Below are 47,925 nucleotides of genomic sequence, written 5' to 3'. Positions count from 1 at the left end.
ACGGTGTGCGCGCAGGCCTCGTGGGAGTCCTCGAAGAACGCGAGGTCGACGAGGCCGGTGCCGTCCTCCAGGGTCACGAAGATGACCCTCTTGCCGGAGGGGATCGGCGGTGTCTGGGTGGAGGCGCGTACCCCGGCGACCAGGACCGTCTGTCCGGGGGTCATGCCGCGCAGGTGCGCGGCGGTGGTGGCGCCGAGCTCGTTGAGAAGCCGGTGGTGGTGCTCCATCAGGTGGTGGGTGACGTCGATCTGGAGGGTGTCCAGTTCCGCGCCGAGCTTGTCCCGGCCGGTCATCTCGGGCAGGCCGCTCGGGGTGGCGGTCACCAGCTCGCCACCGAGCGGCAGTTGGCCGTCGGTGGCGGCGCGGGAACGGGACTGCCGGTGGAGCTCGGTCGCCTGGAGCAGGAGATCGCGTCGGGTGAGGTCGCCCGGGAGCGGGCCGAGCGCGCCGATCCGGATCAGCCGCTGCGCGATCGGCAGGGAGGGACGGGCGCGCTGCCACAGGTCCTGCAGGCCGGTGTAGGGCTGTCCGTCCACCAGGCGCGCGACCTCGCCTTCGCTGATCCCTTTGACGGTGGAGAAGGCGAGGCGCACGCCCCAGCCCTGCCCGGTCTGTTCGACCAGGTGCGCCGCGCGGGAGTGGTTGACGTCGACGGGCAGGACCGGCACGCCGTGGCGGCGGGCATCGGCGACGAGGACGCGGCGCGGCCACATGCCCGGGTCGAATTCCAGGAGCCCGGCGTAGAGGAATGCCGGGAACCTCGCTTTCAAGAAGGCGCTCTGGAGTGCAGGAACAGCGAAAGCGACAGCGTGGGCCCGGCAGAAGCCGTATGCGCCATGGCTGGAGATGGTCTCCCAGACCTCGTCCAGCACGGCGCTGTTGTAGCCGCGCTCGCCAGCCGTACGACGGAACCACTCCTCGATCCGGGGGAGCCGGTCGGGGTCGGCGAGCGCGCGGCGGGCGTACTCGCCGGCAGCGCGATCGCAGCCGGTCAGCCGGGCGAACGTCGCGATGATCTGCTCGTGCCAGATGGTCACCCCGTAGGTGTCCGACAAGATCGGTTCAAGGTCCGGGTGCGCGTACCGCGGTGTCGTGCCATGACGAGCCGCAATGAACAAAGCGGGCATATCGCCCGATACTGGACCCGGCCTGAACAGGCTGATGTCGGCGATCGCATCTTGTATGTGCCGGGGTTGCAGCCTGGACAAAAGATCTTGCTGGCCGGGCGACTCCAATTGGTATAGACCAATTGAATCCGCTGACTGGATCAGCTCGAAGGCGAGGCGGTCGTTGAGGTCGACGTGATCGGGATTGTCGAGATCGAGGACCCGCCCGGTGGCGCGGCGGATCTCCGTGACCGCGTGCGCCATGGCGCTCTGCATCCTGATTCCGAGGACGTCCAGTTTCAGGAGGCCGTAGCCGCCGAGCTCGATGTCTTCCTTGTCGGCCTGCACCATGGGGTAGCCGGCCGGGGTCGGCTGCACCGGCAGCCGGTCCAGCAGTGAGGCGTCGGAGAGGATCACCCCGCAGGGGTGCATGGCGTAGCCGCGTATCAGTGCGTCCAGGCCCTCGGCGAGCTCCCACAGCGGCCCGAACTTCTCTGCTTGCGCGGCGAGTTGCCGCAGCTCCGGCAGTTCGGCCAGGGCGGAGCGGATGTCCCGGGCCCGGATGTGCGGGAAGGACTTGGCGATCTCGCCCACGACCTGGGGCGGAATCCCAAGGGCACTTCCAGCGTCGCGAAGGGCGTGCCTGGCCCTGTAGGTCTCGGGCATGCCGGTGACCGCGGTCCGCTCCGTGCCGAACCGCTTGATGATCGCGTCGTACACCTCCAGGCGCCGCTCGGACTCCACATCGAGGTCGATGTCGGGCAACGTCGTACGGCGCTCGTTGACGAAGCGTTCGAACAAGAGGTGGTGATCGAGAGGGTTGGCCGTGGCTATGGAAAGCGCATGGTTGACCATGCTCCCGGCGCCGGAGCCGCGCGCGGCTACCCGGATCCCCAGCGCACGGGTATCGGCGACCACCTGGGCCACGGCGAGGAAGTACGCCTCGAACCCGGCGAGCCGGCCGATGATGTCCAGCTCGTAGTCGAGCTGCCGTACGGCACGCTCATCCCGGTCCAGGCCGCGGGCGGCCATCCCGGCCTCGCACCGCTGACGCAACAGCCGCATGGCCGCACCCCGCTCGCCGGTGGCGCCCACCACGGAGGGCTCGGGGAAGTGCGGCCTGCCCAGCCCGAGATCGGCCGGGGTGAGGGTGCAGGACTGGCCGATAGCCTCCGTCTCGGCCAACAGGCGTACGGCGCGGGCGGGATCGTCGCCGACAGCCTGGGCGATCCGCTCGGCGGCCGCCGCCATGGCGGCCGGACCCTTCAGCCACCGCTCGCCGCCGTCCAGATGCCGGCGGTCGATCGGCCGCAGCAGCCGGGCCGCATCGAGCACGTCCGCCAGCCGGCGCTGGTCGGCGTCGGCGTAGCGGACCGCGTTCGAGAGGATCGTACGGACGCCGAGCTGGTCGGCCAGGCCCACGGTGCGCGCGGCCAGCCGCAGCGAGCCCGCGCCGGTGCCCTGCCGCCCCAGATACACGGTCTCCAGCCGCAGCCGGTCGCCGGCCATCTCCCGCCACGGCGCGAGCAGCTGCTCGGCGAGATCGGGACGGCCGGCGGACAGAGCACGCACCGGCTCGGAGGACGGACCGAGCAGCACCACCAGGTCCCGGTCGGCGTACGCGCGCAAGGTGGGCCAGGACACGACCGGTGCCGCGCCGCCGGCCTCGGCGTGCGCGGCGGACACCAGACGGCACAACCGCGCCCACCCGGCCGCGTTCTGCGCGAGCAGCGTGACACGCAGCGCCGGTTCCACCACGTGGGCGCCGCCGCGAACCGGCGTGCGTGGCCGGTGGGCGGCCGGATCCGGCTGGGCGAGCGGGGCCACGGCGATGTCGACCCCGAGGACGGGGCGGATACCAGCCGCCGCGGCGGCCCGGACGAAGCGGACCGTGCCCGCGACGGTGTCCCGGTCGGTCAGCGCCAGCGATGTCATCCCGCGCTCGGCCGCGCGCTGCACGAGAGCGGTAGGGAGAGAAGCGCCGTAACGGGCGGAGTAGCCGGAAGCGACGCGCAGATGAGTAAATCCACCGCTCCGCACCTCCCGATCGTCGTGTGCCCCTCCCTGACCTGTGACCTCTCCAGGTATCCCTCATAACTCGGAATCGCACAAGTGTACGAAGAGGGGAGTCCGCACTGTCCCACCTCCCCGCAGCGACCTCAGGGGGCAGGAAGGCCTCTAGTTCAGCCTTCAGCCCGCAGCCATGTGATGTGTGCCACATATCGGGTTTCGATCATGCGAGAAGGCCTGCTTCCGGCGGAAGGGGTGGAGGCCGGGCGAACGTCCGGCCGGAAAGGGCTCCATGGCCCACCTGTTCCTCCTCGTCCTCGCGGCGCTCGTCGCCGCGGCGACGAGCGCCGTCACCCTGTTCGTCATCGAGGAGGGCGACGAGCTCACCCAGGCCCAGGCCCGCGTCCTGACCTCCGCACTGACGGCCATGTCGCACGTCACGGTCGGCGTCAGCTCCGCCCTCCTGGACCAGGACACGCCGTTCACGCTGATCGTGAAGGCGGTGATCCCGCTCCTCCGATAGCGCCCGTCCACATGCGCAGGCCCTGAGGCGGCCGGAGCCTGATGCCGTGGACTTCCCCGTGGCCGTCGCCCTCGCCGAGTTCGTCCCGACCCTTCCGGTTGGGACGAACTGGCGATACGAACCTAAGTTCGACGGACATCGAACGGTCATGTGGCGAGAGGCGAGCACCGTCCGCCTTCAGGCCCGGTCCGGCAGGAACGTCACGCCCGTGTGGATGGATCTCGCGCTCGCGGGACTCAACATGCTCCCGCCGGACACCGTCCTGGACGGCGAAGCCGTGATCTACGCGGACGGAAAGATCGACTTCGCGGCCGCGCAGTCGAGAGCCGCCTCCACTCCCGCACGGGCCCGCCGCCTCGCCGAAGATCTTCCCGCCCATTTCGCGGCGTGGGACATCCTTGTCCACCCCGATCACGGCGACGTCCGCGCCCGTCCGTACGACGCACGCCGCGCCCTGCTCCTGGACCTGTTCCAGGAGTACGACGTCCAGCCGCCGATCCAGGCCGTTCCGATGACGGACGACCCCGATGTGGCGATGACCTGGTACCAACAACTCCGGGAGCACGGCGTCGAGGGCATCGTCTGCAAGCCGGCCACCTCGGTATACAGAGCGGGGCGGATCTGGAAAAAGGTCAGGCACGCGGACACGGTGGACGCCGAGATCGTCGGCTACACCGGACCTGCCGCGCGCCCGCGTGCTCTTGTCGTCCGGCTTCCCGGCGGCCGCATCGCGCTCACGCAGGCACTCAAGGCGTCGCTCGCGGCGCAGGTTTCCGCGTATCTCGTCGCGAGCGGACCGTCCCGCAGCGCCCGCACCCGCGCGGGGGAGACCTACCGCACTACGGGGCCGGGCCCGGTGGTCGAAGTCCTCGCAGGGACGACCCGGCACGCCGTAGTGACGCCGACCCGGCTGCGCAACTCGTAGGGCTCATGAACCCGTTGCTGCTCATGACCATGACGCGGCTGGCCAGTTGCACGTCAGCAGGCAGAAGAGGAACCCTGGCGGGGATACCGATGCTGAGCCATCGGATGAGGGGACGAGGAATTGAACGCCGACAAGCAACGCATCGGTTGGTCCGGCAAGGTATGGCGAGCCTGGGAATCCGTGCGCGGCAAGGGCTGCTGGTACGTCGTCTTCTGGCCGGGTGGCGAACCGTACAGCGACGAACGGGCCGTGCTCCTGCGACGCACGCGATACCGGAGGCAGGCATCCCGGTGGGTTCGGGACTTTGACAGGGGCCTCCGCACGCCGGTCTTGGTCACACCTCACGACCTGACCCCGCAGTACGCGTCCGAACGACCTCTTTATCCGTACCCTGACCGACCTCTTGGAATGGACGACCAGGTCGTCGGCCGCGAGCCTGGGAAGCCCGACGCTTGAGGAAGGTGGCGGTGACCCCGGCTGTGCAGTTCGTGAACCGAGCCGAGCGACGCCCACACGAGGGATCGAGCGCGAATATCTCCTTCTGCGTCGACCTCGTGTCCTTCGGCGTAGCCGATGTGCCGGTGCCGGCGGTCATACGACCGCCGGCACCGGCACAGAGAGATCTACGGGACACCGTTCAACACCCGCGGCGCGACGGCACAGCGCGAGGCGGGCAACCGGCACCCGGACGGCCGCCGATGCGGGGCCGGGAACCGGGCGGGCCGTACGGAGGACGAGGGCTGTGAGTAGCTGACCACCGGGCCGCCAGGGCCGCGTGGGCCCTCCCGGATACGGATATTGACGTTTTTCAGCCGCACTCTGGTGTGGTGGCTGGTTTGGGTGCATGGTGTGGGTGCGGGTACCGAGCCACCCCCGGGTGAGGTTTCCCCACTTGGCCGGGTCCTGCCGTCGCTGACGGCGGGACCCGCCGCGCCTCCCGGCTCTCCACGGGAGGCATGCGGCTGCCCGCACCCCGCCCGGCCCCACCCCGCACACGGTTGCTCGTACGGAAGTAGCACCGCCGGCGCGGCGAGCCCGGCGAAGCCACGACAAGATCGTCTAACGTGCGGAGGTGCCGAGATGACCGACGCTCCTACCGTCGACGTCGACGGGGATCTTCATGCGCTGGGCACATGGCTTGAGCAGCACGGCTGGGGCGTTGCCGGCGAAGTCCGAACCGGCTGGGCGATGTAGTTGCTCTCGGCTGTCGGTGGCCGCTGACAGACTCACTGCGATCGACCAAGAGGAGGTACGCAGCATGGCGACGTGGACTCTGCTCGGTCCGGCCCATCCCGCACTGATCGGTTTCGTGATGGTGGCCGGGCTGATCTACATGCTCCGCATGCGCAAGGAGATCAGGCTGCCCAACCACTCGGCCGTCACCGTGGGCTGGCTGCTGGGCTTCCTCGGGCTGTCCCTGGCCCCGTGGGCGCTTGCGCCCTCGTTCACCGACGACCCCAGCCGCGGCGGCCTCTTCGTGACATGGTGCATGGGCTTCTCGGCGGGTCTCGCTCTCGGGGCTGTCGGTGGCGTCCTGTGGACCCGGGCAGCGCTCCGGTCACGACTCCCCGGACGCGGGCAGCGGTAGCAGCGCTGGACATGGCGAAACACGGGACAGTACACCGCCACTCCTGGGATGTCGGACACTGCCGCTCTACCCCGTGACTCGGTGGTAGTCGACAGCGCTGATCCGCAGGCCGGGGACCGGAGTGAGTCCCGGCGGTGAAGGGTGAGCGTGGACGAATGCCCGGCGCGGGGCGGTCTCCGGTGGCTACGGTGGAGCGGTGACCACCGTGGCTCCCAGGATTGCCCAGCTGCCCGTTGATCCCTCGCTGATCAGCCTTGCCTACCATCATGAACATCCCGTCCAGGCGTACGAGTTCGAGGACACGCTGGAAGTGTGGTCGGTGACCGCGCGGATCGATGCGGAGGTCCTGGCCGAAGACCTGGCGGCCTCCAGCGATAGGGACGACGAGTCGTTGGACGCGGTCCAGGACGTTGTCGTGGGCCGGATGTCGTTCGTGCGGGTTCGGATGTTCGGGCCCGATCGCCCCTTCGAAGCGATGGACGCCCACACCGGGGACGTCGCCGGCATCGGCGAGGTGGTCCTCGATGTTGCTGCCGGTGAGTGGGATCCGGCACTGGAGGCCGCGCTCGCACACCCGGTGGGTGATCTGCTGGTCATGGACCGGGTCGTCCTGGAGTCCGCGTGGCGTGGCTTCGGGCTGGGACCCGTCCTTGCGGGAGCGGCGATCCGCCGTCTGTCGCAGGGGTGCGCGGCCGTCGCGTGTGAGCCCGGATCCGCCGACGGCCGGGAGCTGACGGAGGATCAGCACCGCGAGGCCGCGGCGAAGCTGGGCCGGGTGTGGGCGCGGGTCGGCTTCGAACCCTTCCAGGACGGCGTGCACGTCCTGGACTGCCATCTGCAGCGGACCGAGGACCTTCTCGCCGAGCGCCGGGCGGAGTTCAGCGCTCTGTGCCGGACCTGGCAGACCCATCACCGACAGTAAGCGTACGGATCAGGAGACGTTGAGTCGTGCGGATCCTACGCCCGTTCCCGCTCACCGAAGGGAAGCTCCAGGCCGCACTCGTCCTGCTGGGCGCTGTCCACGATCGGCCGAGCGCCGAGCGCACCGCTCCGCCCCCACACACCGGCCGGTGCTGATCTCGGACGGGAAGGTGACACCTTGGCGTGGAGCCGTCAAGTGCGCTTTCACCCGTACGGATTGCCGCACCCTGGCGGCGTCCCGGACCTGGTGTGTTTGTCGTACGGTCTCCCAGCCGTCGCATTCTCAGATGGGACTGTGGCGGTCCGGATCGGGGAGAGGACGGCATCGGGTGATCGCGGGTGATGGGGAGTCGTGGGTGGCGCGGGCGATATGCCGTACCGCCGACCCCGAGGAACTGTTTGTCGAAGGCGCCGCACAGCACCGGGCGAAGGCCGTGTGTACCGGTTGTCCGGTGCGCACGGAGTGCCTTGCCTATGCACTCGACCGCCGCATCGAGCACGGCATCTGGGGCGGCATGACGGACCGGGAAAGGCGAGGGCTGCTGAGGCGGCGCCCCACCGTGACGTCATGGCGGCAACTGCTTGAGGCCGCGCGCACAGACCATGTCCAGCGGGCACGTCCCCGTGGAGACGAGGGAGCGGCCGCGGCCGGCTGAATCCGCCACCAACCCTTCGTCAGCGCCGTGTGTGCGAGTGGTGCCGACGCCAGGTGGAGCGTGTTTGGTGCTGCGTCAGGCTCTTTTAGCGGGCGGTTTCGGTCGTGCTGGGGACGATGGCCCGGTGTGTGAGGTGGGAGAGGTCGATGACGCGGGGGTCGCGGCGCCAGGGCGCCATGGCGCGTACGACGCCGACGAGGTAGTCGGTGGCGCGGGTGGAGCGTACGTGGCTGAGGATGGTGACGGCGAGCTGGCCGTGGGCGAGGGCCTGGTCGAGGTCGCGGTTTTGGAGGTGCGCGGTGGCCAGTACGGTCATGCGCAGGCCGACGGAGCGGGTGTAGGCGCTTTGGGCCATGGGTGCGGCCCTGTTGTTCCAGCGCAGGGCGGCGGCGGGCAGGCCCAGGTCCCGGTGGATCTCCACGGCGTCGGCTGCCATCCGTGCGGGCGTGTAGTAGCTGATCCATGCGGGTTCGTCGCCGGGTTCGGCGTCGGCCTGTTCCAGGAGCCGCTCGGAGGAGAGGAGCGCGGCGGCGGCGCGTCGGGCGTCGCCGAGACGGGCGTGGGCGCGGGCCTCGACGAGCTTGGCGAAGGCCAGGACGCGGGGGGCTGCCCGGCGGTGGGTGCGGTCGTAGGCACCCTGCGCCATGTCCACCGCCTCGTCGGGATAGCCGCGCAAGGTGGCTTGGAGGGCCATGTTGGTGAGGACGTGACAGCCCACGGTGAGGCTGCCGCCGGCGCGGGCCATCCGCAGGGCCTGGATGAAATGCCGCTGTGCGAGCGCGTGATGGCCCATGTCCAGGGCGCTCCAGCCTGCGACGCGCGCCAGTTCGGCGGTGCCTGCGTACAGTTCCTTGCCCACCGTATCGGTGTAGTCGCCGCGCAGGAGCGGGATGGCGCGCTCGTTGAGGAACGTGGTCACCGTCGAGGCTTTGCCCGTGCCGCCGCCGTACTTGGAGTCCGAGCGCTGCGCGTCGGCGGCGGCCGCCCACAGCGTATCCAGGTCCTGGCGGCCGACGCGGCGGCGCCCGGGATGGGCGGCGTCGGGGTCGGCGGGCACGGCGAGCCACCGGGTGACCGGTGTGCTGTAGGCGCCGACGGCGAACGGGGCGGTCACGAAGGTACGGCGGCGCACGGTGCTCCAGAATCGTGTGGCGGTACGGATGGCCTCGTGAGCGTCCCGGTGGAAATCCAGGCCGACGGCCTCCGGGTTCTCGTGTATCTCCGGCATGCCGATCTCGGCCGGGTCGAGGGGCCGTCCTAAGCGTTCTGACAGCGCCTGGGCGATGAGCGCGGGCATGGGCGGGCGGGGAGCCATGCCGCGCCGGGTCCAGTTCGCGACACTCGTATGGGTGTAGGAGACGGCGATTCCCCTCCGCTCGGCCAGCAGGTTGACGCGCCGCGCCAGCGCGTGATGGCTCATCCCGGACGCCTCGATCAACTGGGCCAGCTCCTCGTTCGCAGTCCTGGCCGGCTGCTCGCTGCGCTGCATGGAAGACGCCTCCTGAAGGCCGGGCCCCGCCGGATGGATAGGTCACCCGGGCACGGCCAGTTGGGCATTTCGAGCGTAGGGGCCGCTGACCTGCGGCCGGGTGTGTTTCCCCGTTGTGTGCCCCCTTCGTGAGCCTGTGCGGGGCGCAGGAGACGGCGTTTCATTCCGTCATCGCACTCCCGTTCGGAGCGGTAGTCCGGACAGCCGCGAGGAATCGGACCTGATCGGTCCTCCTCTTCGCACTCAGGTCATCCGGGCAACGATCCGCCCCGTCCTGCAACCCCCGCGGAAGGGAACATGCTCATGAACGCTGTGCTCGTGACCGGCGGTGCCGGATTCATCGGCTCTCACTACGTCAAGGCGCTGCTGCGGGCCGACGAAACCGCCCGCGTCACCGTGCTGGACGCCCTCACCTACGCGGGCCACGTCGAAAACCTCGGCGAGGCCTTCCTGGATCCCCGGCTGACGTTCGTCCACGGCAGCATCCTCGATGCCCCGCTCGTCGACCAGGTCATGGCCTCACACACCCATGTCGTGCACTTCGCGGCCGAATCCCACGTCGACCGCTCCCTTCTCGGCGAAGCGCTGTTCGCCGAGACCAACGTGCTGGGCACCCAGATCCTGGTGAACGCCGCAACCCGGCACCACATCGAGCGGTTCGTGCACGTCTCCACCGACGAGGTGTACGGGCCGCTGATCGAAGGGACGGCCACCGAGGACGACCCGCTGCTGCCCACCGTGCCCTATGCGGCCTCCAAGGCCGCCAGCGACCTGATCGCGCTGAGCGCCCACCGCACCTACGGGCTGCCGGTGTGTGTGACCCGCTCGTCCAACAATTTCGGGTCCGCCCAGTACCCGGAGAAGATCATCCCGCTGTTCGTCACCCGCCTGCTGCGCGGCGAGCCGGTCACCCTGCACGGCCGCGGCGAGCACGTGCGCAACTGGCTCCACGTCAGCGACCACTGCGCCGGTATCGATCTCGTGCGTCGCGGAGGTACGCCCGGTGAGGTCTACAACATCGGCGGCGGAACGGACCTGACGAGCAGCGAACTGACCGGGGAGCTGCTGCGCCTGTGCGGCGCCGACTGGAACTCGGTCCGGTACATCCCCGACCGTCGGGCCAACGACATCCGGTACTCAATGGCCTGGGACAAGATCGCCAACCAGCTCGGCTACGAGCCCCAGCGCGATTTCCTCGAGGCCCTGTCCGACACCGTCGAGTGGTACCGCCACCACCACGGGCGGTGGACACCGCTCCCGCACACCTGCGCCGTCACCAGTCCGCAGGTCCTCCCCGATGCGGCCCGGGAGCCTCAGCATGCCTGAGAACTGGCCGCAGGGAGCACTGATCGTCCTCGGTGCATCGGAGGAACAGATCCCACTCTGCCGGGAGGCGCGACGTCGTGAAATCCCCACCATCGCGGTGGACATGCGGCCGGACGCTCCCGCGTTCCAGTTCGCCGACGCAACCCTGACGATCTCCACCCGGGACACCGACGCCATCACCGACGCGCTGGGAGACGTACGTCCCGCCGGAATCGTGTGCGGTGCAAGCGACGCCGCCCTCGCCACTTGGCACGCCTTGACGCTGCGGTACGGCACCGCCTACGTGTATCCCGAGAGCGCACTCGCGGCCGGCGACAAGGCCGCCTTCCACGAGATCACCGCGTCCTGCGGCATCAGCGGATACGGGTGGACCGTCTCCGACAACTCGGACGAGGTCGTCACGAAGGCGGCGCAGCTGTGCTTTCCCCTCATGGTCAAGCCCGTGGACGGTTCGGGCAGCAAGGGCGTCACCCACGTCACTCATCCTGACGGACTGCCCGCCGCTGTCGCCCGCGCCCGCTCCTACTCCGCCTCTCAGACCGTGATCGCCGAGGAGTTCGTTCCGGGCCGCCCTCTGGCCATCGAGGTCTTCATGCAGAACGGCAGGGCAGTGCTGGCCTGCATCAAGGACAAGGAGTTCGTCGGCGTCAGCGGGGGCTTCGTCGTCAAGCGGCTGCGCACCGCCCAGTTGCCTACGGCGACACGCGACCGGATTGAGGCCACCGTCGAACACTTGTGCCGTGCACTCGGCATCACAGACGGACCGGCAAACTTCGACGCCGTCCTCGGCACAGACGGACACGAACGCATCATCGAGGCCAACGCGCGCCTCGGCGGCGACGGCGTTCCTCGACTGCTCACCGCCGCCTACGGCGTGAACGTCGTGCGTGCACTCATTGCGCTCGCCCTGGGCGAACCGTTCGGCGAGCACCTGGCGCCGACGCGCGCCGCGCATGCGGCGCTGGAACTGATCGGCTCGCCGCTCAGCGTGGAGGGCGAGCTGATCGTCTGGGAAGGCGTCGCCGAAGCCCGCACCCTCCCCGGGATCACCGACGTCGAGCTGTACGCCGGGCCGGGAGATCTCGTACGACCGCATGACCAGTCCGGCCACAAGATCGGCCTGGTCGTTGCCGCCGGAGCTTCGGCTGCGGACGCCTCTTCAGCCCTGGATGCGGCCTGTGCGCTGATCCGGCCCGTGATCCGGCCGGCCGAGGAGACAAAGTGATCATGCGCACCAGCCGGAGCGCGGGGCCCTGCATGTCGAAAACGCAGACCGAGGAGGGTTCAGTGAAGAGTCCATCGAGGCCGGCCGTCCAGCGCAACGCCAGCCCGTACCTGCACGGAGGGGAAGCTGCGGCCGTGGCCCAGGTGCTGGAGTCCGGGCAGTACGGCCACAGCGACGTCACCGAGGCGTTCGAGCGGGAGGTCGCCGCCTACCTCGACGTGCCCGAGGTCGTGGCCGTCGAGTCGGGCACCGCCGCGCTGCACCTGGCGCTGCTGGCCGCTGGAATCGGCAACGGCGACGAGGTCGTGGTGCCGTCGCTGACGTTCGCCGCAAGCGTCCAGGCGATCGTGGCCGCCGGCGCCCGCCCCCGGTTCGCCGAGATCGACCCGGACACGCTGTGCGTGACCGGCAGCAGCGTCCTGGACGCCCTCACCCCGGACACCCGCGCGGTGATGCCCGTGCTGTACGGCGGCCGGGCCGTCGACCTGACGGACGTAGCACCGCTGCTCGCCGGGCGCGGCATCACGGTCGTCGAGGATGCGGCGCAGGCCTTCGGCTCCTGGCACGGCGACCGCAAAGTCGGCGCGTTCGGCGCGTCGGGCACGCTGACGTGCTTCTCGTTCGGCCCGATCAAGAACCTCACCTGCGGGCAGGGCGGCGGGATCGTCCCCCGAACCCCCGAGGAGGCGGACAAAGCGCGGGGGCTGCGGATGCTGGGCATCCGCCAGTCGCAGGCCGACCGGATCCGCTCGACGACCTACAGCGTGGACGCCTTCGGCCTGCGCTACCCCATGTCGGCGCTGAACGCGGCCATCGGCCGGACCCAGCTCGCCCACTTCGATCAGATCGAGGCCAAGCGGCCGCATCTGTGGCGCACCTACCGCGACGCTCTCGCCGGGATCGACGGCGTGGCCCTGGTCGACGTCGACGTCGAGCGCAGCGTGCCGTTCAACTGCGTCGTGCGCGTACGGGGCCGGGATGCGGTCTTCGCGGACCTGCAGTCCCGGGGCATCGGGGTCGGCGTGCACTACCCGCCCAACCACCTGCAAGCCGCGTTCGCGCCGTGGCACCGGCCGCTGCCGGTGACCGAGCAGACGGCAGCGCAGATCATGAGCCTGCCGTTCCATCCGGAGATGACCGAGCAGGACGTGACCTTCGTCGTTCACGCGTTGCGTCAGGCGGTCGCCCGGTGACCGGCCCGCAACACACCACCAGGCCCGCACAGCGCCACCCCCGGAGGAGCCGGGCCGCCCCCCGCGCCGCCGGCGCATCCCACGGGTCTGCGTCGTCACCCACCTCCGCTCGCCCATCGCGGCAGCCGCCCTGGCCACGCACAGCGGCGACGCCGTGCCAGGTCCGCTCCGCCAAGGTCAACTTCCGCCTGCTGGAGTGGGCCGACACGGTTCTGGCCATGAATGACGCCGTCCTCGATGAACTAGGCACCTCGGCCGGCGAGCACACCACGCCGAAGCTGCGCCTCTACCTCGACGGCGAGGACGTCCACGACCCCTGCCAGGACGCCTACCACGGCGTTCAAGACCTGCTCGGAGGTCATCGAGCACGGTGCTGCCGGGCACCTTCCGTAGCTCCCGAAGCAGCCGACAGGATCACGTCCACGAGCCGGTCGGCCGCATCCGGACGGCCCTGCACCCGGGCCCGCTCCGCCATCGCCTGCCGTAGGTGGGCATCGGCAAGGAGCGGGCCCAACGCGTCCCGCATCCGCTGCGCGGTCACCTCGCCCTCCAGCGCGACCGCAGCCCCGCAGTCCTGCAAATGGCGCGCGTTGTGCACCTGCTCGTTGCCCGCCGAGGTGGCCAGTGGGATGAACACGGCCGCCTTGCCCAGCGCGGTCAGCTCGGCGAGCGTGCCCGCTCCGCTGCGCGAGACCACCACGTCCGCGAGCGCCAGGACGTCAGGCAGCTCTGCGCCGACGAACCCGCTCACGTAGTAGCGGCCGGCACTCTCCGCCGGCAGCGATGCCGCCCGCTGACGCAACGCCTCGACGTGGTCGGGCCCGCACTGGTGGACGACGTTCGCGTGCTCCAGCAGCCACGGCAGCACCTCGGCCACGACCTCGTTGATCTGCTGGGAGCCCTGGGCGCCACCAGTGACGTACACCGTGGGCCGACGGCCATCGAACCCCCGCAGCCCCAGCGCCTCGATCGCCTTCTTCCCTTGCCCCGACAGCACCTGCGGCCGTACCGGATTCCCGGTCACCACGGCGATGGAGCGCGCCTCCGCGGACAGCAGCGGCAGCGTCGACTCCGACGAGACCGCAATCCTCGTCGCCGACCCTGCCAGCTGACGGTTGGCCAGACCCAGCCGCACCGTCTGCTCATGCAACACCAGCGGCCGCCGACACAAGCGTGCCGCCAGCCCCGCCGGAACGGCCACATAGCCGCCGGTCGCCAGGACCACGTCCGGCCGGAAGTCCGAGATCGCCTTGCGGGCCTGCGCCACCCCCAGCGGCACCCGCGCCATATCCCGCACGTTGGCCGCCGACAACATCTTCAGCGGATTCGACGACCGGCGGATCTTGCCCGTAGCGACCGTCGTGAACGCGATCCCCTCGGCCGGCGCGACCCTGGCCTCCAGCCCGTCCTCCGTACCGATCCACAAAGTCTCCAGCCTCCGGCCGGACACCGCCAGCCGCTCCTGGAGCGCCCGAACGGCGGTCAGAGCGGGGTAGGTGTGCCCCCCGGTCCCGCCGCCCGTCACTACCAACCGGAAACCATCATCCGCGGCGTCGTAAGCACTGTTCACCAAGAAGATCCCATCTGGCCGTACGGCGGAGACTGGCTCGTACCGTAGCGGACCCGAGAGGGAGGACCCGAACCCGCGCCACGGCTGCGGGAGTTGACCGCGTACCCATCACCAGCACGGAGGTGCGCTGCTCAGCCGCGAGTCAGTGGAACCAGACGACGAGGCGTACGTTCTCGACTCCGTGGATTTCGCTGAGGATGCGCATGACGCTCCAGACCCGGCCCCAGTCGGTATCGGTCCCTGCGGCTGAGGCGCGGGTTCGTGTGCCTGAGGCGTTGGTTTCCTGCCAGTCCGTGGCGTCTAACTCGGCCCAGGTCAGCCAGGTGGTCCCGTGTACATCGTGAGGGCCGCCGTAGCCGGCGAACTCAGCTCGCAGCCCAACCGAGGCGTCGTCGGGGAAGCCACGATCTTCTGCCAGGGGCCGGAAGCCGTAGGAGTTGCGGATTCCGAAGAGGCAGGCCAGGCCCTCGTAGGCGTTGCCCCTGTTGAGGAGGAAGAGATCGATGCCGACCTCCCATACGGAGTCCTCGTCGTCGGGGCCCCACAGGCGGGCCCCTGGCCGGCATTCGATCATTCCGCTCACGTCGGTCGACATGGAGAGATCCTGCCTGCGCAGGTCAGGAGCAGGCACCTCCATTTCCCGGACTCGCGCGATACCGGTCTGTCCTGTCGCAGATTGGGTGGCAGGTGATGCGGCGCTGACCTGCGTAGCTGCCAAGTAGTCGGCGGCCAGGTGTTGGCGGCATTCTCAAACGATCTGGCCTTCGCGGGTCCGTCACTCCCCCGTGGTGGCGGACCACGCTCACTCCGTATCCGAAGCCCGCACCTGCATCTGTTCGCGCTCGGGTGGGCAGGCCTCGTCGAGGGCCTGCCGCAGGTCGACTACATCCGCAGCCGCACGCCGGGCTGGCCGACATCCCTGGTGGTGCGGACGGCGACCGAGGTGCCCCACGTTTCCGCGACTGCGGCCTGGAAGGCGAAGACGCTCTCGTCGTCCATCCCCGCCACGTCGACGACGAGAAGGCCCGGTTCGGACAGGTGCGCTTCTTGGATCGGATCCACGTCTGTCACCACGTGCTCGTGCACGACGGAGTTCCTCACCTTCGACCGGTTCACCCGACCGGAGTAACTGTCAGAGGCGACGGCTACCGCCCTGACCTGATCAGATCGCCGAACTCCTCGGAACGCACATGGGTGTCGGAGTCCGTGCCTGGAATCCGAGCCCTTAGATTCCAGGCACGTTCAGGCGTTTCGGCTCGGGAGCACCGGAGGCGGGAGCACCGGAGGCGGGAGCCGGGCACGCCGAGTTCGTCGGCCAGGCCCACGGTCCGCGCGGCCAGCCGCAGTGATCCCGCCCCCGTGCCCTGCCGGCCCAGGTAGACGGCTTCCAGCCGCAGACGTTCCCCGGCCAGCTCCCGCCATGGCGCGAGCAGTTGCCCGGCCAGGTCGGGGCGGCCGGCGGACAGGGCGCGCACCGGCTCAGTGGCCGGCCCCAGCAGCACCATCAGGTCCTCGTCCGCATACGCGCGCAGGACCGGCCAGGACACCACCGGCCCGGCGCCTTCGGCCCCGGCGTGCGCGGCGGAGACCAGAGCGCACAGTCGCGCCCACCCGCTCGCGTTCTGCGCGAGCAGGGTGATCCTCAGCGGCGGTTCCACCACGTGCGCGCCGCCGCGCACGGGCGTACGCGGCCGCGCCGAGGCCGGGTCCGGGGAGTGCAGCGGGGCGACAGCCACGTCGACACCGAAGAGCGGCCGGATACCGGCGGCCGCGGCAGTCTTGGCGAAGCGCACCGTGCCCGCGACGGTGTCCCGGTCGGTCAGCGCCAGCGAGGTCATCCCGCGCTCGACGGCGCGCTGCACGAGAGCGCCGGGGAGGGATGCGCCGTAGCGGGCGGAGTAGCCGGAAGCGACGCGCAGATGAGTAAATCCACCGCTTCGCACCTCCTGACTGTCGTGTGCCCCTCTCTGACCTGTGGCCTCTCCAGGTATCCACCATAACTCGTAATCGCACAAGTGTACGAACGGGTGAATCGGCGCTACCCTGCTTCCCCGGCGGGGCTCCGGGGGCCGGAACGCCTCTGTTTCCCCACCCGGCGCGCCAGTGTGACGTGCGCCACATTAGCTCTGCGGGGCGGTTTTCTCCCCACCCAGAAGGACCGTGCCGCGGCACTCACTCCGTCAGGCGCTGCGCGGCTTTCGTGCCGCCGCCTTCTTGGCCGGCTTCCTCGCGGCCGTCTTCTTCGCCTTCGTCGACTTGGCCGCGGCCTTCTTCTTCGGCATGTCGTGGACGGTCGCGTCCTCGCCGCGCAAGGCTTGCGCCGACGCCACCGACTCTCTGAGCGCCGCCATCAGATCGACGACCTTCCCCGGCTCCTTCGGCTCCGGCGCCGTGGGCGGCTCCTGGCCCTCACGCTTCGCCTTGATCATCTCGGCGACGGCGTCCGTGTAGCGGTCGGTGAACTCCTCGCCTTCGAGGTCATCGCGGGACAGGCGGTCGATGAGGTGCTCCGCCTCGGCGATCTCGTCGGCTGTGAGCTCAACAGCTTTCGGGGTTAGTTCGGCGGGGTCACGGATTTCGTCGTCCCACTTCATCGCGTGCAAAACGATGACCCCCTCGCGCACCCGGAGCAGGCCCAGCCGCTCCCGCCCGCTCCAGGCGAACTTCGCCACGGCCACCTTGCGGCTCCGGTCCAAGGCCTGGACCAGCAGCTTGTAGGGCTTCGCCGCCACCTGCCCGTCCGGCTGCAGGTAGTAGCCCTCGCCGATCCGGATCGGGTCGATGCTGTCCGCCGGCACGAACGCCTCGATCTCGATCGCCTTGGCCGTCGGCAGCGGCATCTCCCGCAATTCCTCGTCGAGGACCGGAATGATCGTGTCCTTGCTGAGCTCGTAGCCTTTGCCGATCTCTCCCTGGGTAACCTCACGGTCCTCTACCGAGCAGAACTTCCGGACACGGACGCGGGACATGTCGGCAAGGTGAACCTGATGGAAGTGGATCGAGTGGTCCTCCGTGGCGCTCACCACGTGAATCGGTACGTTGACCAGGCCAAACGAAATCGCGCCTGTCCAAATGGTTCGGGGCATGGCTGACCTCCGCGACGTGCCCCGAGAAAACCAGCCTATGAGTGAGTAGCGGGTGCGGCACGTGGAGAACGCCTCGTATCCAGCTCTGGCTCGGGGCGCGGGCGAGTCGAGCCTGGGCGGGGGCGAAGCAGCGCCGACCTGCACGCCTATCTCCCCACACCGCGTCCGGCGATCCGGGAAGAACCTCGCGGGGCACGAGCCGGCGCCGCAACCTCTGTCCGGCACGTCCCTACGCACCTCCACACCTCCACACCTCCACACCGTCACAGCAGCCACGGTTTCGCCGTTCTTCGCGCTTTCACGCCGCCTTCCACCAGTTGCTGTACCCAAGCGATTCAGGGGACCAAGCCCAGCAACGCAGCCTGAGGCGATCGACCGGTGGATCTGGCTGGCGGTCGCTGGCTACGCCCAACTGCGGCCCGCACGACCACTGGCCGACAACCTCCGGCGCCCGTGGGAGCTAGCCCAGCAGAAAAAGCTCACGCCAGGGCTCCGCACCCACCGCTCTGCTCCGCCGACCGCGACGCAATCGTGCCCCGGTTGTCAGTGCCGCCCGCTACGGTAGATCCCGAAGAAGTAGAAGACGGCATGCCGCGAACCGCCGTTTCCGCTGCTGCCCCCGCGCCCACGCCGCACAGGGGCAGCGCCGCCGGACAAGGACCGAGGTCGGGTCCCGCGCAGCACCACTCGAAGGAACCCGTCTGTCCGGCTGCGCCCATTCACGCGACGTCCGGCGGGGAGCGTGGGATCCCGCCTGGAGACGACTGTGACCAAATCAGGCAGCGACTACCTCAAGCACCGGGCCCGGGAGATCGCCGACGCCAGCGGCCGCCGGTTCCCCGACGTCCTGGCCGAACTGCGCCGCACCCCCCGTACGGCACCGCGGCAGCCCTCCACGGAACTCGTCCTCGTCTGTGGCGGGTTGGCCCACCCCCTCGACGGCGGCCGATGCGCCCGCGCGGCCGGCCACAAGAGCTTCGACGGCGGCTGGGGCTGGTGCGGCTGGGGGCACAACGACGCCGTGCACATCAAGACCGGCTACAACGACGCCCAAGCACAAGCCCAGCGGGCTGAGGAGGACGCCCGCCGCGCCGCACTCACCGCGGAGGAACGGGCCGCCGAGGATGCCGAGTCAGAGGCCGCCTACTGGGCGGACATGGCCGAGGAGGCACGGGAGCCGTACGACCCGTACGAGGACAAGTACCAGGAACTGGTCTGGGAAGCGCAGGACGAAGCGCGTCGGGAGGCCGAGGCCTACCGCGACGACGCCGGGGACCCGTACACCGACGCGTACATGGAGGCACGATGACCACCGCCGCGCCCCCGTCGTACGGCCCTCTGCAGTTCCCCGACCGCGCAGGCCTGGCGCTGTGGCAGTTCGACCGCGCCCAGCGCCTCGGGCTCATCCCCGTCCCCGACGTGGCCGGTGACCGATGGTCGGCCGCCGTCTTCGACACTGCCGTCGCCCGCATCGACGCCATCAGGCAGGCGGTCGGCGTGATGCCCGATGTCGGCGCCGCCCGTGCCGAGGAGCACCTCGCCGAGCGGTTCACGATGACGGTGCACCCCGGAACCGCGGCCGAGTTGGCCCGCCGGGGCCACCTTCCCCGGCGTGGGGAGTATCGCGGCCGCCCGCTCTACTGCGGGCTGACCCTGGAGACCTTCCGTGGCGCTGACCGGCGCAAGGTCGAACGCGCCTCGGCCGCGGGCCATCTGCACATGCGCGATACAGCCGCCGCGGTCCTCGGGCTGAGAGAGAGCGACTTCGACCATCTGGTTCGGGCCGGGCTGCTCACCCACTGCGAGATCGTCCAGGGACGGCACCACACCCAGGTCCGCCTCTACCGGCAGGCCGACCTGGACCGGCTCCTGCGAAGCCCTCGAATCGACTGGCCTGCCGTCCACACGACGCCCCGGGGCCGTCGGTCCCCGCTCGCCGCCCTCCCCACCAAGGCGGTTGACCAGTGAACGTGCAGAGTGCCCACGGACCCTGCTGCCCGCACGACGAAGAGGAACCCCCGGTGCCTCACACTCTCCGGCACGCCACCCCTCGCCCCTCGAGCGCGGGGTCGGGCGCGGTGAACAGCCGGCCAGTGGACGGCGCGCGGACGAACACGCGGCTCGATGACCTCCTGGAGACACTCTCGCTGGAGGACCGGCTGGAGTTGGTCCGCCGGGTGCGGGTCGGCTCCCTGACACTGCAGGTCGGGGACCGAGTGGAGGCACGGCGCACGCTGCGGGGCTCCTACCCGGACGACGGCCTGGAGGCGGAAGAGGGATGCGGAGCGGAGCCGGCGGACTACTGCGTCCCCTTCCACGTGCCGGCGGGAACGCTCGGCCGGGTGACACTGGTCCGGACGTACATCACGCCGTTCCCCTACGGCGTCGCCTTCGACAACGGGACGGAGCTGAGCCTGGCTCAGGGCGACGTCGCCCGTGTCGCCGAGCAGCCGTCCGAGAGCGAGCGGGAACGAGACGAGGCGCTCTGGACCATCCCGCGCGACGCCATGTTCACCCTCTCCTGCTCACGGTGGATCGACCGGGTCGGCCGGGCCTGTCCACAGCTCCACCACCACCGCGGCCCGTGCGGACTGCCACCGAGGTGACGAGGGCGCCGGACCGAGCAGTTGCCAAGAGTTGTGGATCAGCAGCGGCTCACCATGATTCGCGGCTCAGGTGCACGAGACCTTGGACGGCGCCCAGGCGGGTGTGCAGGGTGGGCTCTGGGGCCGGGGTTTCGGTGAGCAAGAGGACCTGGACCGCCGGGTGTTCCGAGGTGTAGAGGTCGTCATCGCCGGGAATGGCGTTCGGCTGGATCTCGATGCATCCGTAAGTGCCCTGGGCGAGGTGGTACACGCCCCGGTAAAAGCTTTCGCGCTCGGTGAAGACCACATCGAGATGGCCGGTGACGAGGCGGACCAGTTCACTCATGGTGTGTGTGCTGGTGCCGTAGGTGTCGTAGTCGGTCATGATGGCCTGACCTTACGCCGCGAGGGTTTCGGGGCGTTCACGTCCAAGAAGCCGGGCACCACGTTCACACAGACCCCACCCGCCCGGGCGCCCCCGTCCCCGGCCCGAATTCGGCACCGTCCTCGCGGCCACGGCCTTTCCTGTCCAGGCCCCGTACCGCTGCTGCGACGGCAAGTTCCAGCGGATTGAGAGCAGGTGTGCTGGAGATCCCGGTTCACGCTGCGCCCGGCGGCTCCAACGCGTTGAGCAGCCGTTCCAGCTCCCTCCAGGAGCGGGCCCGCTGGCGGACGTAGAGCGGGCTGTCGAAGAACAGTGCGTGGCAGTGCTGGAGGACCCGTCACGGACGGCGGAACTGACCCGGGACCGCTGGTTCGACTGAGATCGGCGCGGATGGAAGGGCCGCCCCATCGGTGAGATTCCGGTGGGGCAGCCCTCTTCGCCTATCCCCAGATGTGCGCGTACATCGCTTCGTACCGGGTGTACATCAGACCCAGTTCTCGGGGCTTGTTCCGCACGTCCAGGAATTCGAGGACGAGCGAGAAAAGATGTTCCACGGCCTGGCGGTGCTGCTCCGAGGTCAGGTGGTCAGGGTCTTCCCAGTCGTTGAGGGGCATGTCGGGGAACAAGTCCAGGAGGACGAGCTTGTGCCAGTAGAAGCTGTTGCACTCGCCCCTGCGGACGACCAGCCATTCGGTGAAGCCGCGCATCAGTCCGCCCGACCTGCCCATGTCGATCCCCGTGAGGAACATGGCCGTCGGGTAGTAGGTGCCGTTCAGGCCGTGCGAATCAGGATGTTCGTTGAAACTCTCGATGAGCTGCTTGTCGTTCACTCGTCCCCTAGGCCTGCAGTTCGCTTCGTACCGCGTCGAGCTCGGCCTGGGCCTCGATGAGCTTCCTGGGGAAGTCGTACGTCGTCTTGTCTTTCTGCGCCACGCCGTAACGGTACTGCCGTTCGAAACTTGGCCATCGGTTCCAGGGCCCGGTCGCAGAACGGTACGCTGCTGACAGCGGCCGACGCATCGGTCCAAGCCAGCGCCCCGGCCCATGACCGGGACGCACCACGGCAAAGGTGCCCGCGGACTCTCCCAAGAGCCCGGACTGCGCGCATCAGTGCGAAAAGCACCACAACAACTTGCGGCCGCAGCGCCGTTGAGCCTTCCGCATGCTGCTCTTCATCGCGCGCATCGGGTCATGGGGCCGGGCACGGGAAGATGTGAGAGCTGTATGACCAGCAGCCACGGCCGCAAGAGCCGGGCCAGGAACAAGAGCCGCCGCCAGGGCGCCGCCTACGCCGCCGCCAACGCGGGAACCCTCCACACCCACGACAGCGGCCCCTCCGGCACAGACCTCCAGCCCACGGATCTCAGCCGGTGGGGAGTCGCGTCCGCGCCGGACATGCGGACCGCGGCCGCGCTGATCGGCGCGTGCATCGAGGGCTGCGGACCGTGCCGGCGCTCGTTGTCGGTGAAGCTCCTCGATGAGGATCCGATCGTGCTCGCGGTGACGGCCGGAGTCGTCTTCAGCCTGCACACGTCACGCGGTGCTGATGTGCGGGATGTCGCTGCCCGGCCAACTCAGGTGGTGTTCGTTCTTGCCGAGCATGCCCGCGCCGCCGGGGGCGACTTCAGGATGCTCCCGGCGGGCATCGAGCGGCTGCGTCTGCCTGACCGCGCGCAGCTCCTCGATGACGCGCTGGACCTGTGGGCCTCCTACGGTCAGCAGTATCCCGGCCTCATCCGCGGTGAGAACCTCGCGCGCGCTCTTCTCTGGTCCGACACTCCTGTCACCGCCGTCATGAACGGCCGCAGCAGTGACCGCCCCGACCGCGCTGACCATCCTCAACCGGGCACCTCTGCTGCCGAGCAGCGCGCCGTTCGACGTGCCCCTGACGGCGGTCTTGGACACGTGGGCAGTTCCCCGGTCCGTCCGGCTCCAGTGCCCGGCCGCCGTCCGTCTGTGCCCCGACACCCCAGCAAGGAGAACCAGTTCCCCATGAGCGAGCGCACCGACGACATCACCGTGAACGCGGAGAACTCCGCCCGCGCCTTCGCCGAACTCGTCTCCGGCCTCCAGCGTGAGAGGATCGTGCATCCCGTCCAGGCCATGCCTGTCCACGCTCTCCTCACCCGCAGCGCAGGGGAGTTGAAGACGGTCCTCACACTCCTGAGAGCCTGCGTCGAGGAGCTCCAGGAACAGGGCCTGCTGATGACCGACTACCGGGGTGAGCCCCTGGACCGCGTGCTCCACCGCTACACCGAAGCCTCCGCCGCAGCCGAGGAACTCGCGGGAGAACTGGGCCAGGCCGCCGACGTCACGAAGGAGGACCCAGCGCCCAGTGACGGCCCGGGCGCGGACTACTTCCTGGCCGTGCTCGCTGCCGACCTCCAGCAGCAGGGGATCGAATACCCGCTGGAGGCCTACCGCATCTACAGCTACCTCACCCGCTGCGCGGGCGAAATGCGGACGGCCCTAGCCCTGCTCAAGAGTTCAGCCCAGGAGGCAGGGAGTGAGGAGGCCGTCCAGCGGTACTCCGCCTCATCCTTCACGGCCGTGCAGCTCGCGGGGGCTCTCGGCGCGGCGTACTCCGCTGCCGGACACCTGGCCTACAACGAGGAGCCGGGCAGGGGAGTGTAGTCACCGCGCACTCGGCCTGACCGATCGTCGGACGTATGGGTGATCGCCCGTCTGAGGGCGGGGTGACCGGAAGCCGGGGCCGCGATGATGTGGCCCCGGCCTCCGACGTTCTGAGGCTGCGCGGAGAGGGACTGGCCACCTCTTTCACACATCGAACCCAGCAAATTAGTGAGATGAACCCTATCAACGTGTGGCTTTAGTCAGCTGGTGGTGTTAGTTCTGGTATTCTGTAAGGGAGTTGAGTCCAGGGAGGGTGAGTGAGCCAGCCACCGCAAGCGCAGGAGCCGACGTCGGCCAGTGACGCCCGCAGGGATCTCTACGGCCTGGTCAAGAGCGCCAAGGACGACGGGGTCACCACGCTGATCCACAAGTCGGTCAACAAGCGGGTCGAGCGGGTGCTGCTGGCCCCGCTGGACCGGTTCCCGGCGGCCAGGAAGGCCGGAGCCTTCCCCACCTGGGCGCTCAGCGCGGCGCAGAAGGAGTTCGGCATCCTGATCAGCCGGGCGGCCGGCGGAGAGCCTCAGGTCCTGCGCCGGAACAGTACGCCGATCGCCGTCCTGCTCCCCGCCGTTCCCAACGCGATTGCCCTCTCACCCGACACGGCCGCACCCGCAGGTGCGGCGACCGCAGGAGGTGCGGTGACCAGCCAGCCCACTCCCACCCGTGAGCGCGGCCGCCGCCTCGCCACCCTCGGCGACGCCATCGGCGCAGTCCTTGCCACCGGCTCCGCTCCCGGCCTGTCCTTCGGTCTCGCGCGTCTGGACGAGGCGACCGGCGGCCTGCACCCGGGCCGTCTGATTCTGGTCGCGGCCGAACCGCAGGTGGGCGGCAGCCTGATCGGCCTCGCCGCCGCCCGGGCCGCGCTCGCCCGTAACGCCCGTGTCCTGTACGCGGCGTCGGGCCCGAGCAGTACGGACATCACGCGCCGCATCATCGCCGCGGAGGCCGGTGGCGACTACGCCCGGCTCAGGACCGGCACCCTCACCGAAGACGAGCAGCAGGTCGTCGAGCGGCTGCGCCACGCACCGCTGCTCATCGATGACGGCAGCGACCTGACCGCCGAGGCGATTGCCGACACCGCGCCGCTCGCCGACGATCTGGCCCTCGTGGTCGTCGACCGGCTGCAGCGGGCCCACAACCCGCGCCTCCCGCTCTCCGGCAAGCACCTGCCCGAGGCCAGCCAGGTCCTGCGGGAGCTGGCCCGCTCGCAGAACGTACCGGTCCTCGCGGTCGTGGACACCGCCGACCCGGCCGTCGTCAACCTGCTGGACGCCGACGTCATCCTCACCCTCACCAACACGCCCGGCCAGCCGACGACGACCGTGACCGTCGCCGAACGCGACCTGGGCATCATCGCCACCACCAGCCTGCGCCCCGACCTCGCCCACGCCCGCTTCCTCGACACCACCCCCGACTCCGCACCGGCCACGTCCACGACGGCCACCGGTACGAGCGCGGCCGCCGAGGAACTCCCGGACACCGTGGACCCGATGGGCAGCACCGCCGACCGTGAACTCGCCGAGGCGGCCCTCCCGTTCACCTCGGGCGCCGTCAAGGGACTGCCCGCAGAAGCGACCCGCCTCCTCTCGGCGCTGCGCACCGCACTCGCCGGCGCACACGTGAAAGACCTCGACGACCTCCACGCCCCGCTCAAGAACCTGGCCGCGGCCGGACTGCAGACGCCCGACAGCATCGAAGGCCAACGTCTCGCCGCAGCCCTGCACGCCTACAACACCCCCGCTCCGGCGGCCGCAGCCGACGCACGGGTCGCCGAGGACGGCGACGAGGCGCGCCGGGATGACGATGACGGTCTGGTCCCGGGTGATGAGCAGGACGAGCCGGAGGGTGCGATCTTCCCGGCCCTACGGATCCTCAAGGAGTCGGTGGGCCGGTCGAAGATGCACCCGATCCCGGTCATCCGCACTGAGGAGCGGGGGACCGGGCCGTGGCCGTTGATCAGTGAGGACATGGACGGGGAGCCCGGCTGGGTGCACCCCGACGTCACCAGTGCCCGCGTCGCTCACGAGCGCAATGGCAAACGCGTACGGCGCGACCAGCTCGACGTCCCCGCCTCGTTCGGGGACGGTCTGATGTGCCTGATCGACCGCAACGGCTCCTTCCCCTCCGCCTGCTCCGCGGTGCCGCTCGCCCCGAACAAGCTCCTGCACACCGGCCCCCTGGACCTCTTCGACAAGAGCCAGGCCGGCATCTACCAGATCACCGTCCCGCAGTGGGACTACCCGTCCATGCCGCACCCGCTCGGACGCCTCGCCGAGCGGCCCGACGAGCAGGGACGGGTATGGGTGACCACCCCGCACATGAAGATGCTCGAACGCCTCCACCGCGACGGCCACCTCACCGAACCGGTGGTCATCCACGACTCGTGGACGGGCAAGGCCAACGAGTCCCTGTTCAAGCCCTTCTACGCTGCGACCAAGGTGGCCCGCACCGAGCTGATCCAGGCCGGCGGCGAGCCGTACAAGAACTACAAGACCCGCCTGTCGATCGCGCTGCGTCTGCTGTGGCCCAAGCGCCCGGAGTCGCGGTCCCCGTTCTGGCGGCCGGACTGGCGCATGAGCATGGTCGCCGAAGCCTCCGTCCGGCACTGGACCGTCGCCTTCAAGGCCGTCCAAGCCGGCCACACCCTCATCGCCCTGCGCAATGTCGACGCCGCACTCTTCTGGGTCCCCGACGAGACGGCACCCGACACGTACCGGGTCGGGACCGGCTTCGGCGAAGTGAAGGCCAAGTTCATCCAGCCCGGCACGTTCATCCCGGAAGGTGACGACTGATGGCCGGGCCCACCGGCCGCGGAGGCTCCCTCGGCGCCGCCCTCAACGACCTCCTGCGCACCCAGGTCACCCCACACCACCGGCTTTCCACCTACAGCGCCAAGCACTGGCACGCCCAGCTCAGCCAGCTCACCGGCACCCGCCGCGGCTACGAAGCCCTCGACAGCGCGGGCCTCGACGTCCGGCCCGACACCCTGATCAAGTGGCTGTCGGACCCCGAGTACAACGTCCGCCGCAGCTACCGCGACCTCATCCACACCGCCTACGAGAACGTCGCCATCGTCCCCGCCGAACCCCTCACCGACACCGTCAGGAACCGCCAGTACGAGATCAGCGGCCTGGTCAAGACCGGCAACGACGAACGCGAACGCGGCAACCAACGCGCCGCCCCGCTGCGCATCGACGCCAGCCGCGGCGACTGGACCGACATCGAAACCCGCTGGCTCGCCGGCGACCTGCGCGACGACGACCTCGAAGACCTCTTCATCGACGAGATCATCGTCTCCGACATCGGCGCCGGCACCGACGGCTGGGAGTTCAGCGGAAGCGTGTACACCGTCGAGCTCCGGTGACGTTCCCTGCTATCTCTGCACTTGGGGGACCATCGCGACCCGGTGTACGCGGGGTGGCATGTGAACGGAGAGAGCGGCAATGACTGGTGACAACGCCCGCAGCAGCGAGACAGACAGGTTCCTGAGGGCTCCTGTGCAGGTCCCTCAGGAGATCATCGCGGTTCTCAGCGCGTGCCACGTCTTCGTATCGGACCGGCTTGCCACGTTCGCGGCCGACGAGGAGGACGCGTTGCTGAGTTGCGGTCAGCTGCTGGGGCTGGCAGGCCTGGTGGCCCTCGCGGAGTGGGAGTGTGAGCAGGCTTCTGGTGAGACGGCCGCGGATGCGGGGGCGACGGTCTGCCGTGACCTGAGGACTGTGCTGAAAAGGGCCTTGGACGAGTTGCTCGTCGGCCGGGAAGTCGTCGTGGATGACAGCTGGATGATGAAGGATCCCGACGACGATCTGGAGCGGCCCACCGTGCATCGCGGCACGATCACGTCGTGGAAGGGCGAGCCGGCTCTTGCGGCGACCCTTATGAAGGACAACGGCGCGACGATGACCGTATCCGTGCATCTGTGGACGGTCACCGATCGCGCGACGCGCAAAGTACTCTTCGGCAAGCTCTCGTAGGACAGCAACGGTGCCGTACACACGCTGGGGTGAGACCAACCGCAGAGGGCCTCGAACTGTAGCTACGGACCCATCACCTGATCGAACTGGTCGCCTGCCGGCCGGTCGTATCGCCGCAGGACCAGCGCGTGCCGGAAGTTGCGTGATTCTCAGCGAAGGCTGTTGACGGCGCGGACCGGTAGGCCTGGAACGGCAGATCCGCTGCGCTCAGGCGTTTGGGAGTCGACTCAGCCGACGCCACAAGAAGTTGATGGAGCGTCAGGAGTCGGTTGCAGGACGCAGCGCACACCGAGTCGCATACGGGACCTGAACGCACGCTCCGTGTGCGCTGCGGCGGACGCTCAGAAGGTGGCTCTCCCTCAGGGTTCGTCGTTGGCTCGCTGGACGAGGTAGACGTCCGGCCACTGCGTGCGACTGTCGTCCAAGATGGCCGCGGCCCGTCGCCGGGAGATCTCTCCCAGGGGCTCGATGTCCTCCAGGGACTCGGACGCGATGCCGTACTCCATGTCGACGGTGTCGCTCATCTCTTTCTCCTCGGAGAGGTGTCGCGTGTGATCAGGCACGTGGCTTCAGCTTGACCAGGCGGACGGGCTGCCCGTCGAGAAGGAATTCGTCGATCAGGGCGTCGGTGATCTCATCGTGCTCACCCACCTGGGGCAGGCCGAGGGTGAGGTGGAAGTCGCGAAGCGCTGCTCGGATCCGGTTCGGCAGCGTTGCCTGGTCGGGAGTCTCGGCTGGGTCCGAGGCGATGGTCAAACGGGCCTCGCGTGGTGCGTCGATACCCGTGACGTGCACATCGATCAGGTTGAGTCCGGCTTCCGTCAACGCCTTTCGTGCCGTGTCGTGCATCGCGATCGCCGCCAGGTACTCCGTCACCTGGTCACGGCTGAAGGCCGCGGCAACGGACCGGGCGACGGCCTTGGCGGGGGTGCCGCTACGGAATTCCCGCGTAATGGCGTCGACCAGGGCGCGCTTTCCGCCCAGGAAGTTGTCGAGTTCAGTCCCGATGTCCATACTCTGAAGCGTATCGGCTGGACTGAATCCAGTCCAGCCTGATTTCAGTCCAGAGAATCTTGACCGTTGCTCGCCGTGACCGCTGTCCAAGATCTGTGCCAGAGCCCCCCAAGACGCCTGATCTTCGCGAATTGTCCACGAATCGGGGCCAGTTGGAGTCACCCGGATGGGGCCGCCGACGCCCGCCCTAGCCACACCCTGAGAGGGGGCCTGTATGGCGCTCACCTGGCGCTACGTCGTGCAGCCCGACGGCGACTTCTGTCGCGTCGCCAACATCGACGGCAGCATCGACAACACCAGCGACGAAGAACTCGCCCTACTCTGGTCCGGCCGGGACGAAGACGTACAGCCGAACCGGCCCTGCTCCCGCTGCGGTGCCACGCTCCTGCTGCAGTGGAACGGCCCGCTCATGACCGGCGTGTGGATGGAGCTGTGCACCGTCTGCGACGCCCACCGTCCGGCCGCCCGGGCGTTCATCGACTGGTACGGCGATCCGGACCGCGATCCCACGGCGGTGCCCCGGCTGTTCGAGAACTGGGAGACCGAGACCATGCACGCCCACGGCTGGACCCGCGCTCCTCGGCCCGAAGCCTCACCCGGTGCGAGACCGCATCTGAGCCTTGTGCCACCCGGATCCGGTGCACGGGCAGACGGCGAAGCCCCGGAGACCGACTGACCGACGTCCGACGTAAGGCCCCCGCGCGGCGCCTGCGGTCCGGGCGAGTGCTGGGCAGCGGGCCCGAGTTGGCGGCACGGCTGTCTCTCTGGTGCTCCGTGAGCGGCGGGCGCTGTTCAGCCACCTGGCGAACCTCGAACGCCGTTCGCCCGTAGGCAGTCGGCCCGGAAGAGACCAGAGGGAACACCGTAGGGATTCTGCGGTACACCGGTAGTCATGAAGCTGGCCGACCTCAGTCCGCTGTTCGCCCGCCGCCTCAAGCGCGGACTCACCTTCCATGAATTTCGCGCCGACCCTGCGCTGGCGCTGCTTCGCTGGCCGGACTGCGTCCTCGAGCAGTTCCTCTACGAGCACGGTGGTAGCCACCCACCCTTTGAGGAGGACTACGGTCACATCGATCTTGAGCGCATCGTGTGGCGACTAGAGGTGATCTCGCGTGAGGACTTCCGCGACATGCCCACCGGAGCGTCCGAGGCCGGCCTCATCGAACACATCGCCAAGCACCCGGTGTACTGGGTCAGCGTTCGTCCCGAACAAATCGCCTGCCACTGGGAAGATCACGGCACCTGGATGCGTCCGCCGCTCCTGATCGACCGGCGTTTCCTGGCAATGCCGGACGCGGGTCTTCAGGTCCTGGAGGGCCGAACGCGCGTCGGCGTTCTACGAGGCCGCCTACGCGAGGGCATGAAGGTGGCACCCTGCCACCAAACCTGGGTCGGACACCTGCGGGACGCCTCCGCCTAACGCCGGCTGCCACGAACAGACGAACGGCGCCTCCGTTGTTCTGGTGCCCCAGAACAACCCGGTTCACCTGGTGCTACCGGCGTGCTCGCGCTCGGGCACGAGGAAGGCGCTGCACCGGAGGTGCAGCACCTGGAGACTCTCGGCGACGGGAGGGGGGCGCGGGCTGCTGTGCGGACGACGGGGAAGGGGGAGTTAGCTATCGCGTCAGCGGCCAGCATATTCGTGCATAGGCATCTGCCCACCCTGCACATCGACGTCGAGAGCACTGAACTGAGCCTACTGGTAACCGACTTCTACTGAGCGGGGGATCCGTGCTCCGCCGGCGGAGCACCGATCCCCCGCTCAGCGTAGGGTCCGCAGGCCTGCGTTGAGCAGGTCGGGCACGGTCTCGGGCGGTACGACGCGCATGGCCACGTAGGTGAGGACGAGGGTGACGATCGCGGTGAGGGCGATCCGGACGATGCCGGTGACCTCAGTGTCCTTGGCTCTGTCCATGGCCCGCGTGACGATGACCAACAACACGAGCAGGGCCAGCAGGAGGAGAACGATCATGATGGTTGTGTTCCTTCGACGAGAGGGTGTTCACCTCTCGGTCCCGGGCACCGGCCCTACCGGCATAAATCTTGGAAGTCTGACCGGGTGTCCCGCTGACCGGCACGGCGCCGCTGCTCGGCGACCAGCCGTCTGGTCTTCCGGCGGACGCGTTCGCCAAAGGCGCCGGGGTCGGCGGCGCCGGCCACGGCCGCAGCTTCGGTCCAGGTGGTGCCCTCGCCTTCCGCGAGCGCGAACACGACCTGCTGCTCGGCCGGATCCAGAGCGCGCAGTACGCGGTTGAGCCGTTCGTCCTCGTACGCTCCGCCGGTGGTGTGGGTGAGCAGGTCGATGTCGGCGGCGACCAGGTCAAGAAGGGACATCCCGCCGAGGTCGGCATCCAGGGAGAGCACTCGGCCGTGCCGGGTGCGCCGGCGCCACAGCGGAACCAGTTGCCGGTGCAGCGTCCGGGCCTCCGCCCGCAGGGCCCCAATGGCCGTGGAGGGAAGGTGTCCCGTCTGCCACAGGGAGCTGTCCCAATCTCCCATCAGGGCCGTGGAAACGGCTTCCCTCCACCGTGGACTGCGCGGCACGGTCAGAACTCTGCGGCAGAGGGAGTCGAGGTGGGCGTGTTCTACCTCGGGGTCGTATCCAGTGAAGCGCGCGACTTGTCCGGCCGCCGATCTACGGCAGTTGAGGGCTTCGACCAACTCCGGGTCGCAGCCGCTCTGGACGTCGGTACCTTGCCACGGCAGTTCGAGCAACCGGATGCCGTCCTCGACCTGTTTGACGGCCATGGTGATGACGGTCCCCGCGCGGAAGGTCTGCGTCACCCACTGGTCGTGACCGAAGAAGGGAATCATGCTGTGGGGTGCTCCTAGTGAGGCGAGGGGTGTTACCTCTCGGGGCCGGGCAGTGTTACGACCGGCAATTAATCTTGAAGAATCTCATCGGCCGCCTCCTGCGCGTCGTTGTGCGGTGCGGCGAGCCTGTTCGGCGGCGAGTCGTTTGGTCTTGCGGCGGATGCGTTCGCCGAAGGCCGCCGGCTCGGCTACCCCGGCCGCGGCTTCAGTCCAGGTGGTGCCCTCTCCCTCGGCGTAGGCGAACACGACCTGCTGCTCAAGCGGGTCGAGGCCGCGCAGCACTCTGTTGAGCCGCTCGTCCTCGTACACCCCGTCCGCTGTGCGGGCGAGGTAGTCCACCTCGGTGGTGACCAGGTCGTACAACGACAGCCCGTCGCCCAGGTCCGCATCCAGCGACAGGACCCGCCCGTGCCGGGTCCTGCGCCGCCACAGGGGCACCAGTCGGCGGTGCACCGTGCAGGCTTCCGCTTTCAGAGCGCCGAGCGCCGTGAAGGGCAACTGCCCGCTCTGCCACAGCGGATCGCACCAGGGGCCAGCCAGGGCGGTGGAGACGGCTTCCCGCCATCGGTCGCTGCGGGGCACCATCAGCACCTCGGCGGCGATGTGGTCGACGGAGGCGTCCTGATCGGCAGGAGGGAGGAGGCTTCCTGTTGCGCCGGTCCTCCGGCCGTAGACGGCACTGCGGATCATGACGGCCTGTGCGAGGTCCGGTGGACACCCCGGAAGCCCCATGAGCCTCGGCAGGCTGTGGATCAGCCCGATGCCGCTGAGAGGACGGGGGAATCCGGCACGGCGTTTCAAGCGGATGCCGTCCGGTGTGGCGGCGATGAACTCGTTCGTGTCTCCAGCACGGCGTCCGGGGACGACGAGGTAGTACTCGGGGTTCACTACGAGTTGCTCCTTGCGCGGTCGGGACCTTTCATCTCTCGGTCCCGGGGAGCGGGGCCACTGGCAATGAATCTTCGCCGCGCCGGTGTGATCCGGGTCACGGCCTGGAAGGAGGCGGTACCAGGAGGGCGAGGTGCTCCCAGTCGGTGGCGGCTGCGGCGTGAACCAGCTTGGTGCGGGTGGCCGGTCTACAGCAGCCCGTGCTCCTGTGCCCACTGCGCGACGGCCCCGGAGTTGCGCTGGGAGAACTGTTCGGGCCGGAGTTCCCCGGTGCGGGTGATGAGGCCGGTCTCGGGATAGCCGTAGGCCTGCAGCAGTTCGTCCGCGAGTGCGGCGGTGGCTTGAAGGAGACCGCGGTCAAGGTCGGCGAGGTTGTCCAGGAGCACGCCGGCATCGGCGGTCGCGCAGGAGTGGGACTCGCCTGTGAGGGGCCGCGGACGGCCGGTTGCCGGATCGATCCGGTCGACGCGGAACGGCGCGACGGGCGGTCGGTCGAGGTCCAGGACTCTGGCCTGGGTGGGATGGGCGGCGATGTCTGCCACCAGGGTGACGCTGACGTGTGCGAGACCGCTGGCACCCGCGCGGTCGCGCGCATGGGCGGCCAGAAAGGGGAGCGCGCAGAGAAGCGGATACACCACGTCTCCGGGTTCTGCGGTGTGCAGCTGGACGTCCTCGTATTCGTCCACGTGGATCCTCCCGTTCAGGCTGATCGCGATGGCTGCGCTGCCGTCGCGGTGCAGTTCTGCCCGGGCGGAGTACCGGCCGCTGCCTTCCGCCACGATCAGTCGGCGGGGGCCGACGGTCACGTTCCCGAAGTTGCGTCCTCCTTGGCCGAGATGGAGTTGCGTGGCCAGGAGTTCTTCCCGGTAGCGGATGAAGCGGTCTGAGTCGATGACCATGCCGCCGGCCTGCTCCGGGACCAGGGTGACGATCAGATGCGGTGTGGTCCGCGATGCCACGGCATCGACGAGGTCCTCTTCGACGTCGGCCAGGCGCCGGTCGCGCTCTGCGGCTGCTGTGTAGCGGGCACGGTAGGAGGTGGCCACGTCCGTCTCGGTGAGCCATTCGGTCTGGCTGCCGCCGCGCCGCGGATAGCGCAGACCGTCCCTGGAGAGTTTGGTCGGTCGGGCGGTGACGGCGTGGGGGGCGTACGGACTGCGGGAAACGGCGATCAGCAGGAATCCGGTGCCTGGTGCATCCGGATTGTGGACGGGAATGGCCTCGTAGGGGACAGGCGGTGCCGTGTTGTTCGCGATGACCTGACGGATATGCCGCAGGTGACGGTCGTCCAGGTCGACGTCGAAGACACGGCTGGGCACGCCCTTGTCCTCCGCCATCCCCAGGACGAGAACTCCGCCGGTGTGATTGGCGAAGGCAGCAACGTCCTTGGCCAACTCCTCACGGCTCTCGTCACCGCCGCTGTAGTGCTCGCGTTTGTAGTCGAGGTCCTCGCCCTCGGCCGCGTCGGTGTTGCCGACCAGTTCGGAAATGCTCCTGTAGTCCAGGTCGTTGAGCCGCCCGCCCAGCAGCCCTTCGAGCCGGCGAAGTCGCGTCACCATGGCCCGACCTTACTGTCGGCTCACGTCACTCGTGCTTCACTCGGCAACGGCCTGTCCGCTGCGGCGCGTAGCGTGCGGTTGTGCAACTTTCGAAGGCTGAGTTCATCGAGCGGCCGATCACCTTCGGCTACGACTTCCGTATGCGCTGCGAGGGCTGCGGCCGGACCTCAAGTCTGAGCGGCGCTGACTACCTCCTGCTCGACGCTGAGGCCGACGCGCGGATCAAGTGCCAGAACTGCGCGAGCTCGATTCACTTCGGGCCACTGGCTGTTGGCATTCGCGACCAGCACGATCCTGCACTCGACGACAGCATGCTCAACAGGTTCGCCTGGTACCACACCAGTACTTATGAGAACTGGCCGAGCACCGATTTCGAACGGGACGTGAGGGCTGCGTGCGCGACCGGCCACGCTCGTGCGCTGATGCGTGATCCCGAGCGCTACGTGCGCGGTCAACTCGACAATGCGCTCCACCTGGGCACCTACGAGGCGGCCATCGAGAACATGTACCGGCGCATGCGGAACCAGGACGACGAACGCTCGGCCTTCCACCTTTACCGCGTGCGCGTCAATATCGCGGAGGGCCGGGTCAACCCAAGGTTTCGCGATGAGAACGGCGAGCGGGCGGCAGACCTCAGCGTGACCGAGCTGACGGAGCACGGACTCGACGCCGTCCGCTACCTCAACGCGTGGGAGGCCTCGGGGTGCATTTCGCTGGCTGTCCGCCCCAGCGTCATCACCGCGGTCCAGACCGTCCCCCTCCCCAGTGCCCTGACCCCCGTTGCGGACCTGCCCCCTGAGATTCTGGACGTCATCGAAGATCTTGAGCGCCGGAACGGTGAGCCAGAGATTCCTGAGGAAATGCAGGACCGCGCTTACCGCCTCACCGAGGAACTTGAGGATGCCCTCGTTGCCCGTTTCCTGCCTGGCGTGAATCCGAAGGTCGCCGACGACTTCGCGCAGGCGGTCGGCTCGGCCCACGACCGAGGAGGCAGCGACTATCTCGGGCACGCTCGCCTCTTCGCGGCCCACGCCAGCCTGTTGACCGCTCCGGAGCAAGTACTGGGCCTCCTGGACGCGGCGCCGAACTCTCGACGCGACCTCGGGTAGTACGCGTCAGTATTGTCCGTGGGCACAGTGATCCCGCTGGGCGGACGGGCCGACTGAGTCCGGAACCGCTGAGCTTGTTTTTTATGGTTTGCGAGCTTTGGGTTGATTACGTTCAGCGATGCTGTCAGGGCGTCTGGTCGATTTACCCACGTCGTAACGGGTGGCGGGTCGCCGGTTCTTCGAGCCAAGTGGTCGTCCTGGTCCGAGAGTTGAGGGTTTGGGTGCACGGGCCGGACTGTGCAGGTGAGGGCGGAGGTTCCTGAACCCCCGGCGGACGCGGGCCGGGGTGAGCCGGGCGGGCTCAGCCCGTTTCTCCCAGGGGCGGCGGAGATCGGCCGCGGCCTCGCGGGTGAGGCGGAGTTGGGTATGCGCCGCGATCACGAGCCATGTCCACCGGTCTGCGGCCTCGGGGCTGCGGAGCTTGGGACGGGTCCATCCGAGCGTCTGCTTTACAAAACGGAAAGTATGTTCGAGATCGAATCGTCTCAGGAACGCTTGCCACCGCAGATCGACGTCCTCGCTGGTCATGCCGGTCTTGGAGGACCACAGCCAGACGGGCAGTGGGTCCCCTCCGCCGGGCAGGTGATCCACCGTCAGGCGGATCAGGGTGCCCTCGACGACGGGGAGTTCGCTGTCGTGGTCGATCCACGCGCTGCGGGTGGTGAGCCGCGGGTGGATGCGGTCCCAGGCCATCGCCTGGGCGGTGCCGTTCCGGTCGGTGACCTGCACCGTCTCGGCGTCCGGCTCACCCCAGGTGTCCGGCTTGGCGAAGCGGAACTCCTTGCCGTGCTTCGGCCGTCGCCCGCCCTGGGGATAGGCCAGGACGTACTCCTTGAGCGAGGGCGCCGGACGGCGCATCACCCGGTCCGCACGCATCCGTCCCAGGACCTCGACGGGGAGCCCGTCGAGGAGGTAGGCCATGCGTGGGGCGTCGTAGCCGGCGTCGAAGACGACCAGGATGTCGGCGTCACCGGTCTCCCACTGCCCCTGGCCGATCAGGTCGGTGACCACGCGGCGGACCTGGGCCGCGGTGACCTCGGCGGCATCGTCGTCGGGGCCGAGCCGTTGTGCGTCGAGCAGTTGGCACCACGACGTCCGCCCAGTCTCCAGCGCGGCGACAAATGAGTACGGCCAGCCGGGGATGAACTGGTCCGAGGAGCGTCCCGAGCGCCCGTAGACGTGGCAGAACAAGCGGTCCGCACTGGTAGGCGCGTCGGGACGCAGCCACGCGGAGACATCGACGGCCAGGACCAGGCGCCCGTCCGCGGCCTTGGGCTGCGGCAGCATGGCCAGCGCCTTGCGCAGCCTGGCCACGTCGATGCGGCCCTGATTGAGCGCGTCGTACAACGCGCCGTGCCCGCGCCGGTGCTCGGCCAGCAGCGTCAGATCGACCGGCGAGGTCGCCGGGCCGTCCTCGCAGAGCATCGCGTCGCACAGCTCGAACAGCGTGTCACCGCGCCGAGTCAGACATGTGTAGAGGTCCTCCCGAAAGTGGGCCGTGAAGTCGAACGCCTCGTCCCGGGCATCGTGATGCAGCAGACTCATCCATAGCGGTCTTCGCTCGATTCCGTACCTCTGTGACGGAGCACAGGATCATGTGAGGGCCGCTCTCGCGTCCGGCACTTCCCTCCACGAGCGGTCACGTTCGAGAGCCATTTCGATCGGGACTCAGTGTTCCTGGGTCAGCTGCGGAGCAGTGAGGCGTGGATGCGGGCGATGGCCCGCAGCACCTCATCGCGGTTCTTGGCCTGCTGCATCCATGCGGGCAGGCGGGCCACCACGGTCATCTTCCGCCCGTGGTCGTGCCAGGGAATCCCTTCGCGCAGCGACGCCTGTACGAATCGTCTGATCAGGTCCAGGTGTTCCAGGTTGTAGGCCCATACCCACCCGTGCCGGGTCTCGGTCTGCAGCCACAGACGGACACCGAAGTACGGATCTGTGGCCGGCTCGTACCGGCCCCGGTGCAAGGCCCCACCTCCACGGCTCCACTCCCTCGCCGCCCCGCAGCTCCGGCAGACGAGACGCCTTGGCGAAAAGAGGTCCGGATCGTGCACTCCGGCTGGCTCCGGTCCCACCACGACGTGCGCCGCCTTGTCGCAGCTGGGGCAGCGCACGAGAACGGACACGAGGAAGTCGTACTTCGTGCTCCGTGTGTCCCGGAACCGATGGCGTGTGGAGATCGGACTCATCGGACCAGTATGCGAGCCGAGCGGCGAAGGCCCCTACGGGTTAAATGCCAAGCTGAGCTTGTTCTTTTTCTTCCGGCCTCGAACGGTGTCTCGTACTGAGTCGCTCACCTGGGAGTTTGCCGGACGTGGGGGCGGCCTTCGTCTGATCATGTGCTCCGACCAAGGTGCATGTGACCAAGACGAGGGCCGTGAGGGTGAGTCTGCTGCCTGATGTTGCGCGGAGGGAAGCGTTCGCGGAAGCTTCACGCTTCCGGGGCGAGTTCTACGAGTGTCTGACCGCCCGGCGCGACGAGTTGTTCGAACTGGCGGACGCGGTGCTGTGTGCGGACGGTGCGGTGAAGTCCCCGGTGGACTTGACCCTGCTGCCCGAGCATCGTCGTGGGCACGGAGCGATGTACGGCGGCCTGAACCACGGCCGACTCGACACCGACCGGCTGCGGACGGTCCTGGCCGGCCTGCCGCTGCCGCGTTTCGACGGCGGGCGCCTGGTCCTGGCGGTCGACGTGTCGCCGTGGCTTCGCTCGGACGCGCCGTGCTCGGCGGAGCGCCTGTTCTGCCACGTCTACGACCGGGCGAAGACTGCCTCGCAGTTCATCCCGGGCTGGCCCTACTCCTTCGTGGCCGTTCTGGAGCCGGGCGCCAGGTCCTGGACCGCGATCCTGGACGCGGTCCGGCTCGGCCCGGCAGACGACGCGACCGCGGTCACCGCCGCCCAACTCCGAGGGGTCGTTGAAAGGCTCATCACCGCTGGCCAGTGGCAGGCTGGAAACCCGGACATCGTGATCGTCAGCGATGCCGGCTACGACGTCACCCGCCTGGCCTGGGTCCTGCGCGACCTGCCGGTCGAGCTGGTCGGCCGAATCCGCTCCGACCGCGTGATGCGGCTGCCGAAGCCACCGCGGACGCACGGCGTCAACGGCCGGCCGCCCAAGCACGGCCCGGAATTCCGCTTCACCAAGCCGGAGACCTGGCCCGAGCCCGCGATCACCACCGTCACCGACACCACCAACTACGGCAAGGCCGAAACCCAGGCATGGGACCGGGTCCACCCCCGGCTCACCCACCGCTCCTCATGGCTCCACCACGACGGTGAACTTCCCCTGATCGAGGGGACGTTGGTGCGGCTGAGAGTCGAGCATCTGTCGAAGGAACGGGATACTCCGCCACTGTGGTTATGGTCCTCCAAGACCGGTGCCACCCCAGACGACGTGGATCGCTTCTGGCAGGCATTTCTCCGCCGCTTCGACCTGGAGCACACCTTCCGCTTCGCGAAGCAGACCCTCGGAATGGACCACCCCGAAACTCCGAACCCCCGAGGCCGCGGACCGTTGGACCTGGATCCTGATCGTCGCCCACACCCAACTCCGGCTCGCCCGGCCCCTCGCCTCGGACCTCCGCCGGCCCTGGGAGAAACCGACCACCTCCGACCGGCTCACCCCGGCCCGGGTCCGCCGGGGGTTCAGGAACATCCGCGCCCACCTCGCCTGCCCGACCCGTGTTCCCAAACCGCGAGGCGCCGGCCCCGGACGGCCACCCGGCGCCAAGAACAAACACCCGGCACCCCGCTACGACGTCGGCAAGACCGTCAAACGCCCCGAAACCCTCAAGGCCATCGGCAAGCCCGGAAGATCTTGGTAGATAAAGAACAAGCTGAGAGGTCGTTTTCACCTGTTGTTTCATCCTTGGATGCGGCTTTGGTGTGCTGGTGTCGGGTCTCGCCAGGAGACGGTGCTCTCTCCGGTGAGACGGCGGGCCATCAGGTCGGTCATGGCGACGTGGATCATGGCTTCGGAGCGGTGTGGGTGGGTTTCGTAGTCGCGGGCCAGGCGGCGGTGCAGCATCAGCCAGCCGTAGGTCCGCTCGACGGCCCAGCGTTTCGGGATCGGGATGAATCCTCTGGTCCCGGGGGTACGTTGGACGATTTCGAGGTCGATGCCGAGGGTTGCGGCGTGCTCGACGAAGTGCTTGCGGTAGCCGCCGTCGACCCAGACCTTGCGCAGGCCGGGATGGTCGGCGGCAGCCTGTTCCAGGAGGGTGCGGCCGGCCGTGGAGTCCTGGACGCCGGCCGCGGTGACCAGCACTGCCAGCAGCAGGCCGAGGGTGTCGGTGATGATGCTGCGCTTGCGGCCGACGATCTTCTTGCCCGCGTCGATGCCCTGACTCCGCGCGGGGACACTGGTGGAGGTCTTGACGCTCTGTGCGTCGATCACGCAGGCGGACGGGGCGGCACTGCGGCCTTCCTGCTGTCGTACCAACTCCCGCAGCAGGCCGTTGAGCTGGGCGAAGACACCGTCCTTCTGCCACTTGGCGAAGTAACCGTAGACACTCTGGTGCGGCGGGAAGTCGTGTGGGAGGTAGGCCCATTGGCAGCCGGTGCGGTCCACGTACAGGATCGCGTTCATGATCTCGCGCAAGTCGTGCCGTGGCGGCCGGCCGAAGTCCAGGGCCCGGCCGCGGCGCTCGAAGCGCCAGGCGGAGAGCACCGGCTCGATCAACTCCCAGCGGGCGTCGGACAGGTCACTTGGATACGCACGGCGGTCCGTCATGACCTGGGCATACCGTCGCCCGGGGGCGTGCGCCCAGGCGTGCATCCTGCCGCGTCGAAGCACGGAACAGACCCGGGCGTCCTGGAATGAGACAGGCGTAAACAGATCTCCACCCCAGCCGTCACACCGCCAACCTCACCAAAAAGAACTGCCTCCACAGACTCACCAGCAACACACCGAGAGGCAGGGCAAATCAACTCAGAGCGCCGTACTCAAGGTGAAAACGACCTCTGAGAACCTGTCTTTAAACCTCCGTCGTCCGCGCGGAGCGCGGTCGGTACGTGCGATCGGTGTGCGGAGTCCCAGGCGCAAGGAGGGACAATCGACCGATTACGCCTCCCTATCGCTAGGACATTGGAGGTATCCAACCGGGAGGGAGGACAACCTCTGCAGGGACAGGGGTGCCGATGGCATCCAGGAGACTTTCCGGGGCCGAACCCGTCGCATCACTGAAATCCACCGTGCTGCCGGAGAACGTCGCCTCGATGAAGACCACCCTGCCGCCGGAGAACTCCGTCATCCAGAAGTCCGCCGTGCCGCTGGAGAACGTCGCCTCGCTGAAGTTCACCGTGCCGCCGGAGAATTCTGCCTGGCGAAAGTTCACCGTGCCGCCGGAGAACTCTGCCTCGCCGAAGTCCACCCATCCGCCGGAGAACTCCGTCCTCATGAAGTTCGCTGTGCCTCTGGAGAACGTCGTGTCGCTGAAGACCACTCTGCCGCCGGAGAACACCGCTCCGCTGAAGTCCATCGTGCAGCCGGAGAACACCGCGTCGCGAAATAACACCCTGTTGCGGGAGAACACCGCCCTGCTGAAGTTCACCGTGCCGCCGGAGAACACTGCCTTGTCGAAGTTCACCAAAGCGCCGGAGAACACCGCCCTCTGGAAGACCGTCCTACCGCTGGAGAACACCGCCCCGCTGAAGTCCACCAGGCCATCGGAGAACACTGCGTCGGCGAAGTTCACCGTGCCACGGGAGAACACCGCGCCGCGGAAGTCCATGCTGCCATCGATGCTGACTCCGATGAGATCAAGATTGCAGCCCTGCCACGAGCGGTGATCGCCTTCGGGAACGCGGTAGTGGTCCCCAATAAGGCGCAGGATCGTGTGCCGGACCTGGCGTAGTGCGAGGTACCGGTCTTTCTTGTCCTGATGGGACTCGCGCACCTCTTCTGAGGAGGTGACGGCGGGAGGGGCGCCGGGGTGACGAGGGAAGGGCAGGCGGAGGTAGGCGCACAGGACGTCCACGCAGGTCTGGCGCAGGTCTTGAGTGGGGGCGTCGTCGGCGAGCCCGGCGAGTGCGTGGACGCCGCCGAGTCGGACGGCGGGTGAATCTGAGCCGAGTTTGTCGACGGCCTGGGAGAAGCGCTCGGTGTGGAGCCGGGTGGCTTCTCTGTGGGCACCGGCCTCGTCTACGCGCTGGCGGCGGTAGGCAACGACCAGGGCGACGAGCGCACCGGCCCCAGCTACCACTCCGAAGGAGAGCTTCACCAGATCGAAGAGCGTCTCCGCGTCGAGCTTCGAGGTGCTGTCGATCTCCTTGAAGTCGAGCAGCTTCACCAGCCCGTAGAAGATGCCGCCTGCGAATAGGACCGCGGCTGCGAAGACGAGGGTCAGCGCCCGGCCTACCTCCCACAGCCGTAACTCCCGATCGTTCGGAGTTGATCGCGGCCTCTGGTTGGCTGTCATGAGGATGGAGACAGGGCGCGGAGTCCCGCGGTTGCAGGTGGAGCCCGTGGCATTGACAGATCACAGGGCACGCGTGACCGTTTTTCCCTCCTCAGAGCCTGTCTTCGACCCCTGGAACCTCTGCGGCTCAGCGGCGCCCCGACACAAGATCGCTTCGCATGGCGACCGTCGTCTGTAGTCGAAAGTGCAGGTACTGATTGGTGAGTTCCGTGAACTCGGGGGTGTCGAGCGTTGCGCCCGTACTGACGGCGCGGCCGGTCCTACCGAATCGACAGGCTGAACGTTCCCGCCGAGCAGTACCCCGACATCTCAACCCTGGGGATCAACTTCCTCAACAGCGCTACCGGAAAACCCAGCGCGCACTGGCCCGCGACCGGCTGGACCGTGTGCATCGACGCAGCCTGGAAATCCGAGCTACTGGTACGCCTCGCAGAAGAAGGCATCGACCACGACTCCATGTACCCGCCCCTCGGCGAAGTCCGCCGCCTCGCCCTCAAGGTGGCCCGAGACACGGTGGACCGACTCGCCTGACGATGAGGTGGGGGCCAGGGATACACAGACGCGCTACCGGTGCCCCCCGCTGCCTCACGCCGTCTCGTCACTCGTGGCGGACCGATCACCTGCGTCCTCGTGGAGGCTGGCTTCGGGTGGCTGAGTGCCGGGTGGGTGGGCATACTGGTGGTGGACGCTTTTGCGTACAGGTGCAGAAGGCCCCGGCAATCCCGCCGGGGCCTCGCTGCGTTCCGGGCGTTGGTCAGGCGACCGCGTGCAGTCCGCCCTTGCCGGGCTTGGGCGGGCGTTTGGCGTAGCCGGGGACCTTGATGGGGGGAGGACCGCCGATGGCGAGCTGCTGGGTCATGGACTTCTCCAGCTCGGTCTGGGATTCGTAGCCGGCCACGGCGGGGTTGAGGGCGTAGCGGTGGCCGCGGCCGCCCCCCGAGCGGAGCACGATGCCTCGTTCGACGAGGAGGGCCATGGCGCGGCTCATGGAGGCCTGGCCGACGCCGAGGATCTCGTCGATCTCGGACTGCTTCATCCCGACGTTCCCGCCGGCGTCCTGGTGCTCGACCATCACCGACAGGACGTCGATCGCCGTGGGGGTGAGCTGCAGCTGGTAGAGCATGCCGAACAGCCCGGTGGTTTGGAACAGCATGACGGGGATCCCTTCGGTCAGCCGACCTCAGACCTGGGGAACAGGCTGAGCTCGGGTGCGAGTTCGTCGGGGAACTTGGAGTCCAGTGCGAGTGCCCGCAGCTCGGCCAGGAAGTCGTGCTGCTCCTGGCCGTTCCCGTTATACGCGACGCGGGGGTTGAGCTGGTAGCTCGACCGCTTGACCTTGCGGACGAGGTTCTTCTCGCAGAGCGAGTCGAGTGCGTGGCCGATACTGGTGCGCTTGACGCCGATCTCGTCGGCGAGTTCGGCGTGGGTGGCCTCGATCTTGCCCTTCTTCTGACGGCCGATCATGTTGGCCAGGACGGCGGCCTGCAGTTTGCTGATGATGTTGTGCATCAGGCAGTAGGGCAGGACGCGGCGCAGGAAGTAGTTGCTGACGAGGCTGTAGCCGTTGGAGCCGAGCATGTCGTGCGGGGGCCGCCGGTAGACGGTGGCCTTCACCTCGTGGACCGGCCCTTTGCCGAACTGCTCGGCGATCAGCCGGGCAAGGTCCTTGCCGTCGCCGGCTCCAACAGCCCTGACCGGCGCGGCCGGTTGCTGGTTCGGTGGCCCCGCGCGGCGCCCGCGCAGTGGTCGTGCCGCTTCTCCCATGAGGATGATCCTTTCGCATACAGGTGATCGGCACTGTACGGCAAAAGATGCGGGTAGCCGCAAGTTACACGCCGCAGAGTTGCTGATCGTCGCAAGTTTGTGTCGGCCAGTGCCGACATGGGCTCTACCGAGGTGCACAGTGCACCAGCCGGCCCAGGTTGCTAGGTGCCAGGAATCGGCGGTCTGCTGTGCTGCCGCTGCTCAGTACGGCGGCGTTGCTCGGCAGCGAGCCGTTTGACCTTGCGACGGACTCGGTCACCGAAGGCTGCTGGATCGAGTGCGCCGGCGGCGGCCGCTGCCTCGGTCCAGGTGGTGCCCTCGCCTTCGGCGTACGCGAACACGGCCTGTCGCTCGGCTGGTTTCAGGGCGCGCAGCACCTTGTTGAGCCGTTCGTCCACGAACACTCCATCCACTGTGTGGGCGAGCAGGTCGGCGTCGGGGGCCACCAGGTCGTACAGACAGAGCCCACCGAGGTCGGCGTCGAGGGACAGCACGCGTCCGTGGCGGGTGCGGCGCCGCCACAGTGGTAGCAGCTGCCGGTGCACAGTTCGGGCTTCCGCCTTCAGGAAACCCAGAGCAGTGCAGGGTAGATGCCCGGTGTCCCAGAGAGCGTCGCTCCAGGGGCCGAGCAGTGCCATCTCGTGTGCTTCCCGCCATCCATGGCCCTGCGGCAGCACGAGAGTGGCTGCGACCGTCTGGACAACCTTCTCCGCGTCTCGTGACAGAAGGTTGGACGGGTACATCAGGAGGTCACGCGCTCGGAGGAGCTTGATCATGTCGTGGGCAGGCGGATCCCCGTGCTCATCGTCTGACAGGTCAAGGCCAGCGGGCATCAGCACGAGGCTGTCGCACGACGTCACAACCTTTGCCTGACCCTCCCCGTCCGATACCGCTGGCTCTCGCGGGGGCATGCTTGTCGACCACGTCTCAACACGGCACTGGTCTGCGCCGTGCCATGTGAGGAGGCCGGACCGGTCAGACTCGGCGGCCGCGGCTGCGCTCTCGTTCACTAGCGTCTTACTCCTGTGTCGGGGTGGACTGTGCACTTCTCGGTCCTGGCAGGAAGCACTACCGGCAAAAAATCTTGAACGCATGTGCCGGAGGGGTGCGTGAAGAGGCGGCATGTCTATCGGAGCGGCCTCCAGAACTGGATCAGACACGACGCGCAAGCCGAAGGGCAGTCGCCACGAGGTCTGTAGTAGTCGCTGAGCCGGGGCCCTGATAGAGCGACAGCCCGGCCCAGCTCAGGAGCTATTCGGCTACGCGCGGATCCACCTGATGCAGCGGAGAAGCGAAAGACCGACGCCCACGGCTGCGAGTTCGTGGACTGCCGGAACATTGTGCAGGAGGTAGAAGAGGGCGCCGGCGGTGAGGGCATCAGCAAGGCTGGGCCGCTTCCACTCGAAGCGCCATCCGCCTTTCCATCGCTGTGGTTCCATGAGTGGTCCTTCTGTGTCGCCCCGTGAGGTGAGGTGGAGGGTGTTGAGGGGGTCGCCTGCCGGGGCGGCCCCCTCTTTCCGTTCCTGGGGAGGACGCTAAACCTGAGTGCACGCATGCGGTAACGACATGTACGGAAATGCCATGTGGCGACCGACAGATGACCGATGAAGTCCACCAGATGATCGATTGGTTGAGTTTGGCCGGTATGAATGACCCGATGCGGCGTGCTGCGCTATCGGAGGGCATAGAGGTGGTACCGAAACGCCGCAGATACGCATCGAGGCCGAGGAACCGCAGTCCAGCAGCGCCACTCCCCGTCCGTCGCATGAAGATGACGCGTTGTTGGCAGGCTGGATCGGCAACTGTCCGGTGGCGCTCGATCGCCCTTCCGGCAGGGCACTGCCAAAGAGGCGCGGACCCGCCGGAACTCCTGCGGCCGCCTTCGGTGCAGCGGTCAAATGATCCTCATGTCGAACCGACGCAGCCAGCAGCTCCGCCGGGCCGGCGCACGAGCTTCGCGGGGACGCTCCTCTCCCGCCGTCGCCCGTCGCTCGCCAGCCATGCCGCCGCCCCGGACAACGCCAGCGACAGTCCGCCCGGCCGCACCCAGGCGAACAACGGCCGATCCTGAGGCAAGCTCCCAGCCGGACGCTCCGCCAAACCACGGGCTGGACTGGGCCCGCCGCATCGAACTGGGCGCCGTAGTGCTCGGTGTTCTCCTCTCATCCCTCATCGCGGCAGCCGGCATCTGGTACTCCAACGGCCAGGTCACCCAGGAAATGGGCATCGCTCAGGAGGGACAGATCACCGACCGGTACACCCGGGCGGTAGAGAACCTCGGCGACGATGCGATGGACGTCCGTCTCGGCGGTATCTACGCCCTGCAGCGCATCATGGAGGATTCCCCACGTGACCACCCCACCATCGCCGATGTCCTGGCCACCTACGTCCGTACTCACGGCAGCAGGGCCCCTAAAAAGGGCGATGACGTAGCGGCCGACGTGCTCGCCGCAGTAACAGTCCTCGTTCACCGCGACTCCACCCGCGACGAGTCCTTCGTCCTCGACCTACGAGACGCTCGCCTGCCCGGCATCGAGCTCCAACCGCGTCGGCCCGGCGGACCAGTTGCAGACCTGGCTGGCGCGAACTTGACTGGCGCGAACTTGACTGGCGCGGACCTGACTGGCGCGGACCTGACTGGCGCGGACCTGTCTTTCACAGACCTGGCTGGCGCGAACTTGTATGAAGCGGACCTGACCAGCGCGGACCTGGGTCAAGCGACTGTGTACGGCACGAGGCTGAACGGCGCAGACCTCACTCGCGCGACCCTGGCCAACACGAATCTCAAGGACGCGGAGCTGTACCGCGCCACCCTCTACGACACGAACCTGGACGGGGCGGACCTGACCCGCGCCGTCCTGGCTTTCGCGAATCTCACTCTCGCGAGCCTCGGCGAAGGGAACCTGACGCACGCAGACCTGACGCACACGAATCTGACCCGCGCCGTCCTGGCTGAAGCGAACCTGACTGACGTGGACCTGACCGAAGCGAATATGACCGAAACGGATTTGCATGGAGCGGACCTGACTCGCGCGGACCTGACTCACGCAAGACTGGACGTCGTGGATTTCACTAGGGCGAATCTCAGTGGAACGAATTTTGGCGACGTATACATGAAGTATGTCGATTTGGAGGGGGCGGACCTGTCTGGCGCTGATCTGAGACGCGTGGTCCTGTCGGGCGTGGACCTACTTCGCGCGAACCTGTATGCGGATACCAGGCTTCCCCCTGATCTGGCCAGAGATCCAGCCGTCAAGGCACGGATTGCCGAGCTCGAAGAGAAGGACCGCTAAAGCTTCGCGGTAAGCCGAGATAGACCGCTCCGGTACCCCCTTCTTCGCTGCAGCACAAAGGAGGGGGTACCGAAAAGCCCTAGGTGTATCCACTGCTTGGGTGTCTGCTTTCATCGCCGCACTTCCGGGGGCTTCCGGCGAGCTCCGCTGACGGTGCCGGCTGACCTTCGGCCTGCTGGAGGGGTCCGTGCCGGGTTTTCCGGGGAGGCATACGGTCGGAAGCCGGAAGTGTGGAGTCTGGCTCGGAGGTCGGGACCGGGTGGTCTGGCGCCTGGACAGGGCAGGGGGGCAGCGTGGAGGGGCATGCGCCGCGGTTCCGGGAGGAGTTGTCGCGGACCTACCGGGCGGCGGGGTCGCCCACCTTGAAGAAGTTGGTCGCCCGTGGCGGGCGCCGCTATGCCCTCTTCCACGAGGCCGGCGATCCGGCCGGCCTGGCGGACGCTCTGCGCCACATAGGCGACACCTGGTGCGGACTTGGTCGACCCGAACTTGCTGAGACCGCCTACCAGACCGCAGTGACGTACTACCGAATGGTCAACGACACCGCCGGGGCCGCGGCGGTGCTGGGCTCACTCGGCACCACACACGCTGCGCTGGGACATCTCGAGGAGGCGATCGAGTCGTTGATGACCGCGACCGACTACGCGGCCCTCAACCGTGACGTGGGAGGCCACATCATCGGCTTGTTCAATCTCGGACTGGCCTTCTACAGCGCTGGACGATCACGGGAGTCCATGGAACATCTCCGAGCCGCGGAACGGCAGGCACGGATGTTCCTGTACCACGAGCATCTGTTGGGAACTGTCCTGCTGCGTCTCGGCCTGGTGCTCCAGGGCCGCGGACGGCTCCGAGCCGCGTACACAGCATTCGCGGAGAGTGTCGATGTCTTCCGCGAACTAGGTGACGCCAAGCGTCTAGCCGAGGCTGAACGGACGCTCACGCGGCTGCACCGGATCATGGAACGTCGACGGCTCAGGCGTAAGCGCCGACGGTAGACACGCAACCACCTAGGACACTCCTTCAGAGCGGGCAAAACTTGCGCGGAGACGCATGTTCCTTAGGAATCTTGTGACGAGTCGCAACTTTCACTGCCTGACGCCGACAGCCGCCGACACCCCTACAACCTGAATGTCGGCGGACACCGACATTCAGGTTCACAAAACCGCAGGTCAGAGGCCTGTTTCTCAAAACGCCTCTTAACTAAAGAACAAGCCCAGGTACCTCCGTTGCCTGCTTCTTCTCCTGAGCTCACCAACTAACCCTGGACTAAGCCAAGTTGCCGCCAAGCGTTGTTTGGTACGGGGGCGGCAACGGGGCGGGGTCGCTTCGGGGAAAAGGTTTCGGGGTGGTTAGTCGGTGCGGGTGTGGGGGTGTGTCAGGCGCTCGTGTACGGGCGCCCCGTGGAGCGGGCGGGGTGTGGGTGCCCAGAGGGCGCCCACACCCTCTCAGTGCTCCTGGAACGTTTCCTGATTGTCCATCACCTTTTTTATCTGTTCCCGTGGGTTGAGCCCGGAGGGCTCAACCCACCTTGGAATTCCGTGGTTTAATAGTCCCAAAGGAATTCCGTGTATTCCCATCTTCTTCTAGTGTCAGGGAATTCGGAGAATCCCTGACACCCCCAGGAAGGGACTGGAAGGCCCGACTCGCCTCCGGCACCAGAAAACCCGCCTGACACCCTCTCAAAAACTATCCACAAACCTCAACACCCCCCACACACAACGCATTTCGTGCCGGAGGCACGCACCCTTTATGGAATAGGGCCGGAGGCCAATTCCATAAAGGGCTCCGCCGGAGGCGGCTGTTTCGCGCGGGGACGCGCGAAACGAGCGGAGCGAGTATTCGGCTTCCGGAGGAAGAGCGAAGCGG

General features: G+C 68.1%; 43 protein-coding genes and 2 pseudogenes. 22 read left to right on the top strand and 23 right to left on the bottom strand.

Going from position 1 to position 47,925, the window contains the following annotated elements:
• Positions 1-3,146 (bottom strand): DNA polymerase III subunit alpha (dnaE, locus tag ACIBLC_RS39650; protein ID WP_399216351.1); only part of this gene is annotated, 3,146 nt, incomplete at its 3' end.
• Between the two features lie 262 nt (positions 3,147-3,408).
• Here dnaE and ACIBLC_RS39645 point away from each other — a divergent pair.
• The 5 genes from ACIBLC_RS39645 to ACIBLC_RS39625 all read left to right on the top strand — a co-directional run bounded on the left by ACIBLC_RS39645 (position 3,409) and on the right by ACIBLC_RS39625 (position 7,729).
• Positions 3,409-3,639, top strand: coding sequence for a hypothetical protein (locus tag ACIBLC_RS39645; protein WP_399216350.1), 231 nt, complete (start codon positions 3,409-3,411; stop codon positions 3,637-3,639).
• Between the two features lie 46 nt (positions 3,640-3,685).
• Complete coding sequence (locus ACIBLC_RS39640) at positions 3,686-4,564, top strand: DNA ligase (protein ID WP_399216349.1); 879 nt, start codon at positions 3,686-3,688, stop codon at positions 4,562-4,564.
• 1,258 nt (positions 4,565-5,822) lie between these two features.
• Positions 5,823-6,152 (top strand): hypothetical protein, encoded by a 330-nt coding sequence (locus ACIBLC_RS39635; protein ID WP_399216348.1) that lies wholly within the window; start codon positions 5,823-5,825, stop codon positions 6,150-6,152.
• Between the two features lie 196 nt (positions 6,153-6,348).
• Positions 6,349-7,074 (top strand): hypothetical protein, encoded by a 726-nt coding sequence (locus ACIBLC_RS39630; RefSeq protein ID WP_399216347.1) that lies wholly within the window; start codon positions 6,349-6,351, stop codon positions 7,072-7,074.
• Positions 7,075-7,360: 286 nt separating this feature from the next.
• Entirely contained in the window at positions 7,361-7,729 is a 369-nt protein-coding gene (locus ACIBLC_RS39625) for a WhiB family transcriptional regulator (protein ID WP_399216346.1), read from the top strand.
• An 85-nt stretch (positions 7,730-7,814) separates the two neighbouring features.
• On the opposite strand, the gene ACIBLC_RS39620 is transcribed toward ACIBLC_RS39625, so the two are convergent.
• Entirely contained in the window at positions 7,815-9,218 is a 1,404-nt protein-coding gene (locus ACIBLC_RS39620) for a sporulation protein (RefSeq protein WP_399216345.1), read from the bottom strand.
• Positions 9,219-9,521: 303 nt separating this feature from the next.
• On the opposite strand from ACIBLC_RS39620, the gene ACIBLC_RS39615 reads away from it, so the two are divergent.
• From ACIBLC_RS39615 to ACIBLC_RS39605, 3 genes are all read left to right on the top strand, one after another.
• The gene (locus ACIBLC_RS39615) at positions 9,522-10,544 is read left to right on the top strand and encodes a dTDP-glucose 4,6-dehydratase (protein WP_399216344.1); all 1,023 of its coding nucleotides are present in this window, start codon (positions 9,522-9,524) and stop codon (positions 10,542-10,544) included.
• Positions 10,537-11,769, top strand: coding sequence for an ATP-grasp domain-containing protein (locus tag ACIBLC_RS39610; RefSeq protein ID WP_399216343.1), 1,233 nt, complete (start codon positions 10,537-10,539; stop codon positions 11,767-11,769). Before ACIBLC_RS39615 ends, ACIBLC_RS39610 begins: the two co-directional genes overlap by 8 nt.
• Positions 11,770-11,831: 62 nt before the next feature.
• On the top strand, positions 11,832-12,962 hold the full coding sequence (locus ACIBLC_RS39605; protein ID WP_399216342.1) for a DegT/DnrJ/EryC1/StrS family aminotransferase: 1,131 nt from the start codon (positions 11,832-11,834) through the stop codon (positions 12,960-12,962).
• A gap of 358 nt (positions 12,963-13,320) precedes the next feature.
• Here ACIBLC_RS39605 and ACIBLC_RS39600 read toward each other — a convergent pair whose 3' ends face one another.
• From ACIBLC_RS39600 to ACIBLC_RS39580, 5 genes and pseudogenes are all read right to left on the bottom strand, one after another.
• Complete coding sequence (locus ACIBLC_RS39600; RefSeq protein WP_399216353.1) at positions 13,321-14,487, bottom strand: UDP-N-acetylglucosamine--N-acetylmuramyl-(pentapeptide) pyrophosphoryl-undecaprenol N-acetylglucosamine transferase; 1,167 nt, start codon at positions 14,485-14,487, stop codon at positions 13,321-13,323.
• Positions 14,488-14,674: 187 nt separating this feature from the next.
• Positions 14,675-15,127, bottom strand: coding sequence for a hypothetical protein (locus ACIBLC_RS39595; protein WP_399216341.1), 453 nt, complete (start codon positions 15,125-15,127; stop codon positions 14,675-14,677).
• 287 nt (positions 15,128-15,414) lie between these two features.
• Positions 15,415-15,618 (bottom strand): DUF6207 family protein, encoded by a 204-nt coding sequence (locus tag ACIBLC_RS39590; RefSeq protein ID WP_399216340.1) that lies wholly within the window; start codon positions 15,616-15,618, stop codon positions 15,415-15,417.
• 212 nt (positions 15,619-15,830) lie between these two features.
• Positions 15,831-16,475, bottom strand: a pseudogene (locus tag ACIBLC_RS39585) (PHP domain-containing protein); the annotation flags it as partial.
• Between the two features lie 237 nt (positions 16,476-16,712).
• Positions 16,713-17,618: a Ku protein gene (locus ACIBLC_RS39580; RefSeq protein WP_399216352.1), complete on the bottom strand. Its 906-nt coding sequence runs from the start codon at positions 17,616-17,618 to the stop codon at positions 16,713-16,715.
• 766 nt (positions 17,619-18,384) lie between these two features.
• On the opposite strand from ACIBLC_RS39580, the gene ACIBLC_RS39575 reads away from it, so the two are divergent.
• The 3 genes from ACIBLC_RS39575 to ACIBLC_RS39565 are packed head-to-tail and all read left to right on the top strand — an operon-like array spanning position 18,385 to position 20,224.
• Positions 18,385-18,927, top strand: coding sequence for a hypothetical protein (locus ACIBLC_RS39575; RefSeq protein WP_399216339.1), 543 nt, complete (start codon positions 18,385-18,387; stop codon positions 18,925-18,927).
• Complete coding sequence (locus ACIBLC_RS39570) at positions 18,924-19,586, top strand: hypothetical protein (protein ID WP_399216338.1); 663 nt, start codon at positions 18,924-18,926, stop codon at positions 19,584-19,586. The genes ACIBLC_RS39575 and ACIBLC_RS39570 overlap by 4 nt, the downstream gene beginning before the upstream one ends.
• Positions 19,587-19,639: 53 nt before the next feature.
• Positions 19,640-20,224: a hypothetical protein gene (locus ACIBLC_RS39565; protein ID WP_399216337.1), complete on the top strand. Its 585-nt coding sequence runs from the start codon at positions 19,640-19,642 to the stop codon at positions 20,222-20,224.
• Between the two features lie 49 nt (positions 20,225-20,273).
• Here the strand turns inward: ACIBLC_RS39565 and ACIBLC_RS39560 are convergent, their stop codons facing one another.
• Together ACIBLC_RS39560 and ACIBLC_RS39555 are read right to left on the bottom strand one after the other, a co-directional pair.
• Entirely contained in the window at positions 20,274-20,588 is a 315-nt protein-coding gene (locus tag ACIBLC_RS39560; RefSeq protein WP_399216336.1) for a hypothetical protein, read from the bottom strand.
• Positions 20,589-21,028: 440 nt separating this feature from the next.
• Positions 21,029-21,418 (bottom strand): hypothetical protein, encoded by a 390-nt coding sequence (locus ACIBLC_RS39555; protein WP_399216335.1) that lies wholly within the window; start codon positions 21,416-21,418, stop codon positions 21,029-21,031.
• 394 nt (positions 21,419-21,812) lie between these two features.
• On the opposite strand from ACIBLC_RS39555, the gene ACIBLC_RS39550 reads away from it, so the two are divergent.
• The 4 genes from ACIBLC_RS39550 (at position 21,813) to ACIBLC_RS39535 (ending at position 27,196) form a co-directional block, all read left to right on the top strand.
• On the top strand, positions 21,813-23,222 hold the full coding sequence (locus ACIBLC_RS39550) for a hypothetical protein (RefSeq protein ID WP_399216334.1): 1,410 nt from the start codon (positions 21,813-21,815) through the stop codon (positions 23,220-23,222).
• Between the two features lie 257 nt (positions 23,223-23,479).
• Positions 23,480-26,014, top strand: coding sequence for a DnaB-like helicase C-terminal domain-containing protein (locus ACIBLC_RS39545; RefSeq protein ID WP_399216333.1), 2,535 nt, complete (start codon positions 23,480-23,482; stop codon positions 26,012-26,014).
• Positions 26,014-26,586: a hypothetical protein gene (locus ACIBLC_RS39540; protein ID WP_399216332.1), complete on the top strand. Its 573-nt coding sequence runs from the start codon at positions 26,014-26,016 to the stop codon at positions 26,584-26,586. Before ACIBLC_RS39545 ends, ACIBLC_RS39540 begins: the two co-directional genes overlap by 1 nt.
• A 79-nt stretch (positions 26,587-26,665) precedes the next feature.
• Positions 26,666-27,196 carry a hypothetical protein gene (locus tag ACIBLC_RS39535; RefSeq protein ID WP_399216331.1) on the top strand — a complete coding sequence of 177 codons (531 nt, stop codon included), beginning with the start codon at positions 26,666-26,668 and terminating at the stop codon, positions 27,194-27,196.
• 359 nt (positions 27,197-27,555) lie between these two features.
• On the opposite strand, the gene ACIBLC_RS39530 is transcribed toward ACIBLC_RS39535, so the two are convergent.
• Together ACIBLC_RS39530 and ACIBLC_RS39525 are read right to left on the bottom strand one after the other, a co-directional pair.
• Positions 27,556-27,720, bottom strand: a complete 165-nt coding sequence (locus tag ACIBLC_RS39530; protein ID WP_399216330.1) for a hypothetical protein — start codon at positions 27,718-27,720, stop codon at positions 27,556-27,558.
• 31 nt (positions 27,721-27,751) lie between these two features.
• Positions 27,752-28,210 carry a hypothetical protein gene (locus ACIBLC_RS39525; RefSeq protein ID WP_399216329.1) on the bottom strand — a complete coding sequence of 153 codons (459 nt, stop codon included), beginning with the start codon at positions 28,208-28,210 and terminating at the stop codon, positions 27,752-27,754.
• Between the two features lie 214 nt (positions 28,211-28,424).
• Between ACIBLC_RS39525 and ACIBLC_RS39520 the strand changes: the two genes are divergently transcribed.
• Together ACIBLC_RS39520 and ACIBLC_RS39515 are read left to right on the top strand one after the other, a co-directional pair.
• On the top strand, positions 28,425-28,886 hold the full coding sequence (locus ACIBLC_RS39520) for a DUF6300 family protein (RefSeq protein WP_399216328.1): 462 nt from the start codon (positions 28,425-28,427) through the stop codon (positions 28,884-28,886).
• A 216-nt stretch (positions 28,887-29,102) separates the two neighbouring features.
• Complete coding sequence (locus ACIBLC_RS39515) at positions 29,103-29,630, top strand: hypothetical protein (protein WP_399216327.1); 528 nt, start codon at positions 29,103-29,105, stop codon at positions 29,628-29,630.
• Between the two features lie 342 nt (positions 29,631-29,972).
• Here the strand turns inward: ACIBLC_RS39515 and ACIBLC_RS39510 are convergent, their stop codons facing one another.
• The 4 genes from ACIBLC_RS39510 to ACIBLC_RS39495 form a co-directional block, all read right to left on the bottom strand.
• Positions 29,973-30,182 (bottom strand): hypothetical protein, encoded by a 210-nt coding sequence (locus tag ACIBLC_RS39510; protein WP_399216326.1) that lies wholly within the window; start codon positions 30,180-30,182, stop codon positions 29,973-29,975.
• 56 nt (positions 30,183-30,238) lie between these two features.
• The gene (locus ACIBLC_RS39505; RefSeq protein WP_399216325.1) at positions 30,239-31,024 is read right to left on the bottom strand and encodes a hypothetical protein; all 786 of its coding nucleotides are present in this window, start codon (positions 31,022-31,024) and stop codon (positions 30,239-30,241) included.
• A gap of 84 nt (positions 31,025-31,108) precedes the next feature.
• Entirely contained in the window at positions 31,109-31,912 is an 804-nt protein-coding gene (locus ACIBLC_RS39500) for a hypothetical protein (RefSeq protein ID WP_399216324.1), read from the bottom strand.
• Positions 31,913-32,100: 188 nt separating this feature from the next.
• Entirely contained in the window at positions 32,101-33,471 is a 1,371-nt protein-coding gene (locus tag ACIBLC_RS39495; RefSeq protein WP_399216323.1) for a helix-turn-helix domain-containing protein, read from the bottom strand.
• 80 nt (positions 33,472-33,551) lie between these two features.
• On the opposite strand from ACIBLC_RS39495, the gene ACIBLC_RS39490 reads away from it, so the two are divergent.
• Positions 33,552-34,580 carry a hypothetical protein gene (locus ACIBLC_RS39490; protein ID WP_399216322.1) on the top strand — a complete coding sequence of 343 codons (1,029 nt, stop codon included), beginning with the start codon at positions 33,552-33,554 and terminating at the stop codon, positions 34,578-34,580.
• 81 nt (positions 34,581-34,661) lie between these two features.
• Here the strand turns inward: ACIBLC_RS39490 and ACIBLC_RS39485 are convergent, their stop codons facing one another.
• Together ACIBLC_RS39485 and ACIBLC_RS39480 are read right to left on the bottom strand one after the other, a co-directional pair.
• Positions 34,662-36,125, bottom strand: a complete 1,464-nt coding sequence (locus ACIBLC_RS39485) for an NF041680 family putative transposase (RefSeq protein WP_399216321.1) — start codon at positions 36,123-36,125, stop codon at positions 34,662-34,664.
• A 137-nt stretch (positions 36,126-36,262) separates the two neighbouring features.
• A complete protein-coding gene (locus ACIBLC_RS39480) occupies positions 36,263-36,769 on the bottom strand; it encodes a hypothetical protein (RefSeq protein WP_399216320.1) in 507 nt (168 codons plus the stop codon).
• 194 nt (positions 36,770-36,963) lie between these two features.
• On the opposite strand from ACIBLC_RS39480, the pseudogene ACIBLC_RS39475 reads away from it, so the two are divergent.
• Positions 36,964-38,407: pseudogene (locus ACIBLC_RS39475) on the top strand (NF041680 family putative transposase).
• A 38-nt stretch (positions 38,408-38,445) separates the two neighbouring features.
• On the opposite strand, the gene ACIBLC_RS39470 reads toward ACIBLC_RS39475, so the two are convergent.
• Both ACIBLC_RS39470 and ACIBLC_RS39465 read right to left on the bottom strand, forming a co-directional pair.
• On the bottom strand, positions 38,446-39,315 hold the full coding sequence (locus ACIBLC_RS39470) for an IS5 family transposase (RefSeq protein ID WP_399216319.1): 870 nt from the start codon (positions 39,313-39,315) through the stop codon (positions 38,446-38,448).
• Between the two features lie 346 nt (positions 39,316-39,661).
• Positions 39,662-41,002 carry a pentapeptide repeat-containing protein gene (locus ACIBLC_RS39465; RefSeq protein WP_399216318.1) on the bottom strand — a complete coding sequence of 447 codons (1,341 nt, stop codon included), beginning with the start codon at positions 41,000-41,002 and terminating at the stop codon, positions 39,662-39,664.
• Positions 41,003-41,386: 384 nt separating this feature from the next.
• On the opposite strand from ACIBLC_RS39465, the gene ACIBLC_RS39460 reads away from it, so the two are divergent.
• Positions 41,387-41,533, top strand: coding sequence for a hypothetical protein (locus ACIBLC_RS39460; protein WP_399216317.1), 147 nt, complete (start codon positions 41,387-41,389; stop codon positions 41,531-41,533).
• A gap of 223 nt (positions 41,534-41,756) precedes the next feature.
• Here ACIBLC_RS39460 and ACIBLC_RS39455 read toward each other — a convergent pair whose 3' ends face one another.
• From ACIBLC_RS39455 to ACIBLC_RS39440, 4 genes are all read right to left on the bottom strand, one after another.
• A complete protein-coding gene (locus ACIBLC_RS39455) occupies positions 41,757-42,155 on the bottom strand; it encodes a hypothetical protein (RefSeq protein WP_399216316.1) in 399 nt (132 codons plus the stop codon).
• Positions 42,156-42,172: 17 nt separating this feature from the next.
• Positions 42,173-42,766, bottom strand: a complete 594-nt coding sequence (locus ACIBLC_RS39450; RefSeq protein WP_399216315.1) for a replication/maintenance protein RepL — start codon at positions 42,764-42,766, stop codon at positions 42,173-42,175.
• A 161-nt stretch (positions 42,767-42,927) separates the two neighbouring features.
• Entirely contained in the window at positions 42,928-43,599 is a 672-nt protein-coding gene (locus ACIBLC_RS39445; RefSeq protein WP_399216314.1) for a hypothetical protein, read from the bottom strand.
• A gap of 426 nt (positions 43,600-44,025) precedes the next feature.
• Positions 44,026-44,205, bottom strand: a complete 180-nt coding sequence (locus ACIBLC_RS39440) for a hypothetical protein (protein ID WP_399216313.1) — start codon at positions 44,203-44,205, stop codon at positions 44,026-44,028.
• Between the two features lie 705 nt (positions 44,206-44,910).
• Here ACIBLC_RS39440 and ACIBLC_RS39435 point away from each other — a divergent pair.
• Entirely contained in the window at positions 44,911-46,059 is a 1,149-nt protein-coding gene (locus tag ACIBLC_RS39435; protein ID WP_399216312.1) for a pentapeptide repeat-containing protein, read from the top strand.
• Positions 46,060-46,352: 293 nt separating this feature from the next.
• The gene (locus ACIBLC_RS39430; protein WP_399216311.1) at positions 46,353-47,054 is read left to right on the top strand and encodes a tetratricopeptide repeat protein; all 702 of its coding nucleotides are present in this window, start codon (positions 46,353-46,355) and stop codon (positions 47,052-47,054) included.
• The last annotated feature ends 871 nt before the right edge of the window (positions 47,055-47,925 follow it).

The sequence above is a fragment of the Streptomyces sp. NPDC050535 genome, from assembly GCF_044457665.1.
Taxonomy (GTDB): domain Bacteria; phylum Actinomycetota; class Actinomycetes; order Streptomycetales; family Streptomycetaceae; genus Streptomyces.
Note: the sequence above shows the minus strand (reverse complement) of the source record. Positions and strands in the feature narration are given on the sequence as shown.

Coding starts and splice junctions, on each gene's coding strand:
- ACIBLC_RS39580 (WP_399216352.1), bottom strand. CDS start 17,618: ATGCCCCGAACCATTTGGACAGGCGCGATTTCGTTTGGCCTGGTCAAC.
- ACIBLC_RS39465 (WP_399216318.1), bottom strand. CDS start 41,002: ATGACAGCCAACCAGAGGCCGCGATCAACTCCGAACGATCGGGAGTTA.
- ACIBLC_RS39610 (WP_399216343.1), top strand. CDS start 10,537: ATGCCTGAGAACTGGCCGCAGGGAGCACTGATCGTCCTCGGTGCATCG.
- ACIBLC_RS39445 (WP_399216314.1), bottom strand. CDS start 43,599: ATGCCCGCTGGCCTTGACCTGTCAGACGATGAGCACGGGGATCCGCCT.
- ACIBLC_RS39495 (WP_399216323.1), bottom strand. CDS start 33,471: ATGGTGACGCGACTTCGCCGGCTCGAAGGGCTGCTGGGCGGGCGGCTC.
- ACIBLC_RS39480 (WP_399216320.1), bottom strand. CDS start 36,769: ATGAGTCCGATCTCCACACGCCATCGGTTCCGGGACACACGGAGCACG.
- ACIBLC_RS39615 (WP_399216344.1), top strand. CDS start 9,522: ATGAACGCTGTGCTCGTGACCGGCGGTGCCGGATTCATCGGCTCTCAC.
- ACIBLC_RS39595 (WP_399216341.1), bottom strand. CDS start 15,127: ATGTCGACCGACGTGAGCGGAATGATCGAATGCCGGCCAGGGGCCCGC.
- ACIBLC_RS39515 (WP_399216327.1), top strand. CDS start 29,103: ATGAAGCTGGCCGACCTCAGTCCGCTGTTCGCCCGCCGCCTCAAGCGC.
- ACIBLC_RS39485 (WP_399216321.1), bottom strand. CDS start 36,125: ATGAGTCTGCTGCATCACGATGCCCGGGACGAGGCGTTCGACTTCACG.
- ACIBLC_RS39620 (WP_399216345.1), bottom strand. CDS start 9,218: ATGCAGCGCAGCGAGCAGCCGGCCAGGACTGCGAACGAGGAGCTGGCC.
- ACIBLC_RS39510 (WP_399216326.1), bottom strand. CDS start 30,182: ATGATCGTTCTCCTCCTGCTGGCCCTGCTCGTGTTGTTGGTCATCGTC.
- ACIBLC_RS39455 (WP_399216316.1), bottom strand. CDS start 42,155: ATGCTGTTCCAAACCACCGGGCTGTTCGGCATGCTCTACCAGCTGCAG.
- ACIBLC_RS39645 (WP_399216350.1), top strand. CDS start 3,409: ATGGCCCACCTGTTCCTCCTCGTCCTCGCGGCGCTCGTCGCCGCGGCG.
- ACIBLC_RS39560 (WP_399216336.1), bottom strand. CDS start 20,588: ATGACCGACTACGACACCTACGGCACCAGCACACACACCATGAGTGAA.
- ACIBLC_RS39450 (WP_399216315.1), bottom strand. CDS start 42,766: ATGGGAGAAGCGGCACGACCACTGCGCGGGCGCCGCGCGGGGCCACCG.
- ACIBLC_RS39530 (WP_399216330.1), bottom strand. CDS start 27,720: ATGAGCGACACCGTCGACATGGAGTACGGCATCGCGTCCGAGTCCCTG.
- ACIBLC_RS39550 (WP_399216334.1), top strand. CDS start 21,813: ATGACCAGCAGCCACGGCCGCAAGAGCCGGGCCAGGAACAAGAGCCGC.
- ACIBLC_RS39520 (WP_399216328.1), top strand. CDS start 28,425: ATGGCGCTCACCTGGCGCTACGTCGTGCAGCCCGACGGCGACTTCTGT.
- ACIBLC_RS39635 (WP_399216348.1), top strand. CDS start 5,823: ATGGCGACGTGGACTCTGCTCGGTCCGGCCCATCCCGCACTGATCGGT.
- ACIBLC_RS39505 (WP_399216325.1), bottom strand. CDS start 31,024: ATGATTCCCTTCTTCGGTCACGACCAGTGGGTGACGCAGACCTTCCGC.
- ACIBLC_RS39625 (WP_399216346.1), top strand. CDS start 7,361: ATGGGACTGTGGCGGTCCGGATCGGGGAGAGGACGGCATCGGGTGATC.
- ACIBLC_RS39540 (WP_399216332.1), top strand. CDS start 26,014: ATGGCCGGGCCCACCGGCCGCGGAGGCTCCCTCGGCGCCGCCCTCAAC.
- ACIBLC_RS39440 (WP_399216313.1), bottom strand. CDS start 44,205: ATGGAACCACAGCGATGGAAAGGCGGATGGCGCTTCGAGTGGAAGCGG.
- ACIBLC_RS39535 (WP_399216331.1), top strand. CDS start 26,666: ATGACTGGTGACAACGCCCGCAGCAGCGAGACAGACAGGTTCCTGAGG.
- ACIBLC_RS39570 (WP_399216338.1), top strand. CDS start 18,924: ATGACCACCGCCGCGCCCCCGTCGTACGGCCCTCTGCAGTTCCCCGAC.
- ACIBLC_RS39525 (WP_399216329.1), bottom strand. CDS start 28,210: ATGGACATCGGGACTGAACTCGACAACTTCCTGGGCGGAAAGCGCGCC.
- ACIBLC_RS39470 (WP_399216319.1), bottom strand. CDS start 39,315: ATGACGGACCGCCGTGCGTATCCAAGTGACCTGTCCGACGCCCGCTGG.